The sequence below is a fragment of the Pseudomonas sp. MS19 genome (assembly GCF_013277615.1).
In the GTDB taxonomy this organism is placed as follows: domain Bacteria; phylum Pseudomonadota; class Gammaproteobacteria; order Pseudomonadales; family Pseudomonadaceae; genus Aquipseudomonas; species Aquipseudomonas marincola.
The window spans coordinates 189810-247480 of the sequence record NZ_VBTO01000016.1 but is presented as its reverse complement, the minus strand read 5'-3'; the positions used below and the strand labels follow the sequence as shown (position 1 = coordinate 247480).

Here is a 57671-nt window from a genome sequence, read left to right as displayed (position 1 = left end):
GCATTCAAGTGCAGCCCAGGTGGTGATTGAGGTTCACGGCAACCACGCCACCCTGAGTTACACCGCAGAGGAGCAAAGCCTGCCTGGCCAGCGCCAGGCCGCCGAGCTTGCAATGGGTGTAGGTCACCAGCTCATGCGCACGCTGATCGGTAATCGCTGGCAGCCGGAGACGGTGATGTTCCAACATGCGCCAGGGGCTCCGCTGGCCATGTACCGGCGTATGCTCGGCGCTACGCTGCAGTTCAACAGCACCCATAATGCCTGGCTGTTTGACTCGCGTTTCATGAATATTCCGCTTGAGACTGCGGATGCTGAATTGCACAGACTGATGCGTCAGCATGTCGATACACTGGAACGGGTTACGGTCGATCAACTGCCCGATCACGTTCAACGCGTGCTGCGTAATCTGTTGCCCAAAGGCCGGGTCACGGTTGAGCAGGTTGCCGAATACCTGGTACTTAGCCCAAGAAGTTTGCAGCGATACCTCGCCAATGAAGGCACCTCGTTCAAGATCCTGCTCGATGAAACACGTCAGGCCATGGCCCGTCGCTATCTGAGCGAGTCGACCATCAGCTTCACCCAACTGGCCGGGTTGCTCGGTTATTCGGACCTGAGTGCATTCTCGCGGGCCTTCCAGAACTGGTTCGACATGAGCCCGACGCAATGGCAAAAATCCAATCGTCAAGCAGACACGCCGAATTCACCCGAGCAGGACTGAACATGGCGCTGAACAGCTGCGCAGGCCTGCGCAGCTGTTCAGTCGAACACGCGGCGTCAATCCTGACTGACAGCACCAATTTTATGAATTGAAAGGTCTGCGCCGTAGTACTCCTGCTCTTGCGTCAGACGAATGCCGACTGACGCTTTGAGTACGCCGTACACCAGCAAGCCACCGACAAGCGCCACCATGACGCCCAACACCGTGCCCAGCAACTGGCTGACAAGGCTGACGCCGCCCAGCCCGCCCAGCGCTTGCTGGCCAAAAATGCCGCAGGCTACACCGCCCCACACACCGCAGAGCCCGTGCAGCGGCCAAACGCCGAGCACGTCATCAATCTTCCACTTCACCTGCGTCGCGGTGAATGCCCAGACAAACAGCGCGCCCGCCACCGCGCCAGTCGCCAGCGCGCCAATCGGATGCATCAGGTCAGAGCCTGCGCACACCGCGACCAGCCCGGCGAGCGGGCCGTTGTGCAAAAAGCCCGGGTCGTTGCGCCCAACCAGCAGGGAGGCGACTGTGCCCCCGACCATTGCCATTAACGTATTGACCGCCACCAAGCCACTGACGCTGCCCAGCGTTTGTGCGCTCATGACGTTAAAGCCGAACCAGCCGATCACCAGAATCCACGAGCCGAGCGCCAGAAACGGAATGCTCGACGGTGCGAATGCGACCAACCGTCCATCACGATAACGGCCATCGCGGCGCCCGAGCAGCAACACAGCGGCCAAGGCCAACCAACCGCCTACCGCATGCACCACGACCGAGCCTGCGAAATCATGGAACGGGGCGCCAAAGCTTGCTTCCAGCCAGGCCTGGAAACCGAAGTTGCCGTTCCAGATCAACCCTTCGAAGAACGGATAGATAAACGCCACAATCAATACCGTGGCGCAGATCTGCGGCCCGAACTTGGCGCGCTCGGCAATCCCGCCCGAGATAATCGCGGGAATCGCAGCGGCAAAGGTCAGCAGGAAAAAGAACTTCACAAGCCCGTAACCGTGATCAGCCGTTAGCACGCTCGCGGGCTGCAAAAAGGTCACGCCATAGGCCACCCAGTAGCCGATGAAGAAGTACGCCAGCGCCGAAACGGCGAAGTCGGAAATAATTTTCGACAAGGCATTAACTTGGTTTTTTTGTCGGACCGTACCGACTTCAAGAAAAGCGAAGCCGGCATGCATGGCCAGCACCATGACGGCGCCGAGCAGAATAAAGAGGGTATTAGAGCCCTGAATCAGGGTCTCGACAGCACTGTTGATTGTTTCCATCAGCGAAGCAGTCTCCACGACAAAAAGCACCAAAGCGAATCATTCAAGGTAATAAACGCACCACAAAGAAGCGCTTGTGCCGATCTGGCTTTTGCTGCTGCAAGACCCGACGCACCTTAACTGTTCGCCCTGTTTTTTATTTTTTGCTTTTCTCTATAAATATTAATGGCTTATCCATGCCACACGATTTTTCTATGCGCCTGACCAAGCCCCATAAACGGGCAACCCTGGAAAACTGCGCACCAGCTTAAAGCAATTCCTGTACCAGCCATTGCGTAACCCAGGCTTATAACTAAGCTGAACCCTCAGGCCGATAAACACTCATATGCATGTACACTGTTATTAACCCAAGGAGTTACGCCATGCCTCGCAAATCATCTTCAAACGCTGGCCAGGACGAACTGCTACAAGAATTTCAGGCACTCGTTAAAGACACGGAAAAGCTGCTTCAGCAATCCGCCGATCTCACGGGTGATAAAGCCGAAGACCTGCGCACCCAGATTCATCAAAGCCTCAGCCGCGCACGTGCCACCATGCACAACGCCGAAGCTTCTGTGCGTGAGCGCAGCAAAGCCGCAGTTGACGCGACCGAGAGCTATGTACAAACCCACCCTTGGCAATCAATGGGAATCGCAGCAGGCGTTGGCATGTTGCTGGGCATGTTGATTACCAAGCGTTAACGAGACCACGACATGGATGAAACACCGCACGCCTCCAGCAGCCGCGCCAACACGCCACAACGTATTGGCGCCGCCCTGATTGGGCTGTTGCAAGGACACATCGAGCTTTTCGGTGAAGAACTCAAGGACCTGCACAAGCACTCACTGCAATTGCTGGTACTCACCAGCTGCTGTGTGGTGTTTGCCTTACTGCTGGTTCTTGGGTTGTCTGCTGCCCTGCTTATTTATTACTGGGACAGCTATCGCCTCACGGTGATCTTCAGCCTGTGCGGTTTTTATGCCTGTGCGTTGCTTGCCAGCGTGTTGGTTCTGACCTCACGCATACGCAATGCCTCTGCCCCATTCAGCGCCAGCCTTGAAGAGTTGGCCCGTGACCGCGAGCAATTGCTGCCATGAATCCAGCCAACCTGCCTGTTAAGGCCAGCAAAAGTGAACTGCGCAAGGCCATGCTGCGCATGCGCATGGAACTGCATCGTCAGGAACTGCGTCATGAGGCGTTGGTGTTAATGCAACCCCTGCGCAACGCGCAAAATGTCGGCCAATACTTGGGCACCAGCAATGCGCCGTTATGGATTGCCGGTGGCGCGGTATTGATGACGACCTTTCTCGGCAAAAACAGTAACTGGCGCCGCTGGCTGAGAATTGCTCTGGTTGCCTTTCCGCTACTCAGGCGCCGCCCACCTCGCCCGCCTCACCCAACAATGAGCCCGGTGCCAACGACTGAGAATGGCAACGATCTTGCTAGCTGATTGTATTGGCGTGGTCATTTGCCACGCCGTACCGCCTAACAGCTAAGGATCTACCGTGCTCGACGGTCAACCGATCGCCGTCTTTCAACCGTTCATTGATACCGCCACCGGACGCATTGCCGGCGTTGAAGCGCTCGCACGTCTGCGCGGCGACAACGGCGTTCTGCATTCCGCCGGCCCACTGTTCAGTGATCCGAAAACACCCAGCAGCGCGTTGCGCCGGCTCGACCGGGAAATCCGTGGTCAGGCGTTGCAGCAATTCCAGCAGGCACCTGCCGACTGGTTTCTCAGCCTGAATATTTCCCCGCGCTGGATCACCCGCCTGCGCGCCGAACAACCGCTGCCCAGTCTCAAGCAACTGCAACTCAGCGAAGTTGACGCAAGCCGTGTGGTGTTTGAAATCACCGAGCTCAGCGGCACCAGTTCGCGCCTGAAAAAAGCCGTGAAGCAATATCGCGAAGCCGGTGCGCGCGTGGCAATCGACGACTTTGGCGCGGGCTACTCGCAGCTCGACCGCGTTCTGGCCTTGCAGCCCGACATCCTCAAGCTGGACATGCAACTGTTCCAGGATGCCGCACGCGGTGGCCCAAGCAGTGAGGTGGTTCGTGCGCTGGCTAAAATGGCCGAGAAAACCGGTTGCTGGATAATTGCCGAGGGCGTTGAAACCGAAGCGCAACTGCATTTTGCTCTCGAATGCGGAGCCCGCTATGTGCAGGGTTTCTTGTTCGCCAAACCCTCGCCCACGTTTCACTCAAGCGATGCCTTTGTTGAGCACTTTGCCCAACTGCGCGACCGCTACGTTGCGCAAAAGCTCAACGAGCGACTGACGCAAATCGATCAGCGCAAACACATGCAAGCCCTGCTCAATAGCCTCGCGGCCTGGCCGCTGAATAAACCGCCACCGGCTCTGCCCGCTACCGACAGATACCCTTGGCTGATTCGCATCTATCAATGTGACGCGAACGGCAATCAAGTCACCGCCAATTATCAGCGCCACGCAGACACATGGCTGGAAGACAGCCGCTATCTTGGCCACAACTGGTCGTGGCGGCCTTACTTTCACCAGTTGGTCAGCGAGGGCCGTGAAGAGTCGCGCATGATTTGCTCAGGAACCTACCGCGATGCCACCAGTAACCTGTATTGCCTAACGGCAGGGCAATTCATCAATGACGGCCAGCATTTGCTGCTGATGGATATCGACGCGAGTGGTTTCTAGGCGAACCTCGCACAGAAAAATGAGTCTACACGCAGCACAACCACCGCACGGTTGCCGCGCATATCCACGCTCCAGATCGCTCACCCCTCTTGCGGACACGCGCTGGAACACCGAAGCTAGCAGCTGATTGATGCTGACTGCGGGCATTGGCACGCGCTCAATATGCTTTGCAACCGATTAAAGCCACTGAATGGCGAGGATTAGCCTTGGATTGGCAAACACTGCTCACCCGCGAACGACTCGGTAAACCGACCCACAGCAACGATGAACTCGGCCGTAGCCCTTTCCACAAGGATCACGACCGAATTATCTTTTCCGGTGCATTTCGCCGCCTCGGCCGCAAAACTCAAGTGCACCCGGTTTCCAGTAACGACCATATCCATACGCGCCTCACTCACTCGCTGGAGGTCAGTTGCGTCGGCCGCTCACTCGGCATGCGCGTGGGCGAAATGATTCGCGAATCCTTGCCGCAATGGTGCGAGCCCAGCGACTTGGGCATGGTGGTGCAATCGGCTTGCCTGGCGCACGACATTGGCAACCCACCGTTCGGTCACTCCGGTGAAGATGCTATTCGTCACTGGTTCCAGCAAGCGGCCGGGCGCGGCTGGCTGGACGACATGAGCGACAGCGAGCGCGGCGATTTCCTCAATTTCGAAGGCAACGCGCAAGGCTTTCGCGTGCTGACCCAGCTCGAATACCACCAATTCGACGGCGGCACCCGGCTCACCTACGCAACCCTTGGCACTTATCTCAAGTACCCGTGGACGGCGCGTCATGCGGAGGCGCACGGCTACAAGAAGCACAAGTTCGGTTGCTACCAGAGCGAATTGCCGCTGCTGGAAAACATCGCGCAAAAACTCGGCTTGGCAAAAATTGAAGACCAACGCTGGGGACGGCATCCGCTGGTTTACCTGATGGAAGCAGCGGACGACATCTGCTATGGCCTGATTGATCTGGAAGATGGTCTGGAGATGGAGCTGCTCGAGTACGGCGAAGTTGAAGCGCTGCTCCTCGACCTGGTGGGCGATGATTTGCCGCAAACCTATCGCCAGCTCGGCCCGCAAGACTCAAGAAGACGCAAGCTGGCAATCCTGCGCGGTAAAGCCATCGAACACCTGACCAACGCGGCGGCCAATGCGTTTGTCGATCAGCAGCGGGCCCTGCTCAGCGGCCACCTCACAGGGGATCTTGTCGAGCACATGCATGGCCCGGCGAAGCGCTGCGTGCAGCGGGCGAAAGCCATGGCACGTGAGAAAATATTTCAGGACAAGCGCAAGACGCTGCACGAAATTGGCGCCTATACCACGCTGGAAATCTTGCTTAATGCATTTTGCGGTGCTGCACTGGAACAACATGGAGGTCGCGCACCGTCGTTCAAGCACCGACGTATTCTCGACTTGTTAGGCAACAATGCACCCGACCCGCACGGACCGCTGTATGACTCGTTTCTCCGCATGATTGATTTCATCGCCGGCATGACCGACAGCTATGCAACCGAGATGGCCCGTGAAATGACAGGACGTTCAAGCCCGGTATAAATGATGAAAGCAGCGTTGCAAAAAGTACTCGGCTGGCACGCTGGCCCACCCGCGTGGGGCCCCGCAATCATTGCGGGCCTGGGCTGCGGATTGCCACTTCTGCTTGGGCTGTTCAGTGCGCATCCGGGTTTTCTCTGGGCAGCGCTAGGCGCATTCCAGGCTTCACAGGTCAATCCGATTCACCGGCTGGGCATGTTACGCATGCTGCTGTTGATCAGCCTCGGGGCGTGGAGTGCAGGGCTGGGCTTGTGGGCGGCCGCAGACCCGGTTCTCAGCCTTTGCCTGTTCAGTGTTTTTGGTTTTTTGCTGGCCTGGCTGCAACGCTTTGGCACCGAAACCGGCAAGCTGGGCATCAGCCTGACCATCTGCCTGTGCATGGGCCAGGGCCAATATGGCCTGAGCAGCCTGAGCAACCCCTATGCCGTGGGCATGTTGTTCATTCTGGGTGGTTTGTGGGTGATGCTGTTGGCGTTCGGCCAACGCGGCCTGCACGGCATGCGGATGTGGCCCTATATGCCGCGCTTCATCAGCATTCTCAAAGTGCTGTGGCGCAATGCCAAGCGCCAATCCGAATACCGCTGGCGCCTGCATGCACTGGCCTGCACCCTGGCTTTTGGTCTCGCTGGCCTGAGCGTGAACCTGACTGGCATCAGCCACGGGCACTGGATGACACTCGCCGTTCTTGGCACCCTGCCATTGAACTGGGCGACCGGTTTGCTCAACACCCTGCGCCCGCATTTCGTCACCCTGTGCACCGCGATCCTGATTTTCCTTTTTGGCTACAGCCTGCACAACCCCGCGATCATGGTCGCCTCTGTGCTGCCCTTGATTGTATTCTGCCGGGCCCTGCAAGCCCATGAATATGGGGCGTATGTACTGCAGATAGCCGTGTGCTTCTTGCTGCTGGCCGAGAGCCTGTCACGCGACTGGCAAATAGCCCCAACGCGACTCCTGAACAGCACCATTGGTGTGGTTATTTCCGTGGTGATTACCCTGCTCATATACGCCTGCGCGCACTGGCTGAGAGGTCGCAACACCCAAACAGGCTCCTATAAGACTAAATAACACTTTGTGGTGATACGAAATCTTTCATAATTGCAAACAGCCACTATGCTGATTGCATGATTTCGCACCACTCAGGGAGTTATGGGCCATGCCCGATGCAACAAGGAATGCGCGCTACAGGTTTCCCCTTCATGTGCACATCAGTGTGTTATTCACCCTCTTACTCCTCAGCACCGGAATAGTTCTGGGGATCTACAACTACTACCAGACCAGCAAGATAATTCTCAGCAACAGTGATGAGATGTTTGGACTGGTCAGCAATCAGGTGAATGCCGACCTCGATCACACCTACCGGCCAATCCGCAACCTTGTCGGCATGCTCGCGCTGGACATGCGCAACAAGGGCAAAGACCATCAAGAGCGCATGTCGCTGCTCCCAGTATTTGCCAAAGCGCTGCACGATAATCCAAAGCTGGCTTCGCTGTATCTCGGTTACGGTAATGGCGATTTTTTCATGGTTCGGCCGCTGCGAACCGATGCGCTTAAAGAGCGTTTTGATGCGCCAGCCGAAGCGGTTTATCAAGTCTGGAGCATCAACCGGATCAACTCAGGCACAGCGGTTTCAGAATACCTGTTCTATAACGAAAAACTTGAGCAGTTGGGCACTCGGCAAAACCTCAAAGAAGCCTACAACCCAATTTCACGGCCGTGGTACAGCCATGCGCTGAACATCACAGGCCAGTACACCACGGCGCCGTATCTGTTTTTCTCCACTGGGGACGTCGGTATCACGGTTGCTCAGCACGCCGCCGATAACATCGTTATCAGTGCAGACATAACCCTTGCCAGCCTCTCGGCTACGCTGGCCTCACATAAGATCACGCCCTCCACTCAGGCGGTTATGTACAGCCCGGACGGGCTGGTGGTGGCTTATCCGGATGTCAGTCGTCTGACAAACCCTCAAGACCCGACCCAACTCACGCCCATTGCCAATCTGGCGCCGGTGCTCGCTGACTTCCAGAAAATGAAACTGGATAAAGACTTTGTCGGCGCCATGGAAATCAAGGGCCGACGCTGGCAAGTCGCCTATCGCACGCTGCCAGCGGCCGGGCCGAACGGGCTGCGGCTGGCATTGCTGGCACCCGAAGATGAACTGCTCGCCGATGCTTATCGGATTCGCTGGCAAGGCGCCGTGCTGACGATTGCAATTCTGCTGCTGTGCATCCCGATTGGCTGGCTGATGTCGCGCGTACTGGTGCGTCCGCTCAATGGTCTGGTCAATGAAGCCGAAGCGATTCGCCGGTTCAATTTCAGTCACCCGTCAAGCGGTCGCTCGCCGGTACTGGAAGTGGACGAACTGGCGGTGTCGATGGGCCGCATGAAGGACACCATCTTCAGTTTCCTCGAGATTACCGCCAGCCTCTCTGCCGAAACCCGTTTCGACAAACTGCTGGAGCGCGTGCTTCAGGAAACGGTCGGTATCAGTCAGGCCCATGGCGGCGTCCTCTATCTGACCAATGCCGATGGCAGCAGCCTGCTGCCTTACGGAGTATTTCTCAACGGTCAGAAACAAGACGTCAATGAGCACCATATGCCGAGCTACAGCATGGACGGCGAGAACATGCCGACCTGGCTCAAAGAACCGGCGCTTGGCGGCAAAAGCAGCGCGGTGTCTATCGGCTTCGATCAGGCGGGCGAGTTCAAGGATCTGCTCACCACCCTCGAGACGCCACGCGCACAAATGGTCGTCACCGGCCTGCACAATCGACAGGGTGCCACGGTCGGCACATTGCTTCTGCTGCACCGTGAAGATGGCATCAGCGCAGACCCGAATATTTTAAGCCCGGCGCGCGTCGCATTCGTCGAAGCTGTCTCCGGGGTGGCGGCGTTGTGCATCGAAAGTCAGCGCCTGCTTGAGCGGCAAAAGAATCTGCTCGACTCATTCATTCAGCTGATGGCCGGCGCAATTGACGCCAAGAGCCCCTACACCGGCGGCCACTGTCAGCGCGTACCGGAAATAACTCTGATGCTCGCGCGCGCCGCAGCGCAAAGCGATGCGCCGCCCTTCAAGGACTACAACCCAACAGACGAAGAGTGGGAAGCCCTGCACATCGGCGCCTGGCTGCATGATTGCGGCAAAGTCACAACACCTGAATACGTCGTCGATAAAGCCACCAAACTTGAGACTTTGTACGACCGCATTCATGAGGTGCGTTGTCGGTTCGAAATTCTCAAGCGCGATGCCTGGATCAGTTATTGGCAAAACTGCGCGCAAGGGGGTGATGCCACGAGCCTTGCCAGCACCCGGGATGCCTTGCTTGCTGAACTCGATGAAGAGTTCGCCTTTGTCGCCAAGAGTAACCTCGGCGGCGAAGCAATGGCGGATGAAGACATCGCACGGCTCCGGCAGATTGGCCAACGCACCTGGCTGCGAACCCTGGATGACCGGCTTGGGGTTTCGTGGGAAGAGTCAAAACGCCAGGAGCGCAGCCCGCCACCGACCTTGCCGGTACTTGAGCCATTACTCGCGGACAAACCCGAGCACTTGTTCGAACGTCCAGCCAGCGAGCTAATCGAGGAAGACAACCGCTGGGGCTTTCGCCTTGATGTTCCGGCTTACAAATTCAACCGCGGTGAGTTGCATAACCTGGGGGTGACTCGCGGCACGCTGACGGCGGAAGAGCGTTACATCATCAACCACCACATCGTGCAGACCATCATCATGCTCGACCATCTGCCCTTCCCGCCACACCTGCAAAACGTCGCGGAAATTGCCGGCGGTCACCACGAGAAAATGGACGGCACGGGATACCCGAAACGCCTGAGCAAAGAGCAGATGAGCCTGCCTGCCCGGATGATGGCCATCGCCGATATTTTTGAGGCACTGACAGCAGTCGACCGGCCTTACAAGAAAGGCAAGTTGCTGTCGGAGTCTTTGAATATCATGGCCGGCATGTGCCGGGGTGCGCACATCGACACGGATCTGTTCGGTTTGTTTATCAGCAGCAGAGTTTACCGGCGTTATGCCGAACGCTTCATGCAGCCAGAGCAAATCGATACGGTAGATGAGTCGGCACTGTTGGCCAAGGCGGGATTCAGCGTGGAGTCATAAGTGGCTTGGGCTATGCTGGCAGGCAGCGATTACAGCCCACACAACCCGGCATTGCGCCGGGTTGCATAGAACTTGAGGATTACGCCTTGTTGATTGGCGTTTCCGGGTACCACACGTCAAGCAGCGGGCTGACGGTGAAATCGGTCAGCTCGCTACGGCCCTTGAGCCACGCTTCAACGCTGGCACGTTGCTCTTCGCTGACCGAGCCACGCTGGTCCAGGCAAACCAGACCGTAGTCATCGCCGCCGACGTAGCCCAGGTTGTTGGCTTCCATGGCTTCTGTCAAAAATTGCTCGAGGAATGTATCGATGACTTCTTCAGTCAGGTCTTCCTTGAAAGTCAGGTTGAGTTCGAAACCCAACTCCTGAAATTCATCTACGCAGAGTTTTTTACGCAGACGACGGGAACGGTTAGTAGCCATGAAACAATCCTCAAAAGTAATTACGCCCACTACTTTAACAGTTTAAGGCCGAACATGCCCGACTCTCGACTAGTCGCGGCCAGTGGCAATTAGCAATCATCAAAGAAATTCAACCGACGGACGCACATGCTTACAAATCCGTTGTAGCCTTGATGCATAATGCGAAGCAATTTTATGCCGCACCCGCAACCTCTCGACGCTTCATTTCAAATCACGCCCAGGGGGCGTTACTTCATGCTTAAAGCCCTGCGCCATTTGGCCATCGCCAGTTTCCTGATCCCCTTGACGCTGCCGCTCACCGTAAGCGCTGCCTCTTACCTGCCGAGCAATGTCGAAAAATCCCTGAAAGCCAGCAAGGTCAGCCCGCAATCTTTATCCGTTGCGGTCGTTCCATTGAGCCGTGCGGGCGATAGCAATTTTTACAACGCCGATGTCTCGGTCAATCCGGCATCGACCATGAAAATCATCACCACTTATGCGGCGCTCGAACTGCTCGGGCCGACCTATCAGTGGCGCACAGACTTCTATGCCGACGGCCCGGTGCGCGGCGGCGTGCTCAATGGCAATCTCTACTTCAAGGGCGGTGGCGACCCGAAGCTCAACATGGAGAAACTCTGGCTGCTGCTGCGCGACCTGCGCGCCAACGGCGTGACCAAGGTGACCGGCGATCTGGTGCTCGATCGCGGCTACTTCAAACAGCCACAACTGCCCGCATTCAATGATGATGGCGGCGACAAGAACAAACCGTATCTGGTGACCCCGGACTCACTGCTGGTCAACCTAAAGGCCGTGCGCGTGGTCACCCGCAACGACGGCGGCAAGATCAACGTTTCTATCGAACCACCGATTGCGACCATTCGCGTCGACAACCGGGTCAAAGCCCTCAAGGCCGCCAAATGCCCGGCTTGGCCTGAAGTGCGTCTCAATCCGGTGACCGAGTTCGATGGCACCACGCTGATTGTTGACGGCAAGCTGGCCGATGGTTGCAGCTCACAGGCCTACCTGTCACTGCTCGATCACCCAAGCTATGCCGCTGGCGCAGTCCGCGCGATCTGGACCGAACTGGGCGGCAGCATCCTCGGCAAAGACCGTCAGGGCAGTGTCCCGAGCAGCGCCAAATTGCTCGCGCGGGCCTACTCACCGGATCTGGTCGAGATCATTCGCGACATCAACAAATACAGCAACAACACCATGGCCCGTCAGTTGTTTCTCAGCATCGGCGCCAAGTACCGCACCCCTGCCGACGCCGATGATTCGATGGCAGCGCAGCGCGCCATTCGCAGCTGGCTGGCACGCAAAGGCATAACTGCCACGCAACTGGTAATGGAGAACGGCTCCGGTCTGTCGCGCGCCGAACGCGTGAGTGTGCGCGAGATGTCGAAGATTCTGCAGACTGCATGGAAGAGCCCATACGCCGCAGAGTTCATCAGCTCGCTGCCGTTAACCGCAATGGACGGCACCATGCGCAAGCGTTTGCGCCGCACTCCAATGGAGGGCCAGGGCCACATCAAGACCGGCACCCTGAACAACGTCCGTGCTATTTCAGGCTTCAGCCGCGACAAGAACGGTGATTACTGGGCGGTCGTGGCAATTCTCAACGACCCTAAACCGTGGGGCGCATCCGCCGTACTCGACCAAGTGCTGCTGGACGTCTACAAGAACCCCAGAACCAAGTAATCCGCAAGCAACAAAAAGCCCCGACAGTCTTTACGACTTCGGGGCTTTTTAATGCCTGAAACAACAGCGCCAGTCTCGCTGGCGCCAACCTCAACCGCGCGCGGTAATACGCCAGGCGCGGTGAATCTTGCTGTTGCGGGCAAAGTCCGGATCCAGTGTCGAGGCGCTGATCTCCTCAACCGCATAACGCTCAGCCAGATTGTCATCCAGCTGGAATTTACGGAAGTTGTTCGAGAAATACAGCACACCGCCAGGCGCCAGTCGGGCCATGGCCAGATCAAGCATGGCCGCGTGATCGCGCTGGATATCGAAAATACCTTCCATGCGCTTGGAGTTGGAGAACGTCGGCGGATCAATAAAGATCAGCTCGTATTCGCCACGGTCTTCCGCCAACCACGCCATCACATCGCCCTGCTCAAGGCGGTTCTTGTCAGAGAAGCCGTTGAGCGAGAGATTGCGCCGTGCCCAATCGAGGTAGGTTTTCGACAAGTCCACGCTCGTGGTCGTACGAGCGCCGCCCTTGGCCGCATGCACGGTTGCCGTGGCTGTGTAGCAGAACAGGTTGAGGAAGCGCTTACCGGCAGCCTCACGCTGGATACGCATGCGCAGCGGACGGTGATCGAGGAACAGACCGGTGTCGAGATAATCCGTCAGGTTGACCAGCAGCTTGACGCCGCCCTCGGTCACTTCCATGAACTGGCCCTGAGTGCTCTGACGCTGATACTGCTTGGTGCCCGTCTGGCGCTCACGGCGTTTGACCACCACCTTGCTCTTGTCGATATTCAATGCCTGCGGAATAGCCGCCAGCGCATCGAACAAACGCGCCGAGGCTTTTTCCGGATCAATCGAACGCGGCGCTGCATATTCCTGCACGTGAACCCAGTCGCGATACAGGTCGACAGCCAACGCGTATTCCGGCATGTCGGCGTCATACAGGCGGTAGCATTCGATGCCTTCCTTGCGTGCCCACTTGCCAAGCTGCTTGAGGTTTTTCTGCAAGCGGTTGGCAAACATCTGCCCGCCTTCGCTCAAACGCGCCAACTCGACCGGCGCTTGCGTAGGGCTCGGTGCAGCCTTGCTGACCGGAGCTGGCGCTGCGGCCACTTCATTTTGCTCGCGTTCACGCTCGCGCTGCTCAGGGGAGCGACGCTCGCCGGTTACAAACTGCTCGGGCTGAACCTTGATCAGCAACAGCTTGCACGGCAAGGCACCGTTCCAGAACGAATACTGCTTGTGGCTGCGAATGCCCATGCGCTTGCCCAGATCCGGCGCGCCGGTAAATACCGCCGCCTCCCAGCCCATGCACGCCTGACGCAGACGCTCGCCAAGATTCTGGTAGAGATACAACAGGCTGGCTTCATCGCCCAAACGCTCGCCGTAAGGCGGGTTGCTGATGATCAGGCCTTTTTGATTCTGATCCGGGCGCGGCTCAAACGTAGCGACCTCGCCCTGATACACCTTGACCCAGTCACTCAGGCCAGCGCGATCAATGTTGTTGCGCGCCGGTTGGATCAGGCGCGGATCGGCCTCATAGCCGCGAATCCACAACGGTGGCTTGGCCAAGCCAGCAGCCGCACGCGCCACGGCCTCGTCATGCACCTTGTTCCACAAGACCGGGATGTGGCCCAACCAGCGGCTGAAGCCCCACTTTTCACGATTGAGGTTGGGCGCGATATCGGCCGCGATCATCGCCGCCTCGACGAGGAAGGTGCCCACCCCGCACATCGGGTCAGCCAACGCGCCGCCTTCGGCAGCAATACGCGGCCAGCCAGCACGGATCAATACCGCCGCCGCGAGGTTTTCTTTCAGGGGCGCAGCACCTTGCTGTAGGCGATAACCGCGCTGATGCAGGCTGTGACCAGACAAGTCGAGCGACAGCACCGCCTCGCCACGGTCGAGGCGCAAATGCACGCGCAGGTCCGGACTGATCTTGTCGACCGAAGGACGGGTGCCGTCGCGCAAACGCAGCTTGTCGACGATCGCATCCTTGACCTTCAGCGCGCCAAAGTGGGTGTTGTCGATGCCGGAACCATTGCCGCTGAACTCAACCGCCAGGCTGCCATCGGACTCAAGGTGCTCGAACCAGTCCACCTCAAGCACGCCTTCGTAAAGGCTTTCGGCGTCCTTGACCGGAAAACGCTTGAGCACCAGCAGCACCCGGTTTGCCAGTCGTGACCACAAGCACAGCCGGAAAGCTGTCTCCATAGACGCGAAACCGCGCACCGCAGACGTCTGCTCGCGCGCGTCCTCCAACCCCAGCTCCCCCGCTTCATCAAGCAACAGGCCTTCAAGGCCTTTGGGACAGGTGAGAACTAGTTCGAATCGATCCGACATGGTAAATCCAGTGCCTCGTGAAATTAACGGCATGTTGAGTCAGTCAACACGGCCAAAATAAGTGACAAAACGTCACAGAGCGACACTTCGTCGGAATAAATATCATTCAACAGCCCGCGCATCCAGCGATGGCAAAACATCAGTATGGCCTGCGCAAAGCCAAGCGCCACAGGGACTTGGCTGCTAACCTTAATTTGTTAGGTCGAGGCCTTATGGCCTAAACCTAATAATTGTTGCACGCTTATGACAAAACGATCATTCCCAGCGCAGCACGCATTGGTTAGAAATCTACACAGGCCGCATCGCAACGAAGCGGCTCAGGAGGCTCGTAACGCCGGCAGCGGACTCCAACGGCAGAACCATTACTGCCTGACCTCACGTCGAGGTCTACAGGACATTACAGTCAACAAACGAGGGCAACACCCTATGAGAAGACTTAAGCGTGATCCTTCAGAAAAAGCTTTTTTGCGCGGTTATCAATATGGCGTCCATGGTAAATCCAGAGAGCTCTGCCCATTCACCAATCCATCTGTCCGCCAAGCCTGGTTAAACGGCTGGCGCGAGGGCCGAGGCGACAACTGGGATGGTATGACCGGTACCGCCGGTATTCATCGACTCAACGAACTTCACGCTGTCGGCTAAACAGGACACATCCGACTTCATCAAGCACGCCTCAATCAGGCGGCGGGCTTAGGCCCAGAGGGCTCCTTTAAGGAGCCCTTTTTATTGCCGCGGGAAAGGCAAAAATCACGGCCTCAGTCATGCAGGACTGACGGCGAAAAAAGCCTGACTCAAGCCTTTTTAGGTAATCCTGCGATAGCGTCCACTGCTTCGCGAATCAGCGCCGGGCCTTTGTAAATAAAGCCGGAGTAAATCTGCACCAGGCTCGCGCCCGCGGCGATTTTCTCGGCGGCGTGCTTGCCTTCGGTGATGCCGCCAACGGCAATGATCGGCAAACGACCCGCCAACTCAGCAGCCAGAACCGAAACAATATGCGTGCTCTTGTCACGCACCGGCGCACCCGACAAACCGCCCGCCTCATCGGCGTGATCAAGCCCTTTGACGCCCTCACGGCCCAGCGTGGTGTTGGTGGCGATGACCGCATCCATACCGGTTTCCAGCAGCGCATTCGCTACCTGGACGGTTTCTTCATCGGTCATGTCCGGGGCAATCTTGATCGCCAGCGGCACACGCTTGCCATGCAACTGGGTGAGATCTTCCTGACGCAGCTGCAACGCTTCGAGCAACTGCTTGAGCGAGTCGCCAAACTGCAAGCTGCGCAGCCCCGGGGTGTTCGGCGAACTGACGTTGACCGTCACGTAGCTGGCATTGGCGTAGACCTTGTCCAGACAGATCAGGTAATCATCAACCGCACGCTCAACCGGCGTGTCGAAATTCTTGCCGATATTGATTCCCAGCACGCCACGGTACTTGGCCGCCTGCACGCGCTGCAACAGATGATCGACGCCGTGGTTGTTGAATCCCATGCGATTGATGATCGCCTCGGCTTCCGGCAAACGGAACAGTCGCGGTTTCGGATTCCCCGGCTGCGGACGCGGGGTTACGGTGCCGATTTCAACAAAACCGAAACCCAGTTGGGCAAAGCCATCAATTGCATCGCCATTTTTATCCAGCCCTGCCGCCAGCCCCACCGGGTTGGCAAACTCCAGGCCCATCACCTTGACCGGCAAGCTGGCTGGCGCCTTGTTGAACAGGCCATTGAGGCCCATACGGCCACCGGCCCCGATCAGATCGATCGACAGCTCATGGGACGTCTCAGGGGATAATTTAAACAGCAGCTCGCGGGCCAGGGTATACATGGGCAGGCTTAGCTCGATAAGGGCGAATGAGTAAGACCGGCGATTATACAGCCCATGCGTTAGGCTCGCGAGGCATGTGCGGCATTGAGGCTGGATAAATTGCAGAAATCAGCAAGAATCAATCTGTAACGTCGCGCAAATGCCGGTATTGCGGGGCACGCAATCAATCTTGAGTGAAGCGTGTCAGGTCGTTTCGTAGCGTTTGGGCTGCTGTGAGTCAAGCGTAATGATCAGCTGAAAACTATGCTGGAGCGCGACGCAAACTAAGAAGTTGACCGGACTCGGTGAATTCCATGATAAAAGTCCCCTGCACACCCGCATGGCCGATAAAGGGCCGCAAGTGATGGGCAGGGATACTCACAAGACGGCCGTCTCGACTTTTCAATTGAATACGATTGGCCTGACCTTGATAAACTAAACGTAACCGTTCGGCCGGCAGAGATACATCCAGCAGGAGCTTTGGCATGGAGACACTTTGCAAATGAATGCCCTTATATTGCCATATCAAGCAGGTATAACCCGCAAGTAAGCACCACTGAAATTGCAATGTTGCCTACTGGCAGCCAAGTACCTGGAGTTCTTGCCCGACCATGTCCCACCCAGAAATACCGGTTTCCATCAGTATGCGCCTGAGTACGCTGGCCAAGAACTTTGGCCTCGGCGGCCGTGCAACGCGTCAGCTGCTCGAACGGGCCAGCGCCCTCAAACTGCCATTTGCGCCACTGGCCGCCCCCTCGCAAGCAATCCACCTGCAATCAGGCATGCAACTGCAGCGCTTGCTGGACCTGCCGCGCAGCGCACTTTCTGGCCCGGTGCAAGAAGACAAGGCACTGGCGCATGCCGCACTGAGCAAACTGGTGACCCTGCAAGAACGCCTGGAAGAAAGCTTCGACCTGCGCAAACTGCACGGTTTCAGCGGCGCCAGCCCAGGCGGTGAGGACTACTTAAGTGTTGAAGCCTTTGCCGCCAGCGAAGCGTGCCGGCATGTGCGAATCATCAGCTACAAGGACTTTGTCCGCACCCTAAGCGTGGCCCTGCCGCGTTTTCTTGCGGGCGAGCCAATCGTGTTGCGCCAGACCAGTTGGAACGGCGACTGCCTGTACTGGGCGAGCGACGTGCATACCGAAGAGCTGGCCTGCGCCGTGGGCTACGCACGGGTGCGCCAACTCGAAACCAACCTGCCGGCGCAGATAAGTCGCTATACGTTGAACCGCGCCGCCGTCAAAGCCCTGGAAAAGGATTTTTACGTCTTCAACATGCCCGACGCCGCCTGGCAAGACAGCGCATTCATGAGCCTGCTGCTCGACACCGGCCTGCCCTATTCGCGCCTGTCGATGAACCGCACAGCCAGCGGCAATGAAGTGTTGCTGCTGCCCAAAAGTTCAAAAGAAGCCAATGCACTGGGCCAGGGTTTGTTGCTTGCGGGCGCACCCAATGTAACCGAGTACTTGTTGCCGCTGAGCGACGCCTGAAGCGAATCACCGGGCGTTAACCGTTTGCCGCGATTACGGCTCAACCCCCGCGCTTAACACACAGCCTTACCTCCCCTGAATAAATCGCCAGCCATAAAAAACCCCGCATTCTCAGCGGGGTTTTCATGGAGCTTAGCAACAGCTATTAGCTGCTTTGAGCCAAGTCGAGCAACTCGCGGTTGGCTACCGAGTACATCGCATAATCGGTACCGGTTGCCGCACGCAGCTCCGCCAGCATGACCTTCCAGCGATCGACCATACGGCGATGCTGCTCCAGCCACACGCCGACACGCTCCTCGATATCAACCGGGCCATCAGTCATCTGCAACACCGAAACGGTAATCGCGCGCTGTTGAGTGTCCAGGTCATCGCGGAACGCTTCACGCGCCAGTGCTTGCCAGTTGTTCTCGACCGGCAGGCACGATATCTGCTGCAAGTACCACGACAGCTCGAGCTTGTCGCCCACGGCAAAGTAAGCCACGGCCACATCGGAAGGCTCCTGCACCGTGACATCCGACGCTTCGATGATCGGCAGCAAGGTATACAGGTGGCTGGTTCCCGCCACCACACGCGCCAGATCCTCCGGCACACCGGCCTCAACATAACCCTGGAAGCGTGCCAGCCACTGCTCGCGGGCTGGGCCTTCGAGCAATTCGTCGAGGCTCAATGCCAGCGCTGCAATGCGCGGTGCGAAGTGGGCAACATCACGGGCGGCATCAATATCATTGCGACGGCTGCGCAAGAACCAACGCGTAGCACGACGCCCCAGACGCATCAGCTCGTCCATCATTTGCAGCTGCAAATCTGCAGGCACTTTGTGATCCAGCGCCTCGATCTGCTGCCACCAGTGCGGCAAGCGGAACACATCACGCACGATCACGTAAGCGCCGGCCACATTGGCCGCACTCATGCCCGTGGACTCCTTCAAGCGCTGCACGAAGGTGATGCCCATATGGTTGACCAGATCGTTAGCAATCTGGGTGCTGACGATTTCACGCTTGAGGCGATGACGACGCATCGACTCGCCAAACTTGTCGGCCAGCAACGGCGGGAATGCGGTTTCCATTTCGCGTGCGAGATACTCATCATCCGGCACGGTCGATTTCAGCAGCGATTCCTTGAGGTCGATTTTGCTGTACGAGATCAGCACCGACAGCTCCGGACGAGTCAGCCCCAAGCCATTGGCAGTACGCTCGTTAAGCTCCTCGTCAGACGGCAGGAACTCCAACGCGCGGTCAAGCTTGCCGGCATTTTCCAGAGCGGCCATCAGGCGCTTGTACTCGCCCACTCGGTCACGAACCCGGTACTGCGCCAGCGACAGCGCCTGCACCTGCTTGTAGTTATTGCCCAGCACCAGACTCCCGACAGCGTCGGTCATCTCGGCCAGCAGCTTGTTGCGCTGCTTGCCGGTCATGTCGCCTGCGGCCACGGTTTCATTGAGCAGGATCTTGATATTCACTTCGTGGTCGGAGCAGTCCACACCACCGGCGTTATCAATAAAGTCGGTGTTGCTCGAGCCGCCATTCAGGCCGTACTCAACACGCCCCAACTGCGTCATGCCGAGGTTACCGCCCTCGCCCACAACCCGGGCGCGCAATTCGCGACCGTCTACACGCAGGGTGTCGTTGGCCTTGTCGCCAACATCGGCGTGGCTCTCTTTACTCGACTTGACGTAGGTACCGATACCGCCGTTCCAGATCAGGTCAACCGGTGCCTTGAGCAGCGCGTTGAGCAACTCGGTCGGCGCCATCTTGTCGGCACTGATGTCGAAGCGCTGCTTCATTTCAGCGCTGATCGGGATGCTCTTGGCGCTGCGCAGGAAGATGCCGCCGCCTTGCGAAATCAGCGCGGTATCGTAATCGGCCCAGCTCGAACGCGGCAGATCGAACAGACGCTGGCGCTCGACAAAGCTCTTCGCCGTGTCCGGATTCGGGTCAATGAAGATGTGCAGGTGGTTGAACGCCGCCACCAGTTGCAGTTTGTCCGACAGCAGCAAGCCGTTGCCGAATACGTCACCGGCCATGTCACCGATGCCGATAACGGTGGTCGGGTCTTCCTGCACATCAATGCCGTGTTCGCGGAAGTGACGCTGCACCGACACCCAGGCGCCTTTGGCGGTAATGCCCATGCCTTTGTGGTCGTAACCGGCAGAGCCGCCCGAGGCAAAGGCGTCACCCAGCCAGAAGTCGTATTCCGCCGCGATGCCGTTGGCGATGTCCGAGAATGTGGCCGTACCCTTGTCGGCCGCGACCACCAGATACGGATCATCTTCGTCGTGACGGACCACGTTCGAAGGCGGAACCACTTCGCCTTCTTTGAGGTTGTCGGTGATGTCCAGCAAGCCGCTGATGAAGATGCGATAGCAAGCGATCGCCTCGGCCTGAATCTCGTCTCGCGTGCCGCCGGCTGGCAAGCGACGCGGTACGAAACCACCTTTGGCGCCAACCGGCACGATAACCGCGTTTTTCACCTGCTGAGCCTTAACCAGGCCCAGGACTTCTGTGCGGAAATCTTCCTCACGGTCAGACCAGCGCAAACCGCCACGGGCAACCTTGCCGCCACGCAGGTGCACGCCTTCAACGCGAGGCGAATAGACGAACACCTCGAACATCGGCACCGGCTTGGGAATTTCCGGAATCAGGCGCGGGTTGAACTTGAAGCTGAAATACGACTTGTTGTGACCGCTGGCATCCGGCTGATAGAAGTTGGTGCGCAGCGTGGCCTTGATCAGATCAAGGTAGCGCCGCAGGATGCGGTCTTCGTTGAGCACGGCAACGTTATCCAGCGCGCTGGTAATCGCCTGCTCAAGCTTTTGCTGCTTGTCTTCAAGGTCTTCAACGGTGAGTTTGCGGGCCAGATAGAAACGGGTACGGAACAGGCGCACCAGCTCTTTGGCAATGTCGGCATGGTTAACCAGCGTTGCCGCCACATAGCTCAGCGAGAAGCCCAGACGAATCTGCTTCTGATAACGCGCAAAGGCGCGCAGGAAAGCCACTTCGCGCCACGGCATCGCCGCCATCAACACCAGTCGGTTGAAGGCATCGTTTTCGGCGTTGCCGCTGACGATATTGACGAAGGCATCTTGCAGGGTGTCGTTAAGCTGCTGGATATCGACATCCAGTCCTTCGGCATAGGTGAAGGCAAAGTCGTGAATCCAGAACTCGCGGCCATTCTTCTGGCGCAGGCGATACGGGAACTCACCGAGTACGCGCAACCCGAGGTTTTCCAGAATCGGCAATACATCAGACAGCGGCAGCGGCGTATCGGCGTGATACAGCTTGCAGTGCAGCAGGTTATCGCCCTGCGCCAGCGGCTGATAGAAGCTCATTACCAGCGGACGCTCGGCATTCAGGCTGAGCAAATGCTGCATGTCGACCACGGCCGAATGCGGCGCAAAACGCTCGCGATAGCCTGCCGGGAAACCACTCGGGAACTCGGCCAGCACGTTGGTGCCATGCGCCTCGCCGAAGCTCTCGACGACCAGACTGGCAAAGTCATCCTTCCAGGAACGGCAAGCCTGAATCACTTCCTTTTCAAGCTGAGCGGTGTCGATCTGGGTTTTGTTCTTCGGGTCTACCCGCAGAATGAACTGCACGCGAGCCAGTACCGACTCGGAGAAGAAGGTCCAGAACTCGCAGTCGGTAGCCTGCAAACGCTCCATGAGCACTTGTTCGATTTTTTGCCGGGTCTCGGTCGAGTACACATCACGCGGGACATACGCCAGGCAGTAGCAGAAACGCCCGTACGGATCGCGGCGCAGGAATACGCGAATCTTGTTGCGCTCCTGAATCTGCACGATGGACAGCGCGGTGTTGAACAGCTCTTCAGCGGGGGTCTGGAACAGGTCGTCACGCGGCAGGACTTCGAGTACCTGCGCCAGCTCCTTGCCCAGGTGCGCACGGCTGGCGAAGCCCGAACGCTGCTCGATAATCGCAACTTTGCGGCGGATAAACGGAATATCCCAGACGCTCTCGGCGTACACGGCCGAGGTATAGAGGCCCATGAAACGGCACTCTTTAACTACATTGCCTTTGCTGTCTAGCTCGCGAATCGAAACAAAGTCAGGGTATGCCGGACGATGCACACGGCTTGGAATCGCCGCTTTGGCGAACGACAGCAACTGCGGCTCACGCAAGTAAGCCAGCGCTTGTGGCTCGATGTGCAGATCTTCCGGCTTGAGGCCGGCACGCAGCGTCTTGGAAAGGCCGAGCAGGGATTTTTCGTCATAGATGATGTGGCCGCCATCAGCCGCATCCGCAACGGTGAACTCCTCGTAACCGAGGAAGGTGAAATGGTCGTCCAGCAACCACTGCATGAACACCTTGATTTCATCCAGCTCAGCGGCATCGACCTTAAGCTTGGCTTTGCCCAGCCAGGCGTGCAGCTCCTGCGCCTTGTTGCGCATTGGCTGGAAGTCGGAAACGCTCAGGCGAACATCCTTGAACACATCGAGAATGGCCTTTTCCAGCGTGCGCATTTCGCCAGCACTGGCGCAGCGGTCGATCTCGAGAAACATCAGTGCTTCTTCGCTGATATCGTCGCCAGTTGTGCCCTTGGGTAGAATTTCCAGCAGATCGCCCTTCTTGTCGCGGCGTACGCTGAACACACTGTTCTGCAAGGTATGAATATTGTAGCCGCGACGGTTGAGCTCCATGCGAGCCGAATCAACCAGGAAGGGGCTGTCCGCATGCAGCACTTCAACCGCGGTGTGGGTCGATTGCCAGCCATGCTTTTCGTAATCGGGATTGAATACTCGAACTTCGGGCTTGCTCGGATCAAAACGCTCCAGCATGCGCCGGGATGAAAGGGTGCAACCTACCAGGTCTGACAGTCGACGCTGGGTAAGCTCTTCGAGCGCGATAATGCCGAAAAATTGCTCGGCGAACAGTGCCATTTGCGGCAGGTCCTGCTCGCTCACGTGCTGCGCCAGTGCCGCTTGCAGTTGGTGCTGGAAATCGGCTTTGCTGGCCGCCGTAAAGAACGCCATGGGTTGTGCTCCGTTTGGCTTTAAATTCAACTAAGGCAGTTGCGAGTCGTGACTAAGGACTGAAGTTCCTAACAACATTAGTCTACGAGGCGGCGATTGCATTCCAATTGCAGCCTCTCATAGGTATGGCGCTGTCTGCGACTCGCTGGTCACATTTGCCCGTTGAGCTTAACGATGGAAGCCCCGGTGGCGCTTGTCGCGCTGCGACATTTTCGTTCAAGAAGCGGGAAAGCCGGGTTTTGGTTGGGCATATCCCAACCTAGGCCTGAGAAGTGACAGCAGATATAACCCGCGGTTTGGGGATTAATCGACAATGAACAAGCGAGCGCCGTTGTGGGTCAAAGAACGGTGCGCTTCGCCGTAATGGCTGACTTGATAGCTCATGCCGGGGCTGAGGGTGAACTGGCGGCCATCGTCCAACTCAGTGATCAACTCACCTTCCAGGCACAACAGGATATGGCCCCGTGTACACCAGTGATCCGCCAGATAACCGGCGCTGTATTCGACCATGCGCACGCGGGTCGAGCCAAACTGACAAGTCCGCCAAAAGGCACTGCCGCTTGCGCCTGCATGCTCGACTGGCTCAATTTTCGCCCAATCGGTAACGCCGAAAGAAAAGCCACTGAGATCCATAATTGCCCCAAAGTTGGTTTGATCACTCGACAGTAACCGCTAGGCTGCTAGCCAGACAGATACAGATGGACTGGTTTTTTTCGATACGCCACGCGCTTGGCAGACCAGCTCTTCCCGCAATGCCGAGCGCAAGCGGCTGCCTTGAGCGGAGCAGTTGATGCGACTCAGGCCTGCTCAGATATCGGTTAGCCGGCAACACTGCTTTATGCTGCTGTGATGCGCCAAGGCGCCGTTCAAAGTGAAAGCCCCACACAAGGACCCTCCTCGCTAATGCTGGACATAATCGCCGCGTTTCTTTGCATCACCGCACTGCTGGCCTATCTGAACCGCCGGTATGTAGGCCTGCCGCCAACCATTGGGGTGATGGCCATTGCACTGGTGCTCTCGCTGCTGAACATGGCATTGGACAAACTCGGATTTCACGCCTTGCACACCTATGAGCAATCGTTGCTGAAGTCCATCGACTTCTCCGAGTTGTTGATGCAGGGCATGCTGTCGCTGCTACTGTTCGCGGGCGCGCTGCATATCAACTTGTCGCATTTGCGCGCCTTTCGTTGGCAAATTGCCTCACTGGCGGTTGTCGGCACAACCTTGTCGACCCTGTTTATCGGGTATGCGCTTTGGTACTTGCTGGGACTGACCGATCTCGATTTGCCGCTGGTCTACTGCTTGGTCTTCGGCGCGTTAATATCGCCCACAGACCCGATTGCAGTTCAGGGCATCCTCAAGTCAGCTGGTGCTCCCGAGAGTGTCGAGCTGGTTATTTCGGGCGAATCGCTGTTTAACGACGGCGTCGGCGTGGTGCTGTTTTCACTGATTCTGGCCATGATTGCCAGTGGCAACAGCCCAACCGTTCTGGGCGCATCAGAACTGTTAGTCAAGGAAGCCGGCGGCGGTGCGTTGCTTGGAGCCGTATTTGGCTTTGTCGTCTATCGAATGCTCAAGAGCATCGACAGCTACCACGAAGAAGTCTTGATTACTCTGGCGTCCGTGCTCGGCGCCTATGCACTTGCGACCCACCTGCATGTCTCCGGGCCGCTGGCGATGGTGGTAATGGGCTTGATCGTGGGCAATCAGGGCCGCTCACATGCGATGTCGGAGCAGACCGAGAAGAACGTCGACATGTTCTGGGAATTGCTCGACGAAATTCTCAACGCCGTGTTGTTCGTCATCATTGGCCTGGAAGTGGTCTTGATTCATTTTTCCAACGCACTGCTGGCCACAGGCCTGATGGTTATCGTGCTGACCCTGGTATCGAGACTGCTGACCGTTGGCGCGCCGATTGCGCTGCTGGGTGAACGCTTCCGACTGCCCAAAGGCTCGTGGAGCGTGATCACGTGGGGAGGCCTGCGCGGCGGGATATCGGTCGCTCTGGCATTGTCGTTGCCACATGGCGATGCCCGCGACATCGTCGTTTCGCTGACCTATCTGGTGGTGGTGTTTTCCATCCTGGTCCAGGGCATGACAATCGGCAAACTGGTCAAACGCGTGATCCCCTGCAGAGACAAGAGTTAGTCCGCAAAGACCACCCGGTCTTTACCCAGTCGCTTGGCATCATACAAGGCGGCATCGGCCCGCTTTAGCGTGTCTTCATATGAACCGTCGGCCGGTAACATTATTGTCACGCCAACACTTGATGTAGCGGTGCTGGCACCGACCGAAAAGCGGCTCAATTTCTCGGCGAAACTCTGGTGCAGGCGTTCGGCAAATTGCAAGGCTTGCTCATGCCCGGTGTTGGGCAGCGCGATGACAAACTCATCGCCGCCAAACCGGCAGGCGGTGTCGTTTTGGCGCAAGTGTGATCTGCACATATCGGCCACAGCCATGATCATGTCATCCCCAACATGGTGACCAAACGCATCGTTGACCTGTTTAAGGTTGTCTAAATCGAACATCAGAACAGCTGTCGGTACACGATGACGAACAAAATTCTGATAGTGACCGGACAGGTCACGCTCAAGCTTACGACGGTTATACAGGCCGGTAAGCTGATCGGTATCGCTCAGCTCTCGCAGCCTGACCTCCAACTGGTGGCGCTCGGAGATATTACTGGCGACCCAAAGCACCACATCTTCATCGTCGACCTGAAAGTCCAACGCCTGAATTCGCCCTTCAAACCAAATCGGCTCTACAGGTCCCTCATCAGACAACCCTTTAACGTCCCTGTTGCTTAGTTCGTACTCCTCAACCAGTAACTTCCCAGTCGCCAGCGCCCGATCAATTTGCCCGAGAAACCAGTTGGCTTTTTCGGTTTTGACCAGATCAGTGATGGTCAAACCGACCAACCCGCTGCCGTCGTGGTAATAGCGCGTGTCACGACCACCAAAAACCGCGACATATTTACCGCTGCGCGAGAGGATAAAAGCAGGGTCTGGCAAAGCCTCCAATACCGAGGCCATCATTTCGACGTTGATCATTTAATGCATCTTCGGGTGTGCTGCTGACGAGTGACCTGCACTCAGAACGGAAATTCATAAGCCGCCAGGCCATAAATTTCAAAATATGGATGCCTAGATTACCCGAGACGCAAAAACCGGTCAGAGCTAATTACCGAAAGCCCGCTGCAGCGCGTCTGCGCGCGTCAGGCTAAAGGGCAGCTGAGCGCGGATTTTGGCTGGCTAGTCTTCAGAACGCCCGCCGCCCTCACGATCACGCTGATAATGGTGTTTCAGGGGGAATGTTGGCAGCCAGGATTCACGGCGGATGACCCAACTTTCGTAGGTGGGCATCAGTTGCTCAGGTGCATCGAGTGCGCCCAGATGCACTTCTACCTCGTCTGCGCTGCGGGCAAAAACTGGCGAGCCGCAGTTCGGGCAGAAACACCGGCCAGCGTAGTCACACGTTTCACCCTTGATGCTCACGGCAGTCTCAGCAAATATCGCGCAGGCATTGAATAAGGCCCCGTGGTGTTTGCGGCAATCAATACAATGACAAATGCCCACCCGATAAGGCTGGCCCAACGCCACAATTTGCACCTTGCCGCAGAGGCAACTGCCCGTGTACTGCTGCATCTCAGACCTCCAACATCCAGCCATTGATGCACCGTTTTATGCCTAAATTCAGCTCACCGCAAGTGATCGTGGCTCACGATCAGCCCGCCCACACAGTGAGTGAGCTGCAACGTCTTTGCAGGAATCTGTTGATTTACTGAACGTGATTGACGTCTCTGTGTGTGGTGCGAGTCGTTAGGCCAACCTTGGGGGTTTTCACTGGGCCGTCATAAAGATGCGCCTGCGTCACACAAAGCGAAGACTTCCAGAACGCTAACCAGCCTCACGATCTACGCTGATGGCGAGCATTCAGTCCTCCGAACAGCGTTAACTTTGTTTGGACTTTTCGCAATCTTACTAGTCAGATGAAACTGAATGATCTGTTTCAGTTGTCAGAGGTGAATAAAGCCACAATGCCGAAATCCAGCAGACAGGCTTTCTTTGATCTGCAATGAGAGCGAGCCAGGCGCGGTGGTTCTCGATCGTTAATGCTGCAGTGTTTAAAACTCAACCACAGGAAATAGCATGTTAATAGTGTTGACCATCGCCACGTTGTTGATCGTCATCGCCAGTGCGTTGCCCTTATCCAGGCATCAGCACTGGGTCGTCAGAGTGATGGACTTCCCCCGAGTGCAAATCGCTTTCATGGCTGCGGTTTTGCTTGTTATTAACTGCTTGTTTCTCGACTTAACTCGCGCATTCAGTTGGTGCTTAGTGGCCGCTACAGGCGTGTGCTTATTGTGGCAGTTGAAGTGGGTATTACCTTACACACGCGTTTGGTCAAAGGAGGTTAACGCGAGCAAGGTTAGTGATCCTGCTCGCGAGCTCAGCATCATCACGGCAAACGTGCTGAAAACCAACCGCAACAGTGACGCATTAGTGGATCTGGTCTCGCAGTATCAGCCCGATATTTTAGTCACGTTGGAGTCTGATAAATGGTGGGAAAGCAGGCTTGAAGCAATAGAAGTTGATCTGCCGTACAGCGTTAAGTGCCCGCTGGATAACCTGTACGGCATGCACGTTTACTCCAGGCTGCCCTTTAGTGACGAAGTGCTTTCATTTTTAGTGGAAGACGATGTTCCGTCAGTTCATCTGTCGTTGCAGCTGCGCTCTGGCGATAAAGTGTGCATGCACTTTGTTCACCCCGCGCCCCCAAGCCCGACTGAAAATTCAGAATCAACTGAACGCGATGCGGAGTTGATTTGCATCGCTAAGAAAGTTGCGCAAACGCAGGGCCCGATTATTGTGACGGGTGATCTGAATGATGTGGCGTGGTCTTTCACCACTCGCCTGTTCCGTAAAATTAGCGGTCTGCTTGATCCACGAATTGGGCGGGGGATGTTCAACACCTTCCACGCGGACTACCCGTTTTTACGTTGGCCTTTAGACCATCTGTTTCACAGTGCACATTTCAAGCTCAAGGATATAAAGCGCCTACCTTCTATTGGTTCGGACCACTTTCCATTGTTTACCGTACTGGTGTGTGAGCCTGAACGCGGTGCCAGTCAGAATGGCATTGCAGCTGACAGTGAAGATCACGCTGTGGCACAAGATATAGTCGACGAAAAAGAAGTCACTCCAGACGATGTGCCAAAACCTAATTAATGCCCTGCACTGAGCCCGGTTTCGCAGAGGGCCTGAGTCTCTTCTTGAGCCGGGATGAATCAGCTTGCTTGATTCGCCTGACCCGAGTCGCAGGCAACTAAGCCCTCAATAAAGACTGTTTCTGCCCGGCTCATGTGTTGCTCACGGTTCCACAAAATATGCATGTCCACGTCAGCAATGCCTTCTGCTGGCGGTAGCCGCCTGAGCAAGCCCGCCTGCATATCTTTGATCGCTGGTGAAACTGACGAAGAAAAAGACGCTGTTCGAGTTTTTGATGCTGTGCTTAAAAGTGCGTTTGATGTTAGCACCGAGCAGTGCCAGGCGAGATCCGAGCCGGTGATCACGCCTTTGAATCCGCCCTCTTCACTCTGCGGTCAGCTGCAAGTGACCGTTCACGCGCAGCACACTGCGCCAGCAAAAATGAAATCTTCCTGTTGAGTTGCGTTCGAATCGCTCGAAATCGGCCGCCTGGGCCAGTACGATAGCCGCCACACTTATGCGACCATATGCCGGATGGCGAGAGTGCACCTGCTTTTCATTGCACGGCGTGTAACCATCACCTGCAAATGCTACTGATTACCTACGCCAATTGGCCTGGCTCTACCCGTTGAACGGGGCCGTTAGAGCAAGCCGTAACATTCGAATGGGTACAGGATTGGTATTTTGGAAACCAAAGAAAACTCGCAAGGCCCGCAGTACAGGGCTGCATTGCTTGAGCTGCGTAATTTCCTCTCTTCGCAGATTCTTGGCCAGGAAAAACTGGTAGAGCGCCTGCTGATCGCATTGCTGGCCGACGGCCACATGCTGGTTGAAGGCGCGCCGGGTCTGGCCAAGACCAAGGCCATCAAAGAACTGGCGGAAGGTATCGAAGCTGAATTCCATCGTATTCAGTTCACCCCAGACCTGCTCCCGGCTGACATCACTGGCACCGAGATTTATCGGCCGGAAACCGGCAGCTTTGTGTTCCAGCAAGGGCCGATTTTCCACAACTTGGTACTGGCAGATGAAATCAACCGGGCACCGGCCAAAGTCCAATCGGCGCTGCTTGAGGCCATGGCCGAGCGTCAGGTGAGCGTGGGCCGCAGCACTTATGACCTGTCGCCGCTGTTTCTGGTAATGGCCACGCAGAACCCAATCGAGCAGGAAGGCACCTATCCGCTTCCGGAAGCCCAGCTCGACCGGTTCCTGATGCACGTAAAAATCGGCTTCCCCGACGCCTCCGTCGAGCGCAAGATTCTGATGCAGGCCCGCGGAGAAGCGCTTCATGGTGAAGAGAAACCCGAGCACCGGGTCAGCCAGCACGCCATTTTCGCGGCGCGCAAGGAAATCCTCGGTCTGTACATGGCCGATGCAGTAGAGGAATACCTGGTGCAATTGGTGATGGCGTCACGCACGCCCGCCAAGTTTGATCCGGAACTCGCCGAGTGGATTTCCTATGGCGCCAGCCCGCGTGGCTCGATTGCGCTGGACCGTTGCGCGCGCGCTCATGCCTGGCTTGCGGGACGAGACTTTGTCAGCCCCGAAGATATTCAGGCGGTGCTGTTCGATGTGCTGCGCCATCGCATCATCCTGTCGTTCGAAGCGGAGGCTGCCGGTATCGACCAAGACCGCGTCATCCAGCGCATTCTCGATGTAGTCGCCGTCGCCTGACCCTATGCAAACCCTTGCAGCCCAGCCTGGCATCCGCGTTAACCTCGCCGAGTTGATCGAGATGCGCCACCGTGTGCGCGAAGTGCAGCTGTTTTCGACAGCCGCCCGGCGCAGCCCGCTGATTGGCCTGCACCACTCGAAACTGCGCGGGCGTGGCGTCGACTTTGATCAGGTGCGGGTTTATCAGGCTGGCGATGATGTGCGCACGATTGACTGGCGCGTGACGGCGCGCACTCAGGAGCCGCACACCAAGATGTTCCACGAGGAGCGCGAGCGGCCCATCTACATCATGGTTGAACAAAGCCAGCGCCTGTTTTTCAGCACCGGACTGATGTTCAAGTCGGTGCTGGCCGCTCAAGCCGCCAGCCTGATTGGCTGGGCGGCGCTGGGTCATAACGACCGGGTTGGCGGGCTGGTGTTTGGTGACAACGAACATCACGAGATCAAACCGCGTCGCAGCAAGCAAAGCCTGCTGCAACTGCTCAGCCGGCTGGCGCGGGCCAATCAGGCACTGCCCGGCGACCCGAACGCCGGCCGTGACAGCTTCGGCCTGGCACTACGCCGCGCACGGGAAATTTTGCGCCCCGGCAGCCTCGCGGTGATCATTTGTGACGAACGCACCCTCAACGACAGCAGTGAGCAACAATTGACGCTGCTCGCGCGCCACTGCGATGTGCTCCTGCTGCCGCTCAGCGACCCACTCGACCATGCCCTGCCCGCCGCCGGCTTGCTGCGTTTTGCCGAGAGCGGTGCCAAACTCGAACTGGACACCCACAACGCGGATTTGCGCCGCGCTTATCATGAGCAGGCGCAGGCGCGGCAGGCGCGCTGGGAGCGCTTGGCATTGAAGCTGCGCGTGCCGTTGCTGGCGCTCGACACCCAACGCGAGATGGTCGACCAACTGCGCGACCACCTCAACGGTTCAAGGGCATCGAAATGAACCCGCTGGATCAATTGCAGCCACTTATCCAGCCAGACCCAATCAGCCTGTGGCCGCCGGCACCGGGCTGGTGGTTGCTGGCTGTATTGCTCCCTGTCGTACTCTGGGGCCTGTACCGGCTGCTGAAAAAAATGCGCCGTAACCAAGCCGACAAACAGCCAGACATCAGCCAGGACCCGCTGCGACTGGCCGCGCTGAGCGAACTTGAAGCCCTGCAAAAACCCTATGACGGGATGCAGGCCGGTCCCTGGTTACAGTCGTTGAATAGCTTGCTCAAACGTTTGTGCGTGCAGCGTTACCCCGACAGCCAGTGTCATACATTGACCAGTCGCCAATGGCTGGCCTTTCTCGACAATCGCTGTCCGGCTGCCGGGCTGACCCGCTGGATGATTTTGGTTGAAGGGGCTTATCGCCCTCATTGCCTGCTCGATGACAAAGCCATTGCCGGGCTCAATCAGGCAGTCGACACGTGGATTCGCAAACATGTTTGAATTTACCTGGAGCTGGGTATTTCTGCTCGCACCGCTGCCGTGGGTGTTGCGCTGGCTTCTGCCCACAGCAGACAGCGGCGATGCGGCGCTGAATATCAACTTCATCAATGAACTCGAAGGCCTCAGTGGCCGTAAGGCGCGCACTGCATTGCCCAGCTGGCGGCGACAGGCGCGGTTCATCTTGCTGTGGATATTGCTCCTGAGTGCTGCGGCGCGGCCTGAATGGGTCGGCGAACCGCTGCCCTTGCCTGCCAGCGGCCGGGATTTGCTGGTGGCCGTGGATGTGTCTGGCTCCATGGAATATGCCGACATGCGCTGGAATGACGAAGAAGTCAGCCGCCTGACACTGGTCAAGAACCTCTTCGGCAGCTTTATCGAAGGCCGCACAGGGGACCGCGTAGGCCTGATCCTCTTTGGCAGTCAGGCCTACTTGCAGGCGCCACTGACCTTCGACCGGCAAACCGTCAGCACCTGGCTGAACGAGGCAGTTATCGGGATCGCCGGTAAAAATACCGCGCTGGGTGATGCCATCGGCCTGGCCGTGAAGCGCCTGCGCGAGCGTCCCGCCGAAAGCCGGGTGTTGGTGTTGGTCACAGACGGCGCCAACACAGGCGGTCAGATCGAGCCACTTGTTGCTGCCAAACTGGCAGCCGAGGAAGGCGTGAAGATTTATCCGATCGGTATCGGCGCCGACCCGAAATCGGGCGGCTTGCTTGGCATGTTCGGCTTCAATCCCGGCCTCGACCTTGATGAGCCCACGCTCAATGCAATTGCCGACCTGACCGGCGGGCAGTATTTCCGTGCGCGCAGCAGCGATGAGCTTCGCGCTATCGAAGAAACCCTGGACCGCCTCGAACCCGTTGAGCAAAAACCGACACTCGCACGCCCGGCCAAGGCGCTTTACGCATGGCCACTCGGCGCAGCGCTGTTGCTTAGCCTGCTGCTGGCACTGCATGAGTTGTGGCCGCAACTGCAGCGCCAAATGCGCGCGCTCAAACGGCAGCCGAGCGAATCATGAGCCTTTTATCACTTTGGCCCCATTGGCTACGGCCTTTCTGGCTGCTGCTTATCCCGGTATTTCTGACCCTGCTGTGGCTGCTGTGGCACCGCGAAAAACGCAGTGGCCGCTGGCAACAGCTGCTGCCCGTGGCTTTTCACTCGGTTCTGCTGAGCGGCGGCCAGGGGCGCAGCAGTCGCACGCCGATTGTGCTGCTCGGTTGCGCCTGGCTGCTGGGCTTGCTCGCAATGCTGGGGCCAAGCTGGCAGCAAGTTGAACAGAACAATCTCAAACCTGCCGACCCGCTGGTGGTGATTCTCGAACTGAGCCCGCAAATGCTCTCCAGTGATGTCACGCCAACCCGTCTTGAACACGCCAAGCGCAAGATCATCGACCTGCTGCAGATACGCAAAGATGCGCAAACGGCACTGGTGGTATTCGCCGGCAGCGCGCACACCGTGGTCCCGCTCTCGGACGACCTGGGCACGAGCCGTAACCTGCTGGAATCCTTGAAACCCGAAATCATGCCCGCACCGGGCCACCGCGCCGATCTGGCGGTAGAAAAGGCGCAGCAACTGCTCAAGCAAGGCGCGCAAGGTCAGGGCCGATTGCTGCTGGTGGTGAGCGAACTGAATGACAGCGAACGCCAGAACATCGCCAGCACTTTGGGCACTCATGGCCAGCGCCTGAGCATTCTCGGTATTGGCACCCAGCAAGGCACGCCGATTGTCCAGGCCGACGGTGGTTTCCTCAAAGATGCTCAGGGCGCGATCATGATCCCCCGCCTCGACAGCAGTTCACTCGCACGCTTTGCCACCAGCATTGGCGCCCAATACCGCCAGTCCCGCCTCGACGACCTCGACTTGAGTGGGCTGGGTCTCTTGGGCGGGCCACAGAAGCTGCGCGAGGAAGGCGAGAAACAACAGTTGCAGGTATGGGCTGATCAGGGCCACTGGTTGGTGTTGGCGCTGGTATTACTGGCGGCATTCGCTGGCCGTCGCGGCTGGATATTCTGTGTGCCGTTGCTGCTCCTTAGCCTGCCGCAAAATAGTTACGCATTCGGCTTTGACGATCTCTGGTTGCGCCCCGACCAACAAGGCCAACGCCTGCTGGAGGCGCAGCGTCCGGCAGAGGCCGCAAAACGTTTCAGCGACCCTCAATGGCAAGGCCAGGCGCTATATCAGGCAGGCGACTACGCCGGTGCAGCAGAACGATTTGCCCAGAGCGACAGTGCTGCCGCCCACTATAATCGCGGCAATGCGCTGGCGCGCAGTAACGAGTACGAGGCGGCAATCGAAGCCTATGAACAAGCTCTGGATCTGCAACCTGATCTTGCTCAGGCCCAGCAGAACAAGGCTCTGATCGAGCAATTGCTGCAACAGCAACAGCAGTCACCACAAAATCAGCAGGACTCGCAACAGCAAGACTCGCAGAACTCGCAAGAGAACGGCCAGCAAAGAACTGAGCAAAACAACAGCCAGGCGCAATCCTCTGCAGATGCGCAAAACCCTGATGGCTCGACCGATGATCAGACCAGCGAGCAATCGCCAGGGCAAGATCAGGCCGCAGAAAGCCAACAGGACGGCCAGAGCGCTGAGCAATCCAGCGCCGGAGATGATGCCGGGCAGCCGGACGCGCAGGCCGCTCAGCAACAAGCCCAGCAGGATCAGGCAACGCAAGCTGCCGCCGACAAGTTGGTCAAATCGACCGAAGCGATTGATGGCGAGCGGCGCCAGTCACTTGAACAATGGCTGCGGCAAATACCCGATGATCCGGGTGAACTGCTTAAACGCAAATTTTGGTATGAACAGCAACAGCGTCAGGAAAACCCTCAATGACCCGCCTGCTTTGCATTTTCCTGTTGGCCGTTTTTGCGGCTACTTCCGTCAGCGCCAAGGACCTCATCGCCAGCGTCGATCGCAGCACCTTGAGTGTCAGCGAGACGGTGGAGTTAAGCCTGGAGTCCGACGACACCACGCTGTTCGGCAAACCGGATCTGAAACCGCTCAATGAGTTGTTCGATGTACTCGGTACGCGTCAGGTCAACCGCCTGACCACCCTCAACGGTGAGGCCAAGGCCACGACCCGCTGGATCGTCACCCTGCAACCGAAAACCACCGGCACCGTGGTCATCCCCTCGCTCAGCCTTGAGGACATGCACAGCCAGCCGATCACCCTGCAAGTGGTCGAGGCCAGCAAAGACGCGAACAGCAGCAAGATGGCGCCGGTATTCATTGATGCCAGCCTGGATAAAGACTCGGTCTATGTGCAGGAACAAGCCGTGCTCACGCTGCGCATCTATCACTCCGTTTCACTGTATGACGACAGCAGTCTGACCCCGCTGGAAATCCCCGACGCGCGGGTAGAGCCACTCGAAAAACCACGCACCTATGAGAAGTTGATAAATGGTGTACGTCACGGCGTGATCGAGCTGCGGTACGCGATTTATCCTCAGCACAGCGGCGCCCTGGAAATTCCTTCGCAGGCATTCAGTGCCACTGCGGTTGCGCCCAACGACAGCGATGACTACAACCCCTTCGGCCCGCGTCCCGGCAAAGTGGTCCGTGTGCGCTCACCGCAGATCCCGCTCGAGGTCAAAGCCAAACCGGCCAGCTACCCGGCCGATGAACCGTGGCTTCCGGCGCACAAGGTCACTCTGACTGAGAGCTGGAGCCCGGACCCGGCAAGCGCCAAGGTCGGCGATTCGCTGACCCGCAATATGATGCTCAATGTCGAAGGTCTATCCAGCGCTCAACTGCCGCCGCTGGCGACACCCGATGTCAAAGGCCTGCGCCGCTATCCCGACCAGCCGACCCTGAGCAATCAGGTCACCCCGCAAGGCATCACCGGCAGCCGCGAAGAGCACGAAGCATTGGTGCCCAACCAGCAAGGCAAGGTCGAATTGCCGGCCATTACGCTGACCTGGTGGAATACCCTGACCGATAGCCTTGAGCAGACCAGTATTCCCGCGCGCACGCTGGACGTAGCCGCCAATCCACAACTAACCGAGCCGCAGATTCCGGTCGAGGCGTTGCCGCCTACCGTAATTCAGGGGCCAGCAGTCTGGCCGTGGCAACTGAGCACCGCATTACTGGGCCTGACGACCTTCATTGCGCTCGGTTTGTGGTGGCGCGCACGACGCCTGCCGGCTGTTTCCAAGACGGCCCAAACCGGCCCAAGTCCACGCACCCTGCTCGACGAACTCAAGCGCGCGTGCCAGGCCAATGAACCCAACCAGACCCGTCAGGCACTCGATGCGTGGGCCCGCCAGCAACCGTGCACGCTGGCCGAAATGGCAGCGCGCGACGTACCGCTTTCAGCCGCGCTGGATGAACTCAACGGTGCGCTTTACAGCGAAACCGGTCAGCAATGGCAAGGTGAAGCCTTGTGGCAGGCTATTCGCTCGCTGCCGACTCTCGAGACGCAACAGCCCGCTACTATAGAAGCCAGCGCGCTGCCGCCCCTCTACCCACGCTAAGAACGCCCTGCCCCGGTGATTAGCCGCGGGCTGGCCAGTTTGTCGGAACAGGCACACAGCTCTGGGCCTTTTGTGCTGTCCGCCAGCGGCTTCTTGCTACTATTAGGGAACCACTGGCTGCAACTCAGGTCGATGCACAATGCACGCCTCGTGCAGCGTACAAAGCCGATTGCTAATGCGGTTCTCTCATATAAGGAATGCCCTCATGTTCAAACCATCCAAGGCTCTGCTGATCAGCCTGACGCTGGCCGCTTCGCCAGCTTTTGCTTTCACGCTGGATGACGCCACAAATGCTGCCAGCGGCGTGGCATCCGGCATCGGCGGCTCCGCAGCCAGCGCACCCATGACCGGCCAGACCGGTGATTTGCTCAGCGCCCTCTCGGGTCAACTTGGGGTCACGCCCAATCAGGCAGCCGGCGGTACCGGCGCGCTGCTCGGGCTGGCCAAGAACAAGCTCGACCCTAGCCAGTTCAGCGAGCTGAGCAAGGCGATTCCGGGCCTCGATCAATTTACCGGCAACAGCGAACTGATGGGGCAGGCAGGCAGCCTGCTCGGCAAGGCAACTGGCAGCCAAAGCGGCCTGGGCTCGATGATGGGCAACGCCAACAGCATGGCCGATGTCAGCAAGACCTTCAGCGCGCTGGGCATGAACAGCGACATGATCAATCAGTTTGCGCCTGCCCTGCTCGACTATTTCGGCAAGCAAGGCCTCAGCGCGCCGCTGCTGCAATCGCTGGGCAGCATCTGGGGCGTCTGATCACGCACGGCTGGCCGGTATAAACAACCGGTTAGGCGCAGCGCCCGATAGCAGAGCAAAAAAAACCGCGGCTCAATGGCCGCGGTTTTTTCTTACCTGCGAAAAGTGCTCAGGGATCAAGCCGACTTGGCCAGCTCCTTGTTACGCAACTTCTGCGGATTGATCAGGAAGCGTGCCAGTGCTGGCAGCAACCAGATGGCGCCGAACATGTTCCACAGGAACATGAAGGTCAGCATCAAGCCCATATCTGCCTGGAACTTGATCGCCGAGAAGATCCACGTTGCCACACCAATGGCCAGACACACGCCAGTGAACAGCACCGCTTTACCCGTCGACTTGAGCGTCTCGTAGTAAGCTTCCTGCAGGCTCAGGCCCTGACGCAGGTAAGTTTCGAGACGGCTGTAGATATAGATACCGTAGTCGACACCAATACCCACACCCAAGGCGATTACCGGCAATGTCGCCACCTTCACGCCGATGCCCATGTACGCCATCAGCGCGTTACCCAGCACCGAAGTCAGTACCAGCGGCAACATCACGCACAAGGTTGCGGCGACAGAGCGGAAGGTCAGCAGACACATCATCCCCACCGCAGCATATACAGCCAGCAGCATGGTGGTTTCAGAGTCGGCGATAACCTCGTTGGTTGCCGCTTCAATACCGGCGTTACCGGCTGCCATGATGAACTGCAGGTTCTCGCTGCTATTGGCCTTGGCGAAATCTTCAGCGACCTTCACCGCACGCTCCAGCGTTGCAGCTTTGTGGTCGTTGAGGAACACCAGTACCGGCGCTACCGAGCAGTCTGCGTTGTACAGGCCATCGGCGCGAGCGATCGAGTTGTTCAGAATGTCCTGGTTACGCGACAGCGTTTCCCACTTCAGACTGCCCTCGTTCATCCCCTTGATCACCTGACGCGATACCGTGACCATCGAAATGGCCGACTGCACGCCTTCGGTGTTTTCCATCTGCCACATCAACTGATCCATGGCATTCATGGCCGGATACGTCGAGCACTGCTCAGGCGGCGTCTTGACCATGATCACCAGTACATCGGAGCTGGTGGAGTAGTTCTGGATAACAAAGTTGTTGTCGAGGTTGTAGCGCGAATCCGGACGCAGTTCAGGTGCACCCTGATCCAGGTCACCGATCTTCAGGTTCTGGCCGTACCAGACGCCACCCACCATGGCCATCAGGGCAATAACGATGGAAATCGGTGCCACAACAGGGTGCGCAAAGTTGGAGATGGCGCGCCAGAACGGATGCTCGCGCACCGCGTCTTCACGGCTGATCTTCACCGCCTTCTTGCTGATACCGATGTACGAAATCGTCACAGGCAGCAGAATCAGGTTGGTCAGAATAATCACCGCCACACCCATCGAGGCGCCAATGGCCAGCTCGCGGATTACGCCGATATCAATCAGCAGCAGCGTAACGAAGCCCACCGCATCCGAGAGCAAAGCCACCAGCCCCGGAATAAACAGCTGACGGAATGCCATACGCGCAGCCGACAGCGAGTCCGTGGCATCGCTGGACGCCATGGCAATGCCGTTGATCTTCTGCACCCCGTGCGAAATACCGATGGCAAAGACCAGAAACGGCACCAGCATCGAGTACGGGTCGAGACCAAAGCCCACGGTTTTCAGCAGGCCCAACTGCCAGACCACCGCAATCAACGTGGTGATAATGACGGCCAGCGCGCTCTTGAAGCAGCGGGTGAACCACAACAGCAGAACGAAGGTGATACCGATCGCCACCGCAAAGAACAATGCCACGCCGACCAGGCCGTCAATCAGGTCACCGACCTTCTTGGCAAAGCCGATGATGTGGATTTTTACGTTGGGATTCTGCGCCTGATATTTCTCGCGAATCTTCTCTTCCAGCTCATGCGAGAACTTCTGGTAGTCCAGCGGCACCAGCTTGCTCTGGTCTTCCGGGTCTGGATACGCCTCAAGCAGCGGCACATCGACAATGCTCGACTTGAAGTTGTTGCCGACCAGACGGCCAATCTGACCCGACTTGAGAATGTTGTCGCGCAACTCCTCAAGGCTTTCTTCAGAGCCATCGTAGGTTTGTGGAATCACCTCGCCACCGGAGAAGCCTTCTTCGGTCACTTCGGTCCAGCGTACGCTCGGGCTCCACAACGACTTGAGCCCCGAACGGTCAACACCGGAGATGTAGAACACCTCGTCGTTGATCTGGCGCAGGGTTTCCATGTACTCCTTGGTGAAGATGTCGCCATCGACCGCTTCAACCGAAATGCGCACCGTGTTGCTCAGGTTCGACAGGTCGTTGCGATGCTCCAGCATCTTCTGGATGTAAGGGTGGCCCAGCGGAATCATTTTCTCGAAGCTGGTCTGCGGGCGAACCTGCGAAGCCTGATAAAAGAGGAAAACGCTAATCAACAGACACAGCACAATAACGGCCGGTCGGTTGTTGAAAATCAACCGCTCCAAGAAGGAAGCGGGCTTTTGTTGATGCTTACTCATGCAAACTCTCCCGGCTTATTATTGTTGGCCCAGCTCGGCGCCAGTAGGCGTGGCGATGTGCAATCCACCCTGCCCCACCAGAATCAGGTTGCCGTTATCCAGTGCTGCAACACTGGCAATTGACAGTCGGTCCAGACGATTGACCAGACTGAAACTCTTGCCGTTGTCGGTGCTTTTCAGAACAGTGCCGCCGTGGCCAACGATAATGATCGAGCCGTCGGCCAACAGCGTGCTGCTGCTCAGACCAAACTCGATCGGGCCGTTACCCGGCGTATGAACTACGATTTGCTCCCAGGTGTCGCCAAAGTCGGTCGAGCGGAACACGTGGCCGCGCAAACCGTAAACCAGCAGCGTGCGTGGCTCGGCAGTTGGCGCAACGCCAAACAGTGAACCCTCGTACGGGCCCTGCAAGGTTTCCCAGGTCTGGCCCCAGTCCGGGGAGCGGAAGATCACGCCCTGCTCACCAACGACCATCAGGCCGGCATCTTTAACCGGGACAATGGCGTTGAGGTGATAACCGTCTTCGTTGCCCATGCGGTCACTGATGTCTTCCCAGTTCGCGCCGCCATCCAGGGTTTCCAGCAGCGCACCATAGGCGCCCACGGCAAAACCGTGCTGGGCATCGTTGAACCAGATATCCAACAGCGGCGCTTCACGGGTGAGGTCTTCGAACTGTTTGGTCCAGGTCGCGCCGCCATCAGTGGTGGCGAGAATCTGCGAGTCGTGGGCGACCGCCCAGCCTTTCTGGTCATCGACAAAGTAGGCAGCCGTAATCATCTGCCGGGTTGGCACTTTGGCCTGCACCCAGTTTTTACCGCTGTCGTCGGAATAGAGAATGTGCCCGCGATCACCAAACACCAGCATGCGTTTACCTGCATGCACGACGTCGAGCAGCAGCGTGCGGGTGGCATGAGCAGATTCAACAGAATAATTGGTAGCGGCTTCGCCGGCCTGAACCTGTAGCGGCGCAGTGGCGAATGTTAAAGCACAAAGCACGCTGCATAGCGAGAGTGTTTTGGCCAGCGGCGAGTGGACGCGTAACGCCGGTGTGCGCAGGTTTCTTGCGACCAGACCGGACTGGGTGCGCCGCATGACGGGCTCACTCATAGACCTTCCCCTTTGTTTTTATTAGATACTTCTGCTTTTACGCAGGTTTCTTATGCTACTGAGCAAACTTGCAGCCTGACAATCAACGCGACGTTATGTTTTGTTAACAGCCAGTGACCGGGCAGTCAGAGCAAACGCTGATGCTAAAGCACTGCCTTGGATCAATTCCTGAAAAAATCAGGCTACCACTCAGACACCCAAGAGCCTTAACCATACGCAACCCTGAAGCGAATTCAAACGCTTGTATCATTAAACTTGGCTTTATTCATCAGATTTAAGCGACTTATTCGCCGCACTGATCACGTTGTAATCCAAGCAGCGATTGTCTGGCAATTATCTGAGCCTGACTATCCGCCCGAACGCCGCCAAATTGCTGGTCCAAACACTAATTGCAGCGCAGCACTATCAGCCAGACAAAAGAAAACGGGTTGTGGCGTCCGAGCAGAACTCGGCAGCCACAACCCGTTTCAGGGCAATGTGCAAATGCCCGGTGGCAATAGCGCGATGGCGGATCAGGCCAGGCTCTTGCTCACCACTTCATAGACATCACTGGACAGCCCACCTGATGCGAGAATGCGCTCAAGCTCAGCCTTCATCAGCCCCTGACGCTCAGGACTGTATTTGCGCCAGCGCGTCAGCGGCGACAACAAGCGCGAGGCGATTTGCGGATTGAGCGCGTTCAGGGTGATTACCTGATCGGCAAGGAAGCGATAACCGCTGCCATCGAGTTGATGGAAGTTGATCGCATTCTGGCCGCCAAAAGCGCCAATCACAGCCCGCACCTTGTTCGGGTTTTTCAGGTTGAAGGCCGGATGCTGCATCAGCTCCTCAACCCGCGCCAGGCCACCCGGCATGGTGCTGGCAGCCTGCACGCTGAACCACTGATCCATTACCAGTGCGTTGTCCTTGAAGAACTCGGCGAAGCTGGCGAGGGCCTTGGCACGCGCCTCGGTGTGCGTGGAGTTGACCAGCACCGCCAACGCAGCCATGCGCTCGGTCATGTTGTCGCAATGCTCGAACTGCTCCAGACACGCTTCAAGCACTTGCTCTTTGCCGGTAAGCATCAGGTAAGACAGCGCGATGTTTTGCAGACGACGACGGGCAAAGTGCTCGGCTTCGGCCACATACGGGCTGTTGCGCGAGACTTCGCGATAAGCCTGATAACGCTGGCACAGCGGCGCGAAAAGGGCCTGCGCCAGCGCTTCGCGGGCAAATTCGCGGGCAGCGTGAATGGCATCGACATCCGCCACTTCTGCAATTTCAGTCAGGTAGCCTTCACCCGGCAACGAGAGCATTTCCGAGACCATGGCCGGATCCAGCGTTTCGTCGGCCAACACCGTTTCGAGCGCACTGATCAGGCGCTGATCCATAACCATTGGCTCGCCACGTTGCTGTTGGCCCACCAGTTCTTCAAGCACCTGCACGGCCAGTTGCTGGCTGGCTTCCCAACGGTTGAAGCCATCGCTGTCGTGCTGCATGAGGAACATCAACTGGTCGCGGCTGTAAGGGAAGCTCAGCTTGACCGGCGCCGAGAAGCTGCGTAGCAGCGACGGCAAAGGCTGCTCGGCAACACCGACAAACACCACTTGTTGCTCGGCCTGATCAATCGAGATCACCCGCGTGTCAGCCCCCGCCGCGGCTTCACCCTCAAGCTGCAACGGCAAGGCCTGGCCTTGCGCACCGATCAAGCCAAGCTCAACCGGAATCACGAATGGCAGCTTCTCGGTCTGCCCCGGCGTGGCTGGGCAGCTTTGCTTGAAGGTCAGGGTGTAACGTTGCGCGCCAGCGTCATAAGCCTCGCTGACCTGCAAACGCGGCGTACCGGCCTGGCTGTACCAACGTTTGAACTGGGTCAGGTCAACGCCATTGGCATCCTCCATGGCCTTGATGAAATCGTCACACGTTACGGCTTGGCCGTCGTGGCGCTCAAAGTACAGATCACTGCCCTTGCGGAAGCCTTCGGCGCCGAGCAGGGTCTGGATCATGCGCACCACTTCACTGCCTTTCTCGTAGACTGTCAGGGTGTAGAAGTTGGAGATTTCGATGAACGCATCCGGGCGCACCGAGTGAGCCAGCGGGCCGGCGTCTTCGGCGAACTGATGGGTGCGCAGGTAAGCGACATCTTCAATGCGCTTGACCGTTGGCGAGTTCATGTCGGCGCTGAACTGCGAATCACGGAATACCGTGAAGCCTTCTTTCAGCGACAACTGGAACCAGTCGCGGCAGGTCACGCGGTTGCCCGACCAGTTGTGGAAATATTCGTGGGCAACAATTGCTTCAACCCGCTGATGCGCGGCGTCGGTGGCAGTTTCAGCCTTGGCCAGCACGGCGCTGGAGTTGAAGATGTTCAGGCCCTTGTTTTCCATGGCGCCCATGTTGAAGTCGTTCACTGCGACGATCATGAAAATATCCAGATCGTACTCACGGCCGTAAGTCTGCTCGTCCCAGCGCATCGACTTTTTCAGGCTGTCCATGGCGTGCTGGCACTTGTCGATATTTTCAGGCTCGACATAAATGCGCAGCGCCACTTCGCGCTCGGTCATGGTGGTGAAGGAGTCTTCAACACACCAGAGATCACCCGCCACCAAGGCAAACAGGTAGGCCGGTTTCATGAACGGGTCTTCCCACGTTGCCCAATGCCGGCCGTCTTCTTCGCTGCCGCTGGCAATCGGGTTGCCGTTCGACAGCAACACCGGATAATTGTGCTGCTCGGCACTGAGCGTGGTGGTGAACTTGCTCATGACATCCGGGCGGTCGAGGTAATAGGTAATCTTGCGAAACCCTTCCGCCTCACACTGGGTGCAGAACATGCCGCTCGACTTGTACAGGCCTTCCAGCGCGGTATTGGTTTCCGGGTGGATGCGCACACTGCTGTCGATAATAAAGCTGGGGCTGTCCGGTTGCAGCGTCAGATGGCTGTCAGTGAGCTGATAGTCCGCCTCGCCCAACTCGCGATCATTGAGCGCCAGCGACAACAGCTCAAGCTCCTGGCCGTCGAGTTCCAGCGGCGGCAAATCACTGCCGAGCGCGGGGTTACGGCGCATCACCAATTGCGCATGCACCAGCGTGTGGTCGTCATGCAGTTCGAAGGTCAGGTGCGTCTCATCGATCAGGTAATCGGGCGCCTTGTAGTCCTTCAGGTAAATCATTTTCGGTTGTTCAGTACGCATGGTCGCCTCGTCGATTGAGAGATACACAAGCTGCTTGCGAAATGGAGTGCGGCGTGGGTTTTACAAACACAAAAGCACACGCCGTATACAGCAGTTTTACCGGATCAGAAGGCGCTGACAGCAATCTGATAGGCGGTGTATTTACGAATATTGATAACCCCGGTGTCGAACATCAGGTATTGGCCTTTGATGCCGAGCAACGTGCCTTCTGCCAGCGGATTCTTGTCGAGGTTGAAGCTGGTGATCTTCGCGGGATAGCCATCAATCGGATAGGCAATCTCGACCGGCTCACCATCGTTCAACGGCTGAATGGCCTGAATACCAAAGCGCTGTTGCAGTTGTTCAATGCCTTCACCGCAACTGGCAAACAATTGCTCGCGCACAGCGCGCAGATCAACCGGCGCTGCATCGCCTTTAAGCAAGGCGCGCCAGTTGGTTTTATCCGCGACCTGGCTGCGTAACAGGTCTTCAACAAAGCCTGACTGCTGACGCGTTGCAACGCGCAGGATCGGCAGCGCCTGGGTCGCACCCTGATCAATCCAGCGGGTCGGAATTTGCGTGGCGCGGGTAATCCCGACCTTAACTCCGGATGAGTTGGCCAGATACACCACATGATCAGTCATGCAGAACTGCTCGCCCCAACTCGGCTCGCGGCAAGTGCCAGCGTCGTAATGGCAGCGCTCGGGGCTCATGATGCAAATATCGCACTGCGCCAGCTTTTGCATGCACGGGTAGCAATAACCCTGGCTGTAGCTGCTCTTGGTCTTACGCCCGCAATGGCTGCAATGGATCGCGCCGAGGAACTCCAGCCGCACGGTTTTGCCCACCAGCGGATTAACCGGGACCAATTCATCATTCAGCCGAAAGGCGTACTGCACAGGTGCTTCAAGCTGCACCTGCATTTTGCTCAGGGAACCGCGAGCCAACTCACTCATTTAAAAACAGCCATCAATGCAAAGTATCGGAGGATTTGAACAGTAGATTAGGCACCGGCGCAGATTTCGAACTGCATTCTTGCGGGCCCATGTAACCAATGCGCTCTTCTTCCGGGAGGTTTTTGATTTCCCAGGCGATGAGCGCCTGCAGGCTCAGCTCTTTCTGCTCCTGAGTCAGCTTGCGGCCGTCCGGCCATTTGCCGATCTCAACCGCGAGCTTGAGGCTCTGGTAGATTTCAGGGGTGATGTTTGCAATGGTTTCATTAAAAGACGACATGCGCGCCTCCCGACAGAGTGGGGCAAAAAATCATTTTAACAGGCCAACGCGCAATCTCGCGATGCGCAGCGACCGTCGTGTGTCTTGCGCCGGGCTTGCGCACTGAAATCGCGCAAGCCCGGACAATTATCGGCGGGCGCGGGCCAAGAGGCCGCCGACCAGGCCAGTGGCGCAGCCTGCAACCAGACCGCCAACATGCGCCGCGTTGGCAATAGAGCCAAACTGCAGCAGTTCGAAAATACCGGTCATGCAAATCAGCAACCAGGCCAGCATCATGATCAATACGCCAGGCGGCAACCGGTATTGCGCATTAGGTGCCAGGCGCTGGTAAATCCAGCAGTGCCCGAGTAAGCCGTAAAGCACACCGGAAAGCCCTCCGAACAGGCTCGGGCCGCCAAACTGATACTGCGCAACGTTGGACGCAAGACCAAATACCAGCGTCAGCGCGATCAGCATCAGCGGGCCTTGATAACTCTCAATGCGCCGCCCCAGCTCCCAGTACCACAGCGAGTTCATTGCCAGATGCAGGAAGCCGAAATGCAGCAGCATCGGTGTTAGCAGTCGCCACCACTGGCCGCTGTCCATAGTGTGCGCGAGTGAGGCGAAGTAGATGTAATCGCCCTTGATTTGAAAGTCGACAAAGCTGAACCAGCGTACGGTCTCGAAGTTATCACCGAGCAAGGTAATGGCCGCGACGATAAAGGTAATCAGCAGCACCCCACTGGTGACCGGGTTGCGCTTGATCTGCTCGACAAAGCCCGGCATCGACCGCTGCGGTTTGTCCGCGGCCAACTGTAACTCCTCGCTGCCATGCGGGTACTGCGCATACAGCTCGCGCACCTGCACAGCCAACGCCTCGCCTGGCACCCAAAGCACTTGCTCGCCAGACTCTTCGGCGACCCGGTGCGGCACCTGCAGGCGCTGCAACATCGCGACAAAGCCGCTGAGATTGGTCTGCATCGGTAAACGTAGGACGGCTACAGCGCTCATTGTGGCAACTCCGGTTTTTCTACATCGACCCAGACGAATTTATTGGCATCAATGCGATGCTCCTGATCCAGCCGATACGCGACCAGTTTTCCATACAGCACGGCGCTGTAATCGAGGCAGGCCAGATTGCTGCGGATCGCCGAGGGTTTGCCACTGCGCCAGTAATGACCGACAAACAACATGGGTTGGTCGGACGGGTATTGCAGCAACTCGTTTTTCTGCAATTCGCTGAGCGGTGTGCGCGCCGCCAACTCGGGCAAGGCATCGGGCTGGAAGACGATATCGCCGTAAGTCTGCGGATTCTCTTCCCAGAACTTGGTGCGAAAGAACGAACGCGTAAAGCCATCGTCACTGGTCAGCGTCAGCCCATGCGGCAGGCGCATATCGGTGCCGCGCAGCAGGCGGTTGAATACGGTATTGGCAAAGCTGCCATACACGGCCGAGGTCTTGAGGAATTTCTCGTTGATCAGGCCATCCGGGAACTGCGCGCGCAGCGGCGTGATCAGGCTGTCATCCCAACAGGCATGCACGGCGCGAAAACGCCCGGCGTCGATAAACAGCGGCAGTTGATAGAACCAGTCGTGCAACTCACGCCACTCCGCCGGATACGCTGCAAACTGCTCAAGGGTTTCGGCGATCAGGCGAGTATGGCGCTCGGAATGCTCACGCACATGCAAGCGACCGCTGCCGGGCGGTGCGGGCGTCTCCCAGGCCAGCGCATTGAACTCATGGTTGCCCATGATGCAAGCGGCCTGACCCACTTCGACCATGTCGCGCACCAGATGCACGGCCTCACGAATGCGCGGACCGCGATCAACGATGTCACCGAGAAAAATCGTCTGCCGGCTGGGATGGCGCCAAACGCCGGAGATTTTCCGATAACCCAGCTTATCAAGCAGGCGCTCCAGGGTATTCGCGCAGCCGTGAATATCGCCTATGAGGTCATAACTTCGTTCGGGATCCAGGCGCATTAGTCGCCTCCGCCACCAAGGCGACTGCCCCAACCCAACTTGGTACGGCAGACCTCGTAGTAATTGTGATCCAGCGGATGGATCAGGCGTAACTTCTGCGGCTTCTTGCTAACCGTGACGGTGTCGCCCGGCGCACAGGTGAAGTGATTCTGGCCGTCGCAGGAAACCTGCGGATATATCTGCAAATCCTTGGACACGACGATTTTCAGCTCGCTGTTGCCATCAACCACAATCGGCCGGCTCGACAGCGTGTGCGGGTACATCGGCACCACCACAATGGCGTCCAGCTTGGGATGCATGATCGGCCCGCCGGCAGACAACGCATAGGCGGTGGAGCCGGTGGGCGTCGATACGATCAGGCCGTCAGCCTTCTGGCTGCAGACAAACTGACCGTCGATGTACAGCTCAAACTCGATCATGCGGGTCGATTTACCCGGATGCAGAACCACATCATTAAGAGCGTCGCCCTGCCCGATCGCCTCGCCGTTGCGACGGACTTCAGCCTGCAACAAAAAGCGGTTTTCGCTGAGGAAATTGCCTTCAAGCACCTCGGCGACCTTCATTTCCAGATCATCCGGGCGGATGTCACACAAGAAGCCCAGGCTGCCGCGGTTAACCCCAAGCACCGGGGTTTTATGGCGGCACAGCGCGCGTGCCGCGCCGAGCAGGCTGCCATCGCCGCCGATGACGATGACCAAATCGCAAATTTCACCGAGACTCTTGCGCGAGGCTGTCTGCAGGCCGTGGCCCGGCAGCACTTCAGCGATGGTGTCTTCGAGAATGACGTGCAGATGACGGTCGAGAAGAAACTTCTTCAAGCGTCGAATAGTGTCCAGCACCTGAGTGCTGCCCAAGCGGCCAATGATGCCGATATTTCGAAATTGCTCCATGGGGCTCTCGCAGGCTCTGGGTCTTTAAGGCTTTGATTATGGGCGAAAGGCGTTCAGCGCGGCAAACTTGCGACGCGAATCAATCTACCCGTAGCCGTATGTGTCAGATGGGTGCTGGAAGGCTCAATTGCAACCGCAACATGCACATCAACCGTCCGAAGCGCTATGCTCGCTGGATGAATCCTTTTGAAAACCTGCTCGATCTGCCCATGCGCCTGCAGCAACCTGCGGTACGCGATCTGGCCTGGGTGATTATTGCCCCACCCCTGCTGCAAACCGCGCCGTGGCCGCAGCGCCATCCGTTGCAGGCAAGCCGCTGGCTAAGCGCCCCTGAACAACTGGCTGACTGGTTACTGCAACTCGACCAGCAACCCGACGCCCTGCGCCATTGGCTGGCGGAGCGTTCAGTGCGCAGGCTCGGTTTGTATTATGAGCGGCTGTGGCAATTCGCACTGAACGCCGCGCCGGATGTTGAGGTCTTGGCCGCCAATCTGCCCATCCGCCAGCGTGGCCACACACTCGGCGAACTGGATCTACTGCTGCGTGATGCCGAGGGCGTCCATCACCTTGAACTGGCGATCAAACTGTATCTGGGCGCGGACGCTGAACAAGGTGAATCGCCGGCGCATTGGCTGGGCCCCGGCAGCCATGACCGACTTGATAAAAAGCTTGATCACCTGTGCAACCACCAATTGCCGCTTTCGACCCGCGAAGAGGCACGCGGCGCCTTGGACGAGTTGCAAATAGGCACGCTCAACGCGGCGATGTGGGTCTCGGGATACTTGTTTTATCCGTGGCCGCAGCCCTGCTCGTCACCGACCGATGTCAATGCGCAGCACCTTAAAGGCATCTGGCTGCATCAATGCCAATGGGCCGATTTTCTGCGCACTCAGGGCGACGCCTGCTGGCAGGTGCTGCCGCGCCACAACTGGCTGGCGCCAGCACGCATCAGCGACGCTGATCACTGGTCGCGCGAGCAACTGCACATCTGGTTTGCCACCCTCGGCCCCCACGAAAACGCCCAGCTATTGGTGCGCACAGAGCGCAGCGCATGCGGCGACTGGCTGGAAAAGCAGCGCCTGTTTATCGTGTGCGACGACTGGCCCAATACTCAGGGCGCAGCCGCCCACTAGCTGTGTCGATTAACTTACTGCGCCTGCAACGCGCGGAGGATTTTCTTGCCGGCGCGACCGTCCTGCGGCTGCATGCCCAATCGCTTTTGTTCACTGACGATTGCACGGCGCGTCAGCGTACCGATCATGCCGTCGGCCTCGCCGATCTCGTAACCCCGCGCCAGCAGCAACTCTTGCACTTGCTTACGCTCGGCGCGGCTGAGGCCCGGATCATCGGTTGGCCACGGCGTGACAAACTCGCCCTGCCCGCGCAGACGGTCAGACAAATGCGCAATCGCCAGTGCGTAGCTCTCAGCCGCGTTGTAGGAATAAATCGCATCGAAGTTGCGCATCACGATAAACGCCGGCCCTTTGGCCCCGGCAGGCAACAGAATCCCAGCGGCGGTATCACTTGAAGGCAACGGCGAACCGTCAATTTTGCGCACGCCAGCCGCCGCCCACGAACTTAATGGCCGCTTGTTCTTACGCCCGCTATTGGCGGAATTGAAGCCACTCGGCAACTTGACCTCATAACCCCAGGGCTGGCCCGTCCGCCAGCCGGAACGCTTGAGGTAGTTGGCGGTAGACGCCAATGCATCCGGGATGCTGGCGACCAGATCGCGGCGGCCATCGCCATCGCCGTCCACCGCAATACGCTGATAGGTCGAGGGCATGAACTGGGTGTGGCCGAATGCACCGGCCCAGGAACCGTTTAACTCCTCAGCCTGAATATCGCCGGATTGCAGCAGTTTGAGCGTGGCGAATAACTCGCCCTGGAAGAAGCTCTGACGCCGACCGTAGCAGGACAGCGTCGACAGCGAAGTCAGCAGCGGGCGCTTGCCGAAGGTTTTGCCGTAGTCACTTTCAACGCCCCAGACGGCGACGACCGTGGCCGCATCTACGCCGTATTGACGGGAAATCTTCTCCAGCACCGCGGCATGCTGCTTGAGCATCGCCTTGCCATCATCGACCCGCTGCTGATCGACCAATGCTGCGAGGTAGTCCCAGATCGGGGTGCTGAATTCAGGTTGCGCGTCGAGCAGTTCGATCACGCTCATGTCTGGCGCGAGATCGGCGGTGTAGCGCTTGTAGGTCACGGCCGAGACACCTTTGGCTTGTGCCTTGCTTTGCAGGCCGGCCAAACATTGCTGGAATCCGTCTGCCGCATTCGCCGCACTCGCCGCCGCACTAGCCGCCGCACCCATTAACAGCAGCGCTGCACCTGACACCAAACGATTGCTCGCCATTATCGCCCTCCATAACGTCACCGCTGACGCCACTGCGCCGCTCTTCACACCATGGTAAGGCACGCGCCCCATGCGCTGACAAGTGCCGGGTCGCAACAAATCGTGATTAGCCCGAGAGCCAACTTGCGCAGATGCTACTGGAACGCTGCCAATGCCGCCGCACGCCCCTGCAAACCGCCGGTATGAATGAAGATCAGCCGACTGCCCTGGGCAACCAGACCGGCACGCACGTGTTGTTGCAGAGCAAACAAGGTTTTAGCGGTATACAGCGGCTCCAGCGGGATATTCATCTGCAGCTCGCACGCCTGCATAAAGCTCACCAGCTCACTGTCTACCTTGGCAAAGCCGCCACGGCACGCATCGAGCAGTTGATAGCCGTTATCCGCCAAACCTGCCTGAGCAAGTAACTGCGTAACCTGCGCTTGCACGCCGTGCGTAACCGGTACGGCCATGGCGCCGTATACCGGATGCGCGCCAGTCTCGGCCATGACCAGCCCGGCCAGCGTGGTACCAGTGCCGGCGCCAAGCCAGAGTGCGTCGTAGTCTGCCCAACCGATCGCTGCAAATTGCTCACGGATCAGGCCAATGATAGGCGCACAGCCACGCGCGCCCAACAAGCCACCACCGCCTTCCGGCACCGGCTGAAAATGGGCGTATTGCTGCTGCCACGGCACCCAGAAATCGGCCTCATGGCGTTTTCGATAGCCGCCATAGCCGAGCCAATGCAGCTGCATGCCGAGCGCTTTGAGATCGGCAACAGTGGGAGTTTGGCATTCTGTGCCGCGCAGCAAGCCAACGGTTGGGAAATTGAAGCGGGCCCCGGCACTGGCCAGAGCATGCAAATGATTGGAGTGCGCGCCGCCCAGGCTCATGACTCCGGTACAACCGGCGGCATCGGCCTGTTGCAGATAACCACTGAGCTTGAACCACTTGTTGCCACTGATGAGCCGGTCAGTGAGGTCGAGACGCAACACAGCGAGCTCAATCCCAGCCGCGTCCAGCCAATCGAGATGCACCTGCTGCAGCGGAGCAGAAGGCGCCCAGTCAGGCGCGATCAGAGGCAAGGCTAGCCGGTAGTCTGCATGCGACTGGCGACCATGTGCCGGGCACAGCAGTTCGACTCGTCGGCGACAAAGCGGCTCGGGCTATCGACCCGGTCAATTGGAATCGAGCAGCGTTCGCCGCTGGGCAACAAGGCCACACAGCACGGCTGTTGGTAGTGTTCCAGCCACTGGCGGTACTGGTCTTCGCCAACGAAACACTTGGCAGCCACATACGCCATGGTGTTGCGCTGGTAGTGGGTAATATCCTTCAGCGGAATGGTCAGATGGCCCGCGCCTGGATGGTAAACAACAAAGACCACGCCCAGCTTGGCGAGCCGCTCAAGCACTTGCTCGCCGGTTTGGCTAGATGCATGTTCGAGTTCGTGTTGCAGCCGCTGCTGTTCAGCCTGCAGCTTGGTATTCTTCTGCTCAGCGCGCTTGAGGTTCTTCTGCAACGACGCAATCTGCTCTTGGTATTCGACCACTGCGGTGTTGATCCGCGCTTTGATCTCGCTTTCAAACTGCTTACGCAGCGCTGCGGTAGAGGATTTATCGTCACGTTCGAGGCGGTTGAGCTGCTCAGTGAGTTCTTCCCGAGAGGCTTGGAAGGTCGCCGCCTGAATCGCCAGCTGGGCCTTGAGCGCAACATTGAGCTCGACTTGCTGCTGGAGCGACTCCTCGGCAAGCCGGACCTTTTCCTGCTGCTCTGCTGAGAAATCGGCACTGCTAAACTTAAGTTTGGCCAGCTCCTCTTCGTACTGTTTAGTCAGGCTGGTGATGCGCAGGCGTTGTTGCTTGATCAACTGTGCAGCCTTGACCCGCTGCTCCTGATTGATCTTCTCGGCCAGTTCCAGCGCATCCGGATCACCCGCTCGCGGCGAGTCGGCAATGTGCCAGTTCTCTTCGCCGCTGACTTGCAGCTCTGCAGCGCTGGGCGCCACGCTTGCCTCATCTTCAACCAGCAGGCCCAGCGTGTTACGGGTAATCGCCTCTCTGGCTGCCGTCAGATGGTTCTTGCCGGGCGCCATATTAGGGTCCCACAAATGACCCTGGTGCCAGGAGACCGGACATTGGCTTCGGCAGGCCAGGCGGATCGGGCCCGCGCCCAGATCGGGGCCGCGCCCCGCCCGCTCAGCCAAATGCTGGAGGGGAATGTTCCAGCTCTTGTCGGGGCGACCGCTCTCGTCGAACTCCAACAGAAAACAAACCACCGAACGAATTTTAAGCCGTGGATTGATGGACAGGTGGACCATACGCACCTGCTTGCCGACATAGCTGGGCATGTTGACCACGCCATCGAGCAATGCCTCAAACTCTGGGTAGAGCATTTGCGTACAGATGCCGCCCTGCTCATTGAAGAACAGAACGGCTTCAACCGTCTTCGGTTTTTTCTGCATCCGTGTCACATCCCTTGATTCATCAGCCCTGACAGCTGGCAATGCATGCGCGCAAGAAAATAGTCCATGCGGCAGCCCTTCATCGCTGCGCAAGTCTAGGAGAAAACCTCAACCTGGCAGTGTGATCGGGTTGGCAAGCGACTTGCGCATACGCCTAGATGAGCAAACAGCAGGCTGAAACTGTGATCGGCTTGGAAGCTAGCGTCAATCCCGCGCAGTCAAAAAATAGTCGCTAAATAGCCAGGGCACAAAAAAGCCGGGGCTGTTTATAGCACCCGGCTTATGGTCGTTTGTGACCGCGACTCAGAGTTGCAGTCGGCGCGCCATCTCGGCACCCAGCGCCTGCAAGCCCGACATCGGCCTGATCATGACTTCGAACTCGCAGATTTTGCCGTGTTCGTCGAAACGAATCATGTCGATGCCTTTAAGCTCACGCTCGCCGACCCGCGCACTGAACTCAAGCACCAGATTCAAGCCGTCGCCAGTGGCAAGCTCGCGGTGATAGCGAAAGTCCTCAAACACCTGCAAAACCGTGTTGAGAATATGCGCCACCTTGGCTGCCCCCTCATAAGGGTGAAAAGCCATGGGCGAACGAAACACCGCCTGCGGATTGAGCATCGCCGGCAATTCGGCGAGATTCCCGGCGGCAATCATCGCGTGCCACTTTTCGAGCGATGCCGCCACAGCGGGCTGTAAATCCAGTGCTTGTTGCATGATAGAAGCTCCTTGCCGTTTTTATTGTTTATGTCGAGCCGTCTCAGAGTTCAGCAGCCAGTCGCGAACCCTGATTGATTGCACGCTTGGCGTCCAGTTCAGCCGCCACATCTGCGCCGCCGATCAGGTGAACGCTCTGCCCACCGGCGACCAGGCCATCCTGCAGTTCACGCAGCGGATCTTGGCCTGCACAGACGATTACGGTGTCCACCGGCAATACCTGCGGCTCACCGCCGGCAACACTGATGTGCAGACCGTTGTCATCAACCTTGAGGTATTCGACGCTGTTGATCATCTGCACGTTCTTGTTTTTCAGGCCCGCGCGATGGATCCAGCCAGTTGTTTTGCCCAGACCGTCGCCGACCTTGGTCTTCTTGCGCTGCAGCAGGAAGACTTGGCGTGCTGGTGCATGCACCTCAGCCTGAACACCGGCAACGCCGCCACGGGCATCCAGTTGAGCGTCGATGCCCCACTCCTTCCAGAACGCATCACGGTCGAGGCTGGTTGCAGCACCGGCGTGAGTGATGAACTCGGAAACGTCGAAACCAATGCCACCAGCACCGATTACCGCCACGTTTTTACCGACCGGCTTGCGCTGCAAAATCGCATCCAGATAATTGATCACTTTAGGGTTGTCGATCCCCGGGATTTCAGGCGTGCGCGGTGCAATACCCGTGGCCAGAATCACCTCGTCGTAACCGCCCTTGATCAGGTCATCGGCGCTGACACGGGTTTGCAGGCGTACATCGACACCGGTGCTTTTCAGCTTGCGATCGAAGTAACGCAGAGTCTCGAAGAATTCCTCTTTACCCGGCACACGCTTGGCGACATTGAACTGCCCGCCAATTTCTTCAGCCGAGTCGAACAGGGTCACCGAATGGCCGCGCTCAGCAGCAACCGTGGCCGCAGCCAGACCAGCAGGGCCAGCACCGACCACCGCAATCTTCTTCACGGCAACAGTCGGAATGTAATTGAGTTCGGTCTCGTGACAGGCGCGCGGGTTGACCAGACAGCTGGTCAGTTTGCCGCCGAAGGTGTGATCAAGGCAGGCCTGGTTGCAGCCGATGCAGGTGTTGATCTCGTCGCTGCGACCCGCCGCCGCCTTGTTGACGAATTCCGGATCAGCCAAAAACGGACGCGCCATCGACACCATGTCGGCGTCACCCTCGGCCAACACTTGCTCAGCGATTTCCGGGGTATTGATACGGTTGGTGGTGATCAGCGGGATGCTGACCTGGCCACGCAACTTGGCCGTGACCTTGGTAAATGCAGCGCGCGGCACCTTGGTGGCGATGGTCGGGATACGCGCCTCGTGCCAGCCAATACCGGTATTGATGATGGTCGCACCGGCCTTCTCGATGGCCTTGGCCAGCATGACCACTTCATCCCAGGTGCTGCCGCCTTCGATCAGGTCGAGCATCGACAGCCGATAGATGATGATGAAATTCGGTCCTACTGCCTTGCGCACGCGGCTGACAATTTCAATCGCCAGACGCATGCGGTTCTCATAGCTGCCGCCCCAGCGATCCGTGCGCTGGTTAGTGTGCGCAACGAGGAACTGGTTAATGAAATAACCTTCGGAGCCCATGATCTCAACGCCGTCGTACTCGGCTTGCTGTGCGAGCAAGGCGCAGGTGACGAAATCGGCAATCTGCTTCTCGATACCCTCCTCGTCCAGCTCAGTCGGCTTGAACGGGTTGATCGGAGCCTGAATGGCGCTAGGCGCAACGGACTTGGGGCTGTAGGCATAACGACCCGCATGCAAGATCTGCATGCAGATCTTGCCGTCCGCTTCATGCACGGCGCGGGTCACAATCTTGTGCTTTTCGGCTTCCTCAGTCGTGGTCAATTTAGCCGCGCCGGAGTAAACGCCGCCTTCCACGTTCGGGCCAATACCGCCGGTCACCATCAGGCCGACACCGCCACGGGCGCGCTCGGCAAAGTAAGCCGCCATGCGCTCGAAGCCATCCGGTTTCTCCTCAAGACCGGTGTGCATCGAACCCATCAATGTGCGGTTCTTCAGCGTGGTGAAACCCAGGTCGAGCGGGGCCAGCAGGTTGGGATACAAAGCGCTCATGGCGATCTCCAGTTCAAACAGTGCAATTCACGGAGTGCTGCAATCTCGGGACATTCACGGATCGCAGTCGGTATGAGCTGCACAATAAGTAGCTGAAGGCTTTGCCTCAATGACTGTAAATAACAAATTATTGATCATAAATGACAGGGCGACTTGGCAACGACGCGCGACTCCCCTACCCTGACTGAAGAAATTCTGACAGCGAAATCACCATGCACAAACTGACCAAGTACGCCCTGCTTCTGCTGATTATCGGTGGCGCTGGCGTCTACCTGTACTGGGCCAAGCAACGCCCGGACGTAGGTATTTTCCTGACCGACCTGCGCAGCCAACTCAGCGTCAATCAGGGCCAGCCGAGTGAGCGCGGGAATCTGTTGGGGATTCAACCCTTGCTCTATGCCAGCGATTACCAGAGCCGCGAAACCTTGCACCTGAAGCTGGCGGCCTATCTGCAAAAAGCCCGTGACAAAGGCCTGCTCAATAGAAAAACCGTGGCCGTGTTGCCCGAGCATATTGGCACCTGGCTGGTGGCCAGCGGCGAGAAGCCCGAGTTTTACCAAAGCGACAGCCTGGTAGAGGCCATCGGCTGGCTGACGGCCAGCCATCCGCTGGCAATTCCCAAGGCGTTGATGGAAACGCCCAGCGACAAGGAATTCAGTGACGCCCTGTTCCGCCTCAAGGCCAAACAGATGGCCAAGGACTATCAACAGTTATTCGGTACGCTGGCCAAAGAGTTCAGCATTACCCTGGTCGCAGGCTCGATTGTGCTGCCCGAACCCCGTGTCGAGTCTGGCCAGCTAAAAATCGATGACGGCCCGCTGTACAACATCAGCGTAGTGTTTGGCGCGGACGGCTCAATCATTGGCCCGGCGCAGCGCAAGGTGCATCTTTCCAGCCGCGAACGGCGCTTTATTGCTGCCGCTCCTCTGGAGCAGTTGCACGCCATTGATACGCCCGCCGGAAAACTGGGCGTATTAATAGGTACAGACAGCTGGTATCCCGACAGTTATGCAGCGCTGGCCAAGCTCGACATCAAGTTGCTGGCAATCCCGGCCTTTATCAAAGGCAAGAATCAGTGGGAGAAGCCGTGGCGCGGCAACAAAGGTGCTCAGGAGCCCGCCTTCATCGCACTCAAGGAAGCGCAATCGACCGAAGCCAATGCCTGGCAACAATTGGCCATCCCCAATCAGCTGAAAGCCAGCGGTGCCGAGGCTGGCGCACTGGTTTTCAGCCGAGGGCAGTTGTGGCGCATGTCGATTGACGGGCGCAGTATCGCCAGCGACTCCCGCGAACATGCGCTGGCTGGCGATGCGCTCGGCGCACACCTGATCAATATCTGGTTATGAACAGCCCGCGGGTTCGCCTCGGCGATCTGTCAGTCGGCTTCATCGACAGCCTGGCTGGCGCCATGCGCGGGCTGGATCACGACCCCAAGCCGCTGCTCGACAGCTACGGCCTTGATACCGCGCGCCTGGCAACCCCAAGAGCGCGCTTGTCGATTCCCCGCTACATGCGCCTCGGCCATGCGGCAATCGAGCAAACCGGGGTCCCTCAACTGGGCCTGTTAATGGGCCAGGCCATTAAACTGGGCCAGCTGGGGCTGGCCGGTGTTACCGCCATGCAGGCGCCGACAGTGCGCGATGCGGCGCGGACCCTGACCCGCTTCGAGCCGCTTTACGCCTCCAACTACCGGGGCCAGTCGAGCCTGCACGAAGACCCGCAAGGTGCCTGGTTGCGGTTTTACTCAATCAGCCCTTACAACGCCTACAACCGCTTTGTGATCGACTCCGTGATGTCTGGCTGGCTGCAACAACTCAGCAGCGTCTGCGGCGAAGCGCTCTGCATCGACAAGGTCCAGATCGAATTCGAAGCACCGGCCTACAGCGCGCATTATCAACAACGCTTTGCCTGCCCGGTCGAGTTTGCCAGCAGCCACAACCAGTTGCGCTTGAACCAAGCCAGCCTCAGCCGGCGCAACCCGAACCACTGCCCAAGCACCTGGCTGCATTTACTGGAGTTGTGTGAACAGCAACTGGAGCAACTGACCCGCACCCGCAGCCTGCGTGAACAGATCACCCTGCTATTGGGGCCATTGCTGCACGGCCGTGAGCCGGATTTGAATGAGGTAGCTGCACGCCTGCAACTGCCGACTTGGACGCTGCGGCGCAAACTTGCCGAAGAAGGCACGCAGTTTCGCAGCATTCTCAACGAGACTCGCCGCGACCTGGCCATGGCGTATATTCGCGACACCGAACTGGCTTTTGGCGAGATCGCCTACCTGCTCGGCTTTGCGTCGGCAGAGGCCTTCCAGCGCGCCTTCAAGCGCTGGAACCAGCAAACCCCGGGAGAGTTTCGCCGCAGCCAGCGCAACGCCGGCTAAGGCGATTAAAATCGATGAACCTCAGAGTTCGGTAGCGTCTTCTTCAAGCTCCGGCAGGTCGAACTCACCGGCGCGGCCTTCGAGCAATTCTTCTTGATAGTCTTCCATTAGTCTCTCCTCAATCTTCAGGATTTTCTGCGATGTGCTTAGGTTCAGCAGCAGAATAAAAACCAACGATTAAGAATTTATGACAAGAGGCGAATATCTGTAAATCACGGGCAATAAAAAACCCTCAGATATTGCTATCTGAGGGTTTCGTATATGGCGCAGCGGACGGGACTCGAACCCGCGACCCCCGGCGTGACAGGCCGGTATTCTAACCAACTGAACTACCGCTGCG

The 57671-nt window shown here is 57.9% G+C and carries 46 protein-coding genes, 1 tRNA gene and 1 pseudogene (1 of these 48 only partly in view); 23 read left to right on the top strand and 25 right to left on the bottom strand.

All coding sequences use genetic code 11. The features are described 5' to 3' along the window. Nucleotides 1–718 carry the 3' portion of an AraC family transcriptional regulator gene (locus tag FEZ62_RS18075; protein ID WP_150549541.1) on the top strand. It extends 314 nt beyond the left edge of the window, so 718 of the gene's 1032 nt are visible here — the last part of the coding sequence; its start codon lies off the left edge, out of view; it ends in the stop codon at nucleotides 716–718. 56 nt (nucleotides 719–774) lie between these two features. Here the strand turns inward: FEZ62_RS18075 and FEZ62_RS18070 are convergent, their stop codons facing one another. Further along, nucleotides 775–1983, bottom strand: coding sequence for an ammonium transporter (locus FEZ62_RS18070; RefSeq protein ID WP_172929317.1), 1209 nt, complete (start codon nucleotides 1981–1983; stop codon nucleotides 775–777). A 362-nt stretch (nucleotides 1984–2345) separates the two neighbouring features. On the opposite strand from FEZ62_RS18070, the gene FEZ62_RS18065 reads away from it, so the two are divergent. From FEZ62_RS18065 to FEZ62_RS18035, 7 genes are all read left to right on the top strand, one after another. Next, nucleotides 2346–2663 (top strand): YqjD family protein, encoded by a 318-nt coding sequence (locus tag FEZ62_RS18065; protein ID WP_069898973.1) that lies wholly within the window; start codon nucleotides 2346–2348, stop codon nucleotides 2661–2663. 12 nt (nucleotides 2664–2675) lie between these two features. Beyond that, nucleotides 2676–3059 carry a phage holin family protein gene (locus FEZ62_RS18060; RefSeq protein WP_069898975.1) on the top strand — a complete coding sequence of 128 codons (384 nt, stop codon included), beginning with the start codon at nucleotides 2676–2678 and terminating at the stop codon, nucleotides 3057–3059. Continuing rightward, nucleotides 3056–3412, top strand: coding sequence for a hypothetical protein (locus FEZ62_RS18055; protein WP_239655485.1), 357 nt, complete (start codon nucleotides 3056–3058; stop codon nucleotides 3410–3412). Before FEZ62_RS18060 ends, FEZ62_RS18055 begins: the two co-directional genes overlap by 4 nt. A 55-nt stretch (nucleotides 3413–3467) precedes the next feature. Further along, nucleotides 3468–4628: an EAL domain-containing protein gene (locus tag FEZ62_RS18050; protein WP_172929316.1), complete on the top strand. Its 1161-nt coding sequence runs from the start codon at nucleotides 3468–3470 to the stop codon at nucleotides 4626–4628. 206 nt (nucleotides 4629–4834) lie between these two features. Then, nucleotides 4835–6166: a deoxyguanosinetriphosphate triphosphohydrolase gene (locus FEZ62_RS18045; RefSeq protein ID WP_069898981.1), complete on the top strand. Its 1332-nt coding sequence runs from the start codon at nucleotides 4835–4837 to the stop codon at nucleotides 6164–6166. Nucleotides 6167–6169: 3 nt separating this feature from the next. Beyond that, a complete protein-coding gene (locus FEZ62_RS18040; protein ID WP_172929315.1) occupies nucleotides 6170–7231 on the top strand; it encodes an FUSC family protein in 1062 nt (353 codons plus the stop codon). An 88-nt stretch (nucleotides 7232–7319) separates the two neighbouring features. After that, nucleotides 7320–10283 carry an HD domain-containing phosphohydrolase gene (locus FEZ62_RS18035; RefSeq protein WP_172929314.1) on the top strand — a complete coding sequence of 988 codons (2964 nt, stop codon included), beginning with the start codon at nucleotides 7320–7322 and terminating at the stop codon, nucleotides 10281–10283. 79 nt (nucleotides 10284–10362) lie between these two features. Here FEZ62_RS18035 and FEZ62_RS18030 read toward each other — a convergent pair whose 3' ends face one another. Further along, nucleotides 10363–10704 carry a YggL family protein gene (locus tag FEZ62_RS18030; protein ID WP_069898985.1) on the bottom strand — a complete coding sequence of 114 codons (342 nt, stop codon included), beginning with the start codon at nucleotides 10702–10704 and terminating at the stop codon, nucleotides 10363–10365. A gap of 234 nt (nucleotides 10705–10938) precedes the next feature. On the opposite strand from FEZ62_RS18030, the gene dacB reads away from it, so the two are divergent. Continuing rightward, on the top strand, nucleotides 10939–12381 hold the full coding sequence (dacB, locus tag FEZ62_RS18025) for a D-alanyl-D-alanine carboxypeptidase/D-alanyl-D-alanine-endopeptidase (protein ID WP_172929313.1): 1443 nt from the start codon (nucleotides 10939–10941) through the stop codon (nucleotides 12379–12381). Nucleotides 12382–12471: 90 nt separating this feature from the next. On the opposite strand, the gene rlmKL is transcribed toward dacB, so the two are convergent. Then, nucleotides 12472–14715 carry a bifunctional 23S rRNA (guanine(2069)-N(7))-methyltransferase RlmK/23S rRNA (guanine(2445)-N(2))-methyltransferase RlmL gene (rlmKL, locus tag FEZ62_RS18020; RefSeq protein ID WP_172929312.1) on the bottom strand — a complete coding sequence of 748 codons (2244 nt, stop codon included), beginning with the start codon at nucleotides 14713–14715 and terminating at the stop codon, nucleotides 12472–12474. 426 nt (nucleotides 14716–15141) lie between these two features. On the opposite strand from rlmKL, the gene FEZ62_RS18015 reads away from it, so the two are divergent. Beyond that, entirely contained in the window at nucleotides 15142–15357 is a 216-nt protein-coding gene (locus FEZ62_RS18015) for a ribosome modulation factor (RefSeq protein ID WP_075723314.1), read from the top strand. 149 nt (nucleotides 15358–15506) lie between these two features. On the opposite strand, the gene FEZ62_RS18010 is transcribed toward FEZ62_RS18015, so the two are convergent. Next, entirely contained in the window at nucleotides 15507–16535 is a 1029-nt protein-coding gene (locus FEZ62_RS18010) for a quinone-dependent dihydroorotate dehydrogenase (protein WP_172929311.1), read from the bottom strand. 241 nt (nucleotides 16536–16776) lie between these two features. Continuing rightward, nucleotides 16777–17001: a DUF2835 domain-containing protein gene (locus FEZ62_RS18005; RefSeq protein ID WP_075723316.1), complete on the bottom strand. Its 225-nt coding sequence runs from the start codon at nucleotides 16999–17001 to the stop codon at nucleotides 16777–16779. A 124-nt stretch (nucleotides 17002–17125) separates the two neighbouring features. On the opposite strand from FEZ62_RS18005, the gene FEZ62_RS18000 reads away from it, so the two are divergent. Beyond that, nucleotides 17126–18007 (top strand): DUF6685 family protein, encoded by an 882-nt coding sequence (locus FEZ62_RS18000; protein WP_172929310.1) that lies wholly within the window; start codon nucleotides 17126–17128, stop codon nucleotides 18005–18007. Nucleotides 18008–18152: 145 nt separating this feature from the next. Here the strand turns inward: FEZ62_RS18000 and FEZ62_RS17995 are convergent, their stop codons facing one another. Both FEZ62_RS17995 and FEZ62_RS17990 read right to left on the bottom strand, forming a co-directional pair. After that, a complete protein-coding gene (locus tag FEZ62_RS17995; protein WP_172929309.1) occupies nucleotides 18153–22994 on the bottom strand; it encodes an NAD-glutamate dehydrogenase in 4842 nt (1613 codons plus the stop codon). A gap of 303 nt (nucleotides 22995–23297) precedes the next feature. Further along, the gene (locus FEZ62_RS17990) at nucleotides 23298–23627 is read right to left on the bottom strand and encodes a DHCW motif cupin fold protein (protein WP_172929308.1); all 330 of its coding nucleotides are present in this window, start codon (nucleotides 23625–23627) and stop codon (nucleotides 23298–23300) included. A gap of 270 nt (nucleotides 23628–23897) precedes the next feature. Between FEZ62_RS17990 and FEZ62_RS17985 the strand changes: the two genes are divergently transcribed. Then, complete coding sequence (locus FEZ62_RS17985; RefSeq protein ID WP_172929307.1) at nucleotides 23898–25142, top strand: sodium:proton antiporter; 1245 nt, start codon at nucleotides 23898–23900, stop codon at nucleotides 25140–25142. Here the strand turns inward: FEZ62_RS17985 and FEZ62_RS17980 are convergent. Next, the gene (locus tag FEZ62_RS17980) at nucleotides 25139–26044 is read right to left on the bottom strand and encodes a GGDEF domain-containing protein (protein WP_172929306.1); all 906 of its coding nucleotides are present in this window, start codon (nucleotides 26042–26044) and stop codon (nucleotides 25139–25141) included. The two genes, FEZ62_RS17985 and FEZ62_RS17980, sit on opposite strands and share 4 nt — an antisense overlap. Before the next feature lie 201 nt (nucleotides 26045–26245). Then, entirely contained in the window at nucleotides 26246–26638 is a 393-nt protein-coding gene (locus FEZ62_RS17975; RefSeq protein WP_172929305.1) for a GFA family protein, read from the bottom strand. Between the two features lie 504 nt (nucleotides 26639–27142). On the opposite strand from FEZ62_RS17975, the gene FEZ62_RS17970 reads away from it, so the two are divergent. After that, complete coding sequence (locus FEZ62_RS17970; RefSeq protein ID WP_172929304.1) at nucleotides 27143–28222, top strand: endonuclease/exonuclease/phosphatase family protein; 1080 nt, start codon at nucleotides 27143–27145, stop codon at nucleotides 28220–28222. 59 nt (nucleotides 28223–28281) lie between these two features. On the opposite strand, the pseudogene FEZ62_RS20775 reads toward FEZ62_RS17970, so the two are convergent. Further along, nucleotides 28282–28446: pseudogene (locus tag FEZ62_RS20775) on the bottom strand (LysR family transcriptional regulator); the annotation flags it as partial. Between the two features lie 439 nt (nucleotides 28447–28885). On the opposite strand from FEZ62_RS20775, the gene FEZ62_RS17965 reads away from it, so the two are divergent. The 7 genes from FEZ62_RS17965 (at nucleotide 28886) to FEZ62_RS17935 (ending at nucleotide 36535) form a co-directional block, all read left to right on the top strand. Next, complete coding sequence (locus FEZ62_RS17965; RefSeq protein WP_069899007.1) at nucleotides 28886–29872, top strand: MoxR family ATPase; 987 nt, start codon at nucleotides 28886–28888, stop codon at nucleotides 29870–29872. A 4-nt stretch (nucleotides 29873–29876) separates the two neighbouring features. Continuing rightward, complete coding sequence (locus FEZ62_RS17960) at nucleotides 29877–30812, top strand: DUF58 domain-containing protein (RefSeq protein ID WP_172929303.1); 936 nt, start codon at nucleotides 29877–29879, stop codon at nucleotides 30810–30812. Then, nucleotides 30809–31303: a DUF4381 domain-containing protein gene (locus FEZ62_RS17955; RefSeq protein WP_172929302.1), complete on the top strand. Its 495-nt coding sequence runs from the start codon at nucleotides 30809–30811 to the stop codon at nucleotides 31301–31303. The genes FEZ62_RS17960 and FEZ62_RS17955 overlap by 4 nt, the downstream gene beginning before the upstream one ends. Then, nucleotides 31296–32321, top strand: a complete 1026-nt coding sequence (locus tag FEZ62_RS17950; RefSeq protein WP_172929301.1) for a VWA domain-containing protein — start codon at nucleotides 31296–31298, stop codon at nucleotides 32319–32321. Before FEZ62_RS17955 ends, FEZ62_RS17950 begins: the two co-directional genes overlap by 8 nt. After that, nucleotides 32318–34138 (top strand): VWA domain-containing protein, encoded by a 1821-nt coding sequence (locus tag FEZ62_RS17945; protein ID WP_172929300.1) that lies wholly within the window; start codon nucleotides 32318–32320, stop codon nucleotides 34136–34138. The genes FEZ62_RS17950 and FEZ62_RS17945 overlap by 4 nt, the downstream gene beginning before the upstream one ends. After that, complete coding sequence (locus FEZ62_RS17940; protein ID WP_172929299.1) at nucleotides 34135–35778, top strand: BatD family protein; 1644 nt, start codon at nucleotides 34135–34137, stop codon at nucleotides 35776–35778. The genes FEZ62_RS17945 and FEZ62_RS17940 overlap by 4 nt, the downstream gene beginning before the upstream one ends. Before the next feature lie 205 nt (nucleotides 35779–35983). Then, nucleotides 35984–36535, top strand: a complete 552-nt coding sequence (locus FEZ62_RS17935) for a DUF2780 domain-containing protein (RefSeq protein WP_172929298.1) — start codon at nucleotides 35984–35986, stop codon at nucleotides 36533–36535. Nucleotides 36536–36651: 116 nt separating this feature from the next. On the opposite strand, the gene FEZ62_RS17930 is transcribed toward FEZ62_RS17935, so the two are convergent. From FEZ62_RS17930 to FEZ62_RS17895, 8 genes are all read right to left on the bottom strand, one after another. Then, nucleotides 36652–39021, bottom strand: coding sequence for an RND family transporter (locus tag FEZ62_RS17930; protein ID WP_172929297.1), 2370 nt, complete (start codon nucleotides 39019–39021; stop codon nucleotides 36652–36654). 18 nt (nucleotides 39022–39039) lie between these two features. Further along, entirely contained in the window at nucleotides 39040–40128 is a 1089-nt protein-coding gene (locus tag FEZ62_RS17925) for a YCF48-related protein (protein WP_239655486.1), read from the bottom strand. A 512-nt stretch (nucleotides 40129–40640) separates the two neighbouring features. Continuing rightward, nucleotides 40641–43298 (bottom strand): aminopeptidase N, encoded by a 2658-nt coding sequence (pepN, locus tag FEZ62_RS17920; protein ID WP_172929296.1) that lies wholly within the window; start codon nucleotides 43296–43298, stop codon nucleotides 40641–40643. 104 nt (nucleotides 43299–43402) lie between these two features. Further along, nucleotides 43403–44233 carry a DUF2797 domain-containing protein gene (locus FEZ62_RS17915; RefSeq protein ID WP_069899027.1) on the bottom strand — a complete coding sequence of 277 codons (831 nt, stop codon included), beginning with the start codon at nucleotides 44231–44233 and terminating at the stop codon, nucleotides 43403–43405. Nucleotides 44234–44246: 13 nt separating this feature from the next. Further along, a complete protein-coding gene (locus FEZ62_RS17910; protein ID WP_069899028.1) occupies nucleotides 44247–44510 on the bottom strand; it encodes a DUF1315 family protein in 264 nt (87 codons plus the stop codon). Between the two features lie 126 nt (nucleotides 44511–44636). Next, nucleotides 44637–45500, bottom strand: a complete 864-nt coding sequence (locus FEZ62_RS17905) for a rhomboid family intramembrane serine protease (RefSeq protein ID WP_069899029.1) — start codon at nucleotides 45498–45500, stop codon at nucleotides 44637–44639. After that, on the bottom strand, nucleotides 45497–46471 hold the full coding sequence (locus tag FEZ62_RS17900) for a metallophosphoesterase (protein WP_172929295.1): 975 nt from the start codon (nucleotides 46469–46471) through the stop codon (nucleotides 45497–45499). Before FEZ62_RS17900 ends, FEZ62_RS17905 begins: the two co-directional genes overlap by 4 nt. Next, the gene (locus FEZ62_RS17895; protein WP_069899031.1) at nucleotides 46471–47361 is read right to left on the bottom strand and encodes an NAD(+) kinase; all 891 of its coding nucleotides are present in this window, start codon (nucleotides 47359–47361) and stop codon (nucleotides 46471–46473) included. The genes FEZ62_RS17900 and FEZ62_RS17895 overlap by 1 nt, the downstream gene beginning before the upstream one ends. 176 nt (nucleotides 47362–47537) lie before the next feature. On the opposite strand from FEZ62_RS17895, the gene FEZ62_RS17890 reads away from it, so the two are divergent. After that, nucleotides 47538–48494 (top strand): DUF1853 family protein, encoded by a 957-nt coding sequence (locus FEZ62_RS17890; RefSeq protein ID WP_172929352.1) that lies wholly within the window; start codon nucleotides 47538–47540, stop codon nucleotides 48492–48494. Nucleotides 48495–48508: 14 nt separating this feature from the next. On the opposite strand, the gene FEZ62_RS17885 is transcribed toward FEZ62_RS17890, so the two are convergent. From FEZ62_RS17885 to FEZ62_RS17865, 5 genes are all read right to left on the bottom strand, one after another. After that, the gene (locus tag FEZ62_RS17885; RefSeq protein ID WP_242454991.1) at nucleotides 48509–49678 is read right to left on the bottom strand and encodes a lytic murein transglycosylase; all 1170 of its coding nucleotides are present in this window, start codon (nucleotides 49676–49678) and stop codon (nucleotides 48509–48511) included. A gap of 176 nt (nucleotides 49679–49854) precedes the next feature. Beyond that, nucleotides 49855–50778 carry a pyridoxal-phosphate dependent enzyme gene (locus FEZ62_RS17880; RefSeq protein ID WP_172929351.1) on the bottom strand — a complete coding sequence of 308 codons (924 nt, stop codon included), beginning with the start codon at nucleotides 50776–50778 and terminating at the stop codon, nucleotides 49855–49857. An 8-nt stretch (nucleotides 50779–50786) separates the two neighbouring features. Then, the gene (locus FEZ62_RS17875; protein ID WP_172929293.1) at nucleotides 50787–52160 is read right to left on the bottom strand and encodes a chromosome partitioning protein ParA; all 1374 of its coding nucleotides are present in this window, start codon (nucleotides 52158–52160) and stop codon (nucleotides 50787–50789) included. Nucleotides 52161–52463: 303 nt separating this feature from the next. After that, complete coding sequence (locus FEZ62_RS17870) at nucleotides 52464–52874, bottom strand: nuclear transport factor 2 family protein (RefSeq protein ID WP_090508623.1); 411 nt, start codon at nucleotides 52872–52874, stop codon at nucleotides 52464–52466. 43 nt (nucleotides 52875–52917) lie between these two features. Then, nucleotides 52918–54951: an NADPH-dependent 2,4-dienoyl-CoA reductase gene (locus FEZ62_RS17865; protein ID WP_172929292.1), complete on the bottom strand. Its 2034-nt coding sequence runs from the start codon at nucleotides 54949–54951 to the stop codon at nucleotides 52918–52920. Between the two features lie 212 nt (nucleotides 54952–55163). Between FEZ62_RS17865 and FEZ62_RS17860 the strand changes: the two genes are divergently transcribed. Together FEZ62_RS17860 and FEZ62_RS17855 are read left to right on the top strand one after the other, a co-directional pair. Continuing rightward, nucleotides 55164–56297 carry a carbon-nitrogen hydrolase family protein gene (locus FEZ62_RS17860; RefSeq protein WP_172929291.1) on the top strand — a complete coding sequence of 378 codons (1134 nt, stop codon included), beginning with the start codon at nucleotides 55164–55166 and terminating at the stop codon, nucleotides 56295–56297. Then, complete coding sequence (locus FEZ62_RS17855; protein WP_172929290.1) at nucleotides 56294–57331, top strand: AraC family transcriptional regulator; 1038 nt, start codon at nucleotides 56294–56296, stop codon at nucleotides 57329–57331. Before FEZ62_RS17860 ends, FEZ62_RS17855 begins: the two co-directional genes overlap by 4 nt. Nucleotides 57332–57352: 21 nt before the next feature. Here FEZ62_RS17855 and FEZ62_RS17850 read toward each other — a convergent pair whose 3' ends face one another. Next, nucleotides 57353–57505: a hypothetical protein gene (locus FEZ62_RS17850; RefSeq protein ID WP_172929108.1), complete on the bottom strand. Its 153-nt coding sequence runs from the start codon at nucleotides 57503–57505 to the stop codon at nucleotides 57353–57355. An 88-nt stretch (nucleotides 57506–57593) separates the two neighbouring features. Beyond that, nucleotides 57594–57670 (bottom strand) — tRNA-Asp (locus FEZ62_RS17845). Nucleotide 57671: the final 1 nt, after the last annotated feature.

Bases quoted from the DNA above. Each gene is read 5' to 3' on its own strand.
- FEZ62_RS18065 (WP_069898973.1), top strand. From the start codon at position 2,346: ATGCCTCGCAAATCATCTTCAAACGCTGGCCAGGACGAACTGCTACAA.
- FEZ62_RS18030 (WP_069898985.1), bottom strand. From the start codon at position 10,704: ATGGCTACTAACCGTTCCCGTCGTCTGCGTAAAAAACTCTGCGTAGAT.
- FEZ62_RS17940 (WP_172929299.1), top strand. From the start codon at position 34,135: ATGACCCGCCTGCTTTGCATTTTCCTGTTGGCCGTTTTTGCGGCTACT.
- FEZ62_RS17995 (WP_172929309.1), bottom strand. From the start codon at position 22,994: ATGGCGTTCTTTACGGCGGCCAGCAAAGCCGATTTCCAGCACCAACTG.
- rlmKL (WP_172929312.1), bottom strand. From the start codon at position 14,715: ATGTCGGATCGATTCGAACTAGTTCTCACCTGTCCCAAAGGCCTTGAA.
- FEZ62_RS18070 (WP_172929317.1), bottom strand. From the start codon at position 1,983: ATGGAAACAATCAACAGTGCTGTCGAGACCCTGATTCAGGGCTCTAAT.
- FEZ62_RS17870 (WP_090508623.1), bottom strand. From the start codon at position 52,874: ATGCAACAAGCACTGGATTTACAGCCCGCTGTGGCGGCATCGCTCGAA.
- FEZ62_RS18005 (WP_075723316.1), bottom strand. From the start codon at position 17,001: ATGCCAAAGCTCCTGCTGGATGTATCTCTGCCGGCCGAACGGTTACGT.
- FEZ62_RS17935 (WP_172929298.1), top strand. From the start codon at position 35,984: ATGTTCAAACCATCCAAGGCTCTGCTGATCAGCCTGACGCTGGCCGCT.
- FEZ62_RS17990 (WP_172929308.1), bottom strand. From the start codon at position 23,627: ATGGATCTCAGTGGCTTTTCTTTCGGCGTTACCGATTGGGCGAAAATT.
- FEZ62_RS17915 (WP_069899027.1), bottom strand. From the start codon at position 44,233: ATGAGTGAGTTGGCTCGCGGTTCCCTGAGCAAAATGCAGGTGCAGCTT.
- FEZ62_RS18055 (WP_239655485.1), top strand. From the start codon at position 3,056: ATGAATCCAGCCAACCTGCCTGTTAAGGCCAGCAAAAGTGAACTGCGC.
- FEZ62_RS18060 (WP_069898975.1), top strand. From the start codon at position 2,676: ATGGATGAAACACCGCACGCCTCCAGCAGCCGCGCCAACACGCCACAA.
- FEZ62_RS17910 (WP_069899028.1), bottom strand. From the start codon at position 44,510: ATGTCGTCTTTTAATGAAACCATTGCAAACATCACCCCTGAAATCTAC.
- FEZ62_RS17945 (WP_172929300.1), top strand. From the start codon at position 32,318: ATGAGCCTTTTATCACTTTGGCCCCATTGGCTACGGCCTTTCTGGCTG.
- FEZ62_RS18010 (WP_172929311.1), bottom strand. From the start codon at position 16,535: ATGTATACCCTGGCCCGCGAGCTGCTGTTTAAATTATCCCCTGAGACG.
- FEZ62_RS17930 (WP_172929297.1), bottom strand. From the start codon at position 39,021: ATGAGTAAGCATCAACAAAAGCCCGCTTCCTTCTTGGAGCGGTTGATT.
- FEZ62_RS17955 (WP_172929302.1), top strand. From the start codon at position 30,809: ATGAACCCGCTGGATCAATTGCAGCCACTTATCCAGCCAGACCCAATC.
- FEZ62_RS17950 (WP_172929301.1), top strand. From the start codon at position 31,296: ATGTTTGAATTTACCTGGAGCTGGGTATTTCTGCTCGCACCGCTGCCG.
- FEZ62_RS17905 (WP_069899029.1), bottom strand. From the start codon at position 45,500: ATGAGCGCTGTAGCCGTCCTACGTTTACCGATGCAGACCAATCTCAGC.
- FEZ62_RS18000 (WP_172929310.1), top strand. From the start codon at position 17,126: ATGTCCCACCCAGAAATACCGGTTTCCATCAGTATGCGCCTGAGTACG.
- FEZ62_RS17895 (WP_069899031.1), bottom strand. From the start codon at position 47,361: ATGGAGCAATTTCGAAATATCGGCATCATTGGCCGCTTGGGCAGCACT.
- FEZ62_RS18035 (WP_172929314.1), top strand. From the start codon at position 7,320: ATGCCCGATGCAACAAGGAATGCGCGCTACAGGTTTCCCCTTCATGTG.
- FEZ62_RS18015 (WP_075723314.1), top strand. From the start codon at position 15,142: ATGAGAAGACTTAAGCGTGATCCTTCAGAAAAAGCTTTTTTGCGCGGT.
- FEZ62_RS17985 (WP_172929307.1), top strand. From the start codon at position 23,898: ATGCTGGACATAATCGCCGCGTTTCTTTGCATCACCGCACTGCTGGCC.
- dacB (WP_172929313.1), top strand. From the start codon at position 10,939: ATGCTTAAAGCCCTGCGCCATTTGGCCATCGCCAGTTTCCTGATCCCC.
- FEZ62_RS18040 (WP_172929315.1), top strand. From the start codon at position 6,170: ATGAAAGCAGCGTTGCAAAAAGTACTCGGCTGGCACGCTGGCCCACCC.
- FEZ62_RS17980 (WP_172929306.1), bottom strand. From the start codon at position 26,044: ATGATCAACGTCGAAATGATGGCCTCGGTATTGGAGGCTTTGCCAGAC.
- FEZ62_RS17960 (WP_172929303.1), top strand. From the start codon at position 29,877: ATGCAAACCCTTGCAGCCCAGCCTGGCATCCGCGTTAACCTCGCCGAG.
- FEZ62_RS17860 (WP_172929291.1), top strand. From the start codon at position 55,164: ATGCACAAACTGACCAAGTACGCCCTGCTTCTGCTGATTATCGGTGGC.
- FEZ62_RS17875 (WP_172929293.1), bottom strand. From the start codon at position 52,160: ATGCAGAAAAAACCGAAGACGGTTGAAGCCGTTCTGTTCTTCAATGAG.
- FEZ62_RS17900 (WP_172929295.1), bottom strand. From the start codon at position 46,471: ATGCGCCTGGATCCCGAACGAAGTTATGACCTCATAGGCGATATTCAC.
- pepN (WP_172929296.1), bottom strand. From the start codon at position 43,298: ATGCGTACTGAACAACCGAAAATGATTTACCTGAAGGACTACAAGGCG.
- FEZ62_RS17855 (WP_172929290.1), top strand. From the start codon at position 56,294: ATGAACAGCCCGCGGGTTCGCCTCGGCGATCTGTCAGTCGGCTTCATC.
- FEZ62_RS17890 (WP_172929352.1), top strand. From the start codon at position 47,538: ATGAATCCTTTTGAAAACCTGCTCGATCTGCCCATGCGCCTGCAGCAA.
- FEZ62_RS17970 (WP_172929304.1), top strand. From the start codon at position 27,143: ATGTTAATAGTGTTGACCATCGCCACGTTGTTGATCGTCATCGCCAGT.
- FEZ62_RS17925 (WP_239655486.1), bottom strand. From the start codon at position 40,128: ATGAGTGAGCCCGTCATGCGGCGCACCCAGTCCGGTCTGGTCGCAAGA.
- FEZ62_RS17865 (WP_172929292.1), bottom strand. From the start codon at position 54,951: ATGAGCGCTTTGTATCCCAACCTGCTGGCCCCGCTCGACCTGGGTTTC.
- FEZ62_RS17885 (WP_242454991.1), bottom strand. From the start codon at position 49,678: ATGGGTGCGGCGGCTAGTGCGGCGGCGAGTGCGGCGAATGCGGCAGAC.
- FEZ62_RS17975 (WP_172929305.1), bottom strand. From the start codon at position 26,638: ATGCAGCAGTACACGGGCAGTTGCCTCTGCGGCAAGGTGCAAATTGTG.